This is a genomic window from Gemmatimonadaceae bacterium, from assembly GCA_020846935.1.
In the GTDB taxonomy this organism is placed as follows: domain Bacteria; phylum Gemmatimonadota; class Gemmatimonadetes; order Gemmatimonadales; family Gemmatimonadaceae; genus RBC101.
The window spans coordinates 1-57,671 of sequence record JADLCY010000015.1; the positions used below are offsets into that span (position 1 = coordinate 1).

General features: G+C 66.9%; 51 protein-coding genes (1 of these 51 running past the window's edge). 8 read left to right on the top strand and 43 right to left on the bottom strand.

The features are described 5' to 3' along the window. Nucleotides 1-387: 387 nt before the first annotated feature. Both IT361_18120 and IT361_18125 read right to left on the bottom strand, forming a co-directional pair. Nucleotides 388-732 carry a hypothetical protein gene (locus IT361_18120; protein ID MCC6319591.1) on the bottom strand — a complete coding sequence of 115 codons (345 nt, stop codon included), beginning with the start codon at nucleotides 730-732 and terminating at the stop codon, nucleotides 388-390. A 47-nt stretch (nucleotides 733-779) separates the two neighbouring features. After that, on the bottom strand, nucleotides 780-1,109 hold the full coding sequence (locus tag IT361_18125) for a hypothetical protein (protein MCC6319592.1): 330 nt from the start codon (nucleotides 1,107-1,109) through the stop codon (nucleotides 780-782). A 384-nt stretch (nucleotides 1,110-1,493) separates the two neighbouring features. On the opposite strand from IT361_18125, the gene IT361_18130 reads away from it, so the two are divergent. Beyond that, nucleotides 1,494-2,351, top strand: a complete 858-nt coding sequence (locus IT361_18130; GenBank protein MCC6319593.1) for an alpha/beta hydrolase — start codon at nucleotides 1,494-1,496, stop codon at nucleotides 2,349-2,351. On the opposite strand, the gene IT361_18135 is transcribed toward IT361_18130, so the two are convergent. Then, complete coding sequence (locus IT361_18135) at nucleotides 2,352-3,530, bottom strand: MFS transporter (protein MCC6319594.1); 1,179 nt, start codon at nucleotides 3,528-3,530, stop codon at nucleotides 2,352-2,354. It abuts the gene before it with no gap. On the opposite strand from IT361_18135, the gene IT361_18140 reads away from it, so the two are divergent. Continuing rightward, entirely contained in the window at nucleotides 3,529-4,776 is a 1,248-nt protein-coding gene (locus tag IT361_18140) for a M20/M25/M40 family metallo-hydrolase (GenBank protein ID MCC6319595.1), read from the top strand. The genes IT361_18135 and IT361_18140 overlap by 2 nt on opposite strands. Here IT361_18140 and IT361_18145 read toward each other — a convergent pair. Beyond that, nucleotides 4,773-5,891 (bottom strand): NAD(P)/FAD-dependent oxidoreductase, encoded by a 1,119-nt coding sequence (locus IT361_18145; GenBank protein MCC6319596.1) that lies wholly within the window; start codon nucleotides 5,889-5,891, stop codon nucleotides 4,773-4,775. The two genes, IT361_18140 and IT361_18145, sit on opposite strands and share 4 nt — an antisense overlap. A 140-nt stretch (nucleotides 5,892-6,031) precedes the next feature. On the opposite strand from IT361_18145, the gene IT361_18150 reads away from it, so the two are divergent. Then, nucleotides 6,032-6,481 carry a hypothetical protein gene (locus IT361_18150; GenBank protein ID MCC6319597.1) on the top strand — a complete coding sequence of 150 codons (450 nt, stop codon included), beginning with the start codon at nucleotides 6,032-6,034 and terminating at the stop codon, nucleotides 6,479-6,481. A gap of 62 nt (nucleotides 6,482-6,543) precedes the next feature. Here IT361_18150 and IT361_18155 read toward each other — a convergent pair whose 3' ends face one another. From IT361_18155 to IT361_18190, 8 genes are all read right to left on the bottom strand, one after another. Further along, complete coding sequence (locus tag IT361_18155; protein ID MCC6319598.1) at nucleotides 6,544-7,527, bottom strand: NTP transferase domain-containing protein; 984 nt, start codon at nucleotides 7,525-7,527, stop codon at nucleotides 6,544-6,546. Continuing rightward, a complete protein-coding gene (locus tag IT361_18160; protein ID MCC6319599.1) occupies nucleotides 7,524-7,901 on the bottom strand; it encodes a cupin domain-containing protein in 378 nt (125 codons plus the stop codon). Before IT361_18160 ends, IT361_18155 begins: the two co-directional genes overlap by 4 nt. Before the next feature lie 10 nt (nucleotides 7,902-7,911). After that, a complete protein-coding gene (locus IT361_18165; GenBank protein ID MCC6319600.1) occupies nucleotides 7,912-8,454 on the bottom strand; it encodes a F0F1 ATP synthase subunit delta in 543 nt (180 codons plus the stop codon). Further along, nucleotides 8,455-9,015, bottom strand: coding sequence for a F0F1 ATP synthase subunit B (gene atpF / locus IT361_18170; protein ID MCC6319601.1), 561 nt, complete (start codon nucleotides 9,013-9,015; stop codon nucleotides 8,455-8,457). Nucleotides 9,016-9,136: 121 nt separating this feature from the next. Further along, on the bottom strand, nucleotides 9,137-9,412 hold the full coding sequence (atpE, locus tag IT361_18175; protein MCC6319602.1) for an ATP synthase F0 subunit C: 276 nt from the start codon (nucleotides 9,410-9,412) through the stop codon (nucleotides 9,137-9,139). Between the two features lie 193 nt (nucleotides 9,413-9,605). Next, a complete protein-coding gene (gene atpB, locus IT361_18180; protein MCC6319603.1) occupies nucleotides 9,606-10,577 on the bottom strand; it encodes a F0F1 ATP synthase subunit A in 972 nt (323 codons plus the stop codon). Continuing rightward, a complete protein-coding gene (locus IT361_18185; GenBank protein ID MCC6319604.1) occupies nucleotides 10,574-10,921 on the bottom strand; it encodes a hypothetical protein in 348 nt (115 codons plus the stop codon). The genes atpB and IT361_18185 overlap by 4 nt, the downstream gene beginning before the upstream one ends. Then, nucleotides 10,918-11,196 carry an AtpZ/AtpI family protein gene (locus IT361_18190; GenBank protein MCC6319605.1) on the bottom strand — a complete coding sequence of 93 codons (279 nt, stop codon included), beginning with the start codon at nucleotides 11,194-11,196 and terminating at the stop codon, nucleotides 10,918-10,920. Before IT361_18190 ends, IT361_18185 begins: the two co-directional genes overlap by 4 nt. Nucleotides 11,197-11,405: 209 nt before the next feature. On the opposite strand from IT361_18190, the gene IT361_18195 reads away from it, so the two are divergent. The 4 genes from IT361_18195 to IT361_18210 all read left to right on the top strand — a co-directional run bounded on the left by IT361_18195 (nucleotide 11,406) and on the right by IT361_18210 (nucleotide 20,068). Next, complete coding sequence (locus tag IT361_18195) at nucleotides 11,406-11,855, top strand: hypothetical protein (GenBank protein MCC6319606.1); 450 nt, start codon at nucleotides 11,406-11,408, stop codon at nucleotides 11,853-11,855. A gap of 254 nt (nucleotides 11,856-12,109) precedes the next feature. Further along, on the top strand, nucleotides 12,110-13,048 hold the full coding sequence (locus IT361_18200; protein MCC6319607.1) for a MoxR family ATPase: 939 nt from the start codon (nucleotides 12,110-12,112) through the stop codon (nucleotides 13,046-13,048). Nucleotides 13,049-13,242: 194 nt separating this feature from the next. Then, complete coding sequence (locus tag IT361_18205) at nucleotides 13,243-16,701, top strand: hypothetical protein (protein MCC6319608.1); 3,459 nt, start codon at nucleotides 13,243-13,245, stop codon at nucleotides 16,699-16,701. 220 nt (nucleotides 16,702-16,921) lie between these two features. After that, on the top strand, nucleotides 16,922-20,068 hold the full coding sequence (locus IT361_18210) for an AAA family ATPase (protein ID MCC6319609.1): 3,147 nt from the start codon (nucleotides 16,922-16,924) through the stop codon (nucleotides 20,066-20,068). On the opposite strand, the gene IT361_18215 is transcribed toward IT361_18210, so the two are convergent. From IT361_18215 to IT361_18365, 31 genes are all read right to left on the bottom strand, one after another. Next, on the bottom strand, nucleotides 20,035-21,351 hold the full coding sequence (locus tag IT361_18215; GenBank protein MCC6319610.1) for an HD-GYP domain-containing protein: 1,317 nt from the start codon (nucleotides 21,349-21,351) through the stop codon (nucleotides 20,035-20,037). The genes IT361_18210 and IT361_18215 overlap by 34 nt on opposite strands. Before the next feature lie 445 nt (nucleotides 21,352-21,796). After that, nucleotides 21,797-22,600, bottom strand: coding sequence for a hypothetical protein (locus IT361_18220; protein MCC6319611.1), 804 nt, complete (start codon nucleotides 22,598-22,600; stop codon nucleotides 21,797-21,799). Nucleotides 22,601-22,774: 174 nt separating this feature from the next. Then, nucleotides 22,775-24,376 carry a sigma-54-dependent Fis family transcriptional regulator gene (locus IT361_18225; GenBank protein MCC6319612.1) on the bottom strand — a complete coding sequence of 534 codons (1,602 nt, stop codon included), beginning with the start codon at nucleotides 24,374-24,376 and terminating at the stop codon, nucleotides 22,775-22,777. Further along, complete coding sequence (locus IT361_18230; protein MCC6319613.1) at nucleotides 24,373-24,867, bottom strand: MogA/MoaB family molybdenum cofactor biosynthesis protein; 495 nt, start codon at nucleotides 24,865-24,867, stop codon at nucleotides 24,373-24,375. The genes IT361_18225 and IT361_18230 overlap by 4 nt, the downstream gene beginning before the upstream one ends. A gap of 4 nt (nucleotides 24,868-24,871) precedes the next feature. Next, a complete protein-coding gene (gcvT, locus tag IT361_18235; GenBank protein ID MCC6319614.1) occupies nucleotides 24,872-25,984 on the bottom strand; it encodes a glycine cleavage system aminomethyltransferase GcvT in 1,113 nt (370 codons plus the stop codon). 194 nt (nucleotides 25,985-26,178) lie between these two features. Beyond that, entirely contained in the window at nucleotides 26,179-26,616 is a 438-nt protein-coding gene (gene bcp, locus IT361_18240) for a thioredoxin-dependent thiol peroxidase (protein MCC6319615.1), read from the bottom strand. Between the two features lie 17 nt (nucleotides 26,617-26,633). Beyond that, complete coding sequence (argF, locus tag IT361_18245) at nucleotides 26,634-27,545, bottom strand: ornithine carbamoyltransferase (protein MCC6319616.1); 912 nt, start codon at nucleotides 27,543-27,545, stop codon at nucleotides 26,634-26,636. 63 nt (nucleotides 27,546-27,608) lie between these two features. Beyond that, on the bottom strand, nucleotides 27,609-29,063 hold the full coding sequence (gene hslU, locus IT361_18250; protein MCC6319617.1) for an ATP-dependent protease ATPase subunit HslU: 1,455 nt from the start codon (nucleotides 29,061-29,063) through the stop codon (nucleotides 27,609-27,611). Next, nucleotides 29,063-29,602: an ATP-dependent protease subunit HslV gene (gene hslV, locus IT361_18255; protein ID MCC6319618.1), complete on the bottom strand. Its 540-nt coding sequence runs from the start codon at nucleotides 29,600-29,602 to the stop codon at nucleotides 29,063-29,065. Before hslV ends, hslU begins: the two co-directional genes overlap by 1 nt. Before the next feature lie 112 nt (nucleotides 29,603-29,714). Continuing rightward, nucleotides 29,715-30,680, bottom strand: coding sequence for a tyrosine recombinase XerC (locus tag IT361_18260; protein ID MCC6319619.1), 966 nt, complete (start codon nucleotides 30,678-30,680; stop codon nucleotides 29,715-29,717). Nucleotides 30,681-30,682: 2 nt separating this feature from the next. Further along, nucleotides 30,683-32,026: a methylenetetrahydrofolate--tRNA-(uracil(54)-C(5))-methyltransferase (FADH(2)-oxidizing) TrmFO gene (gene trmFO / locus IT361_18265; protein MCC6319620.1), complete on the bottom strand. Its 1,344-nt coding sequence runs from the start codon at nucleotides 32,024-32,026 to the stop codon at nucleotides 30,683-30,685. A gap of 88 nt (nucleotides 32,027-32,114) precedes the next feature. Beyond that, nucleotides 32,115-34,661: a type I DNA topoisomerase gene (gene topA / locus IT361_18270; GenBank protein MCC6319621.1), complete on the bottom strand. Its 2,547-nt coding sequence runs from the start codon at nucleotides 34,659-34,661 to the stop codon at nucleotides 32,115-32,117. Nucleotides 34,662-34,669: 8 nt separating this feature from the next. After that, nucleotides 34,670-35,092 (bottom strand): DUF494 family protein, encoded by a 423-nt coding sequence (locus tag IT361_18275; GenBank protein ID MCC6319622.1) that lies wholly within the window; start codon nucleotides 35,090-35,092, stop codon nucleotides 34,670-34,672. 3 nt (nucleotides 35,093-35,095) lie between these two features. Further along, entirely contained in the window at nucleotides 35,096-35,620 is a 525-nt protein-coding gene (locus IT361_18280; GenBank protein MCC6319623.1) for a shikimate kinase, read from the bottom strand. 1 nt (nucleotide 35,621) lies between these two features. After that, complete coding sequence (gene aroC, locus IT361_18285; protein MCC6319624.1) at nucleotides 35,622-36,827, bottom strand: chorismate synthase; 1,206 nt, start codon at nucleotides 36,825-36,827, stop codon at nucleotides 35,622-35,624. A gap of 540 nt (nucleotides 36,828-37,367) precedes the next feature. Beyond that, a complete protein-coding gene (locus tag IT361_18290; protein MCC6319625.1) occupies nucleotides 37,368-39,836 on the bottom strand; it encodes a hypothetical protein in 2,469 nt (822 codons plus the stop codon). A gap of 19 nt (nucleotides 39,837-39,855) precedes the next feature. Beyond that, nucleotides 39,856-41,832: an AMIN domain-containing protein gene (locus tag IT361_18295; GenBank protein MCC6319626.1), complete on the bottom strand. Its 1,977-nt coding sequence runs from the start codon at nucleotides 41,830-41,832 to the stop codon at nucleotides 39,856-39,858. After that, nucleotides 41,829-42,413, bottom strand: a complete 585-nt coding sequence (locus IT361_18300; protein ID MCC6319627.1) for a hypothetical protein — start codon at nucleotides 42,411-42,413, stop codon at nucleotides 41,829-41,831. The genes IT361_18295 and IT361_18300 overlap by 4 nt, the downstream gene beginning before the upstream one ends. After that, on the bottom strand, nucleotides 42,413-43,027 hold the full coding sequence (gene pilO, locus IT361_18305; GenBank protein ID MCC6319628.1) for a type 4a pilus biogenesis protein PilO: 615 nt from the start codon (nucleotides 43,025-43,027) through the stop codon (nucleotides 42,413-42,415). Before pilO ends, IT361_18300 begins: the two co-directional genes overlap by 1 nt. 3 nt (nucleotides 43,028-43,030) lie before the next feature. Next, nucleotides 43,031-43,768 (bottom strand): PilN domain-containing protein, encoded by a 738-nt coding sequence (locus tag IT361_18310; protein ID MCC6319629.1) that lies wholly within the window; start codon nucleotides 43,766-43,768, stop codon nucleotides 43,031-43,033. 21 nt (nucleotides 43,769-43,789) lie between these two features. After that, nucleotides 43,790-44,833: a type IV pilus assembly protein PilM gene (pilM, locus tag IT361_18315; protein ID MCC6319630.1), complete on the bottom strand. Its 1,044-nt coding sequence runs from the start codon at nucleotides 44,831-44,833 to the stop codon at nucleotides 43,790-43,792. A gap of 202 nt (nucleotides 44,834-45,035) precedes the next feature. Further along, nucleotides 45,036-46,166, bottom strand: a complete 1,131-nt coding sequence (locus tag IT361_18320) for a hypothetical protein (protein MCC6319631.1) — start codon at nucleotides 46,164-46,166, stop codon at nucleotides 45,036-45,038. Continuing rightward, nucleotides 46,163-47,095, bottom strand: coding sequence for a type II secretion system protein (locus IT361_18325; GenBank protein ID MCC6319632.1), 933 nt, complete (start codon nucleotides 47,093-47,095; stop codon nucleotides 46,163-46,165). The genes IT361_18320 and IT361_18325 overlap by 4 nt, the downstream gene beginning before the upstream one ends. After that, nucleotides 47,092-47,442 (bottom strand): hypothetical protein, encoded by a 351-nt coding sequence (locus IT361_18330; GenBank protein ID MCC6319633.1) that lies wholly within the window; start codon nucleotides 47,440-47,442, stop codon nucleotides 47,092-47,094. The genes IT361_18325 and IT361_18330 overlap by 4 nt, the downstream gene beginning before the upstream one ends. A gap of 359 nt (nucleotides 47,443-47,801) precedes the next feature. After that, on the bottom strand, nucleotides 47,802-48,212 hold the full coding sequence (locus IT361_18335) for a prepilin-type N-terminal cleavage/methylation domain-containing protein (GenBank protein ID MCC6319634.1): 411 nt from the start codon (nucleotides 48,210-48,212) through the stop codon (nucleotides 47,802-47,804). A gap of 508 nt (nucleotides 48,213-48,720) precedes the next feature. Next, complete coding sequence (locus IT361_18340; protein ID MCC6319635.1) at nucleotides 48,721-49,446, bottom strand: glycosyltransferase family 2 protein; 726 nt, start codon at nucleotides 49,444-49,446, stop codon at nucleotides 48,721-48,723. Between the two features lie 50 nt (nucleotides 49,447-49,496). Next, nucleotides 49,497-51,113 carry a glycosyltransferase family 39 protein gene (locus IT361_18345; protein ID MCC6319636.1) on the bottom strand — a complete coding sequence of 539 codons (1,617 nt, stop codon included), beginning with the start codon at nucleotides 51,111-51,113 and terminating at the stop codon, nucleotides 49,497-49,499. After that, complete coding sequence (locus IT361_18350; GenBank protein MCC6319637.1) at nucleotides 51,110-52,552, bottom strand: hypothetical protein; 1,443 nt, start codon at nucleotides 52,550-52,552, stop codon at nucleotides 51,110-51,112. The genes IT361_18345 and IT361_18350 overlap by 4 nt, the downstream gene beginning before the upstream one ends. Beyond that, nucleotides 52,549-54,096 (bottom strand): glycosyltransferase family 39 protein, encoded by a 1,548-nt coding sequence (locus tag IT361_18355; GenBank protein MCC6319638.1) that lies wholly within the window; start codon nucleotides 54,094-54,096, stop codon nucleotides 52,549-52,551. The genes IT361_18350 and IT361_18355 overlap by 4 nt, the downstream gene beginning before the upstream one ends. A 29-nt stretch (nucleotides 54,097-54,125) precedes the next feature. Beyond that, complete coding sequence (locus IT361_18360) at nucleotides 54,126-55,505, bottom strand: sigma-54-dependent Fis family transcriptional regulator (protein ID MCC6319639.1); 1,380 nt, start codon at nucleotides 55,503-55,505, stop codon at nucleotides 54,126-54,128. Then, nucleotides 55,502-57,178 (bottom strand): PAS domain-containing protein, encoded by a 1,677-nt coding sequence (locus IT361_18365; GenBank protein MCC6319640.1) that lies wholly within the window; start codon nucleotides 57,176-57,178, stop codon nucleotides 55,502-55,504. Before IT361_18365 ends, IT361_18360 begins: the two co-directional genes overlap by 4 nt. A gap of 200 nt (nucleotides 57,179-57,378) precedes the next feature. Here IT361_18365 and arfB point away from each other — a divergent pair, with 200 nt between their 5' ends. Next, on the top strand, nucleotides 57,379-57,671 hold the 5' portion of the coding sequence (arfB, locus tag IT361_18370; protein ID MCC6319641.1) for an aminoacyl-tRNA hydrolase. 151 nt of this gene lie beyond the right edge of the window; the window shows 293 of its 444 coding nt (coding positions 1-293); the start codon lies at nucleotides 57,379-57,381; its stop codon lies beyond the right edge, outside the window.

Here is a 57,671-nt window from a genome sequence, read left to right on the forward strand (position 1 = left end):
CGCGCGCAACATGGCGGTCAGCGTCCGCCGCTCGTCGGGCGACAAGGAGAGGGACATGAGAGAGCGAAACATGCCTTCCCCTTCTGCAAGATCAATGCTCCCACTACTTGGTTAACAGTCCACTAGGAGCGGTGTGCCTGGTGGTTGCGAGGACATGTGGACGACAAACGAACCGGCAGCGCGGCACGCCTGATGACTCCAGGCCGGCCGGTCAAACCGGAGTGTTTACGATGTGTTGCCGGGGAAGCTCGGGTTCCTGATGTTGGCTGGCGTGGCTCGCCCAGCGAGGGACACGTCACGCATCGTGGTGCGGACCCGCGCCGCACGCGGCAGCACGGTGTCTGCCCTTCCTCGCTGAGCGGACGCATGTCGGGGCCACGCCAGGCGTCAGCTGGCGTCACGAATGGAGGCCCACAGCGCGTAGACGATACCCGCCACGTAGATCCCGCCGAAGATCTGCTTGTTGTAGCGGGCGAGCCAGAGCGGCAGGTAGATATCGAAGTTGTCCCGACGCTCGAGGGTGTAACGCTCCGCCACATCGGTGAGCGGACACTTCATGCGGTTCGCCAGGAGCACGGCCACCTCGAGGAACACGAATCCGATCAACCCCCACGCACCTGTCGCCCTGCCGCGTGACACGTACACGGGAATGGCGAGAATGGAAGCAGCGAACACGGCCCACACGATCGTGTGAATCGTCTTGATGGCGCGCAACTTCGCGTCTTGACTCACTGGCGCCCTCGGTCGCCATCAAACCCGTCCTGGCCGGAACCGCCCGGCTATTTCTGCCATACGCCGAATCCCTTCTTGCGGAGCCGGCGCGCCAGCTCAGACTCCATCTTGACGGCATCGTCGAAGGGCATGGGGTTGAATCGCGCGTAGAAACGCGGCCGCAACCGCACCCCATACACCCGCACGATGCGCGATGCCTGGATCCCGGCTTTGTGTCGGCGGAAGCGCTCCTCCGGGGACAATCCCGTGAGACCAACATAGAGGCAAGGTTTGTCCGAGCGTGCGGCCGGATTGGCTTCGGCAAAGCGGGCCAAACTCCACACCGCACGATCAAGCTCGACGACGTACACGTTGTGGGTCACGGGCTGTCCGGCCAGGTGGAAGTCGTCCTGGATGACGTTCTTGCTGCAACGGCGCCGCTCTCGATGATCGGGCGCGATGAACCGGCACCGTTGCGCATTCTAACGGGAACCTGATGTCGTCCGTTCGCGGTCACCGGCCAGACGCGGTGTCCCACGAATCGGCCCTGCTCGCACACGCGCCGGAAACCTGGATCCGGCAACAGGGAGTGGAGCAGCGCTCGGCCGCCCAGCATCGCAGAAGCGAACCAATCCACCTTGGTGGGCAATCCAAACGGCCCAGCCCGGCGTAGCAGCTCGTCCTCCGCCCGCTTGCCCACTCCGCCCGGCTCGGTGCAGCGTGTTGCGGTACCCGCCGTGGCACTCGGCGCCTGCTGGCCCGCCGGGCCCCTCACAAACGTCATGCGCCTCGCCCTCGCCACCCTGTCCATTCTCGTCCTCCTCGGCTACGGCGGCGCCTCGGCGTACCTGGTGCTCAACGAGCGGGAACTCGTATTCCATCCCGCCGAACGGGCTGTTCACGCACCGCCGGCGGAGTTCGCGCTGCGCGAACGTCGCGTCAGCTACCCCTCGGTCGACGGCACTCGGCTCCAGGCCTGGGTCATGCCTGGCGCGCTCCCGGACTCGGTTGGCTACTGGCTCCTCATCTGCCACGGCAACTACGGCAATATCGGCTATGGTGATCGCCCGGCCTTCTATGCCGGGGCCCGCGATCTCGGGCTCAACCTGCTCGCCTTCGACTATCGCGGGTTTGGCGAAAGTGAAGGCTCACCCGAGGAGCAGGGCCTCTACGCCGACGCCGAGGCTTCGTATCGATACCTCACCGACTCCCTGCGCGTGCCCCCGGATCGCATCGTCATTTTCGGGCATTCGCTCGGCAGCGGCGTTGCCATCGAACTGGCCACGCGCGTGCCGTCCGCGGCGCTCGTGGTGGAAGGAGCCTACACGTCGGTGGTCGACCGCGGCCAGGAGCTGTACCCATGGCTCCCGGTGCGCTACATCGCGAGCCAGCGCTTCGCCTCGATCGACAAGATCGGGAAGGTGAGCGCCCCCAAGCTCTTCCTGCACTCCCCGACCGACGACGTGATCCCCATCGACCACGGACGTCGACTCTTCGAGGCCGCGCGTGAGCCCCGCAAGTTCGTTCCGGTGATCGGGGGTCACATGGAAGCGTTCAAGCAGGACCGCGGCACCTACTACGGCGCGATCCGCGCCCTCGTCGACTCGCTCGCCTCGACGTCATACGCTGCAAAGAGTTAGTCACCCACGACCCCGTGGCGGAGCGACCCCGCGAGGCACCAGCGCCAGGAGCACAGCGGCCCCACCCGCACACGCCGCCCCCGCCGAGAAGGCCGTCGCCGACCCCCAGGTCTCCCACATCCAGCCAAACACCAGCGACGCCGGGAGCGCAGCGATACCGATCGCGAGGTGGAACCAGCCGAACGCGATGCCCCGCACTTCCGGAGCCACGAGGTCGGCCACGAGCGCCTTCTCCACGCCCTCGGTGAGCCCGTAGTACACCCCGTACGCGGCCATCAGCAACCACACCTGCGTCACCGACGTCGCGCGCGCAAACCCGAGGTAGACCAGCGCGTAGACTGCCCACCCGCCGACGATCAGCGGCCCCCGCCCGATCCGATCCGAAAGCGCGCCGCCCGGTGTGGACGTGAGGCTCTTCACGACGTGCAGGAATGCCCAGAGGAGCGGCAAGTGCTGCGGCGCCACGCCGCCCTCCTGCGCCCTCAACAGGAGGAACGCATCCGTCGAGTTGCCCATGGTGAAGAGCGCGAGCACGACCAGGTACGCGCGAAACCGCCCCGACATTGGCGCCGCCATCGGAGGGCGCGCAGCGACGAGGGGGCGCCCTGTCTCGCGAACACCCACCATGATCACGAGCACCGCCAGCGCCGCCGGAATCGCCGAGAGCAGGAAGACCTGCCGGATGGTGAGCGAGAACCCCTGCAGCAGGACGAACGCAATTAGCGGCCCGATCACGGCGCCCGCGTGGTCCGCTGCCCGGTGAAACCCGAAGGCACGGCCCCGCATCGCCGGCTCCACCGAGTCGGCGATGAGCGCGTCGCGCGGCGACGACCGGATCCCCTTCCCCACCCGGTCGCCCACCCGGATGGCCAGCACCTGCGCCGCACTCTGTGCCACGCCGGTCAACGGGCGGAGCACGGACGCCAGCGCGTACCCGGCCAGCACCATCGGCCGCCGCGAGGTCAGGCGATCCGACCAGCGTCCACTTGCCACGTTGAGCAACGCGGCCGTCATCTGTGCGCACCCCTCGATCACCCCGATGCTGATCGCGCCCGCCCCGATCACCGTGGCGAGGAACGTGGGCAACAGCGGATAGATCATCTCGCTCGACGCGTCCGTCAGGAGCGAGACCAGCGAGAGCGCGAGTACGTTGCGGCCGAGGCCACGGGTCCACGTCATGCCCACAAACGTAGGGTGGCTCTCCATTGCCGCCACACGGCGGGCGACCCCATACTGCATGATGCTCGACCTGACCGGCGTGGTGGACGGACTCATCGCTCGATTCCGCGCGGCGGTCGAGCACGAAGATCCGCGCACCATGGCCAATCAGGTGCAGCTGGCGGAGATTCCCGCGCCCACCGCGGCCGAGCAGCGGCGCGCCACCTGGGTCGCCGCAGCGCTCGCTCGGCTCGGCTACCTCACGCGCCGCGACGATGTGGGCAACGTGCTGGCCTCGGATCCGCTGGCCACTGACGCTCCTCCCGTCGTGGTGTGCGCGCATCTGGACACGGTCTTCAGCGACGACGTCCCCCATCGCATCGAGACCCACAGCGGGCGATGGATCGGCCCCGGCATCGGCGACAACGCCCGCGGACTCGCCGCCATGCTCACCATCGCGCGCGTGCTGCGAGCACACCACGTGCAGACGCGCCACCCGATCCTGTTTGCCGCAACGGTCGGCGAGGAGGGCGAAGGAGACCTCCGCGGTGCGCGACACCTCTTTTCGCACGACGCGGCCCACGCGCACGCCGCCTTTGCGATCGACGGGGCGGGCGACGATCGCATCGTGACGCACGCGATCGGCACGCGACGGTTCCGCATCACGATCAGCGGGCCGGGTGGCCACAGCTGGGCCGCGAGCCAGTCGCCCAACCCGCTGCACGCCGCCGCAGACATCACCACCTGCCTGTCGCGCCTCCAGCTTCGGAATGCGGCGCGTACGACGATTGCCGTCACGCGCTTGCACGGTGGTGAGGCGGTCAACGCGATTCCAGGAAGCGCGACGCTCGACGTGGAGATGCGTGCCCCGCAGGCAGCGATCCTCGACGCCGCCGAACGCGAACTCTCTCGGCTGATTTCGGCAGCCCTCGAGCGCGAGGCCCCACCTGCCAGTGCGTTGCACGGCACCCTCTCGGCGGTCACCGCGATCATCAGCAATCGACCCACAGGCGCCGTCGCCGAAGACGCGACCCCCGTGCGCGCCTCGGTCGCCGCCACGCGCGCCATCGATCGGTTCCCCGAGTTCGGCATCGCCTCCACCGACGCCAACATCCCGCTCAGTCTCGGCATTCCCGCCGTCGCACTCGGCGCAGGCGGTATCGGTGGCGACACGCACACCACCGCCGAGTGGTTCGAGAACCGGTCCGGAGCGCTTGGGGTGACCCGCGCCCTCGCCGCAATCGTGACGACCGCGGGGCTCGCCTAACGACTGGCGGCGGCGATCGCCGCGGCCACCAGCGGTGCATCGCGCCGGATGTTCGTGATGCCGCCCGTGTGGTCGTAGTTGTGGCCCACGAACCAGAGACCGGCCTGGTCGGCGCTCGTCACCCGATCCGTCCTCGCCGCAAAACCCCGGGCATCGCGCTGCACGAGCGTACCCAGGCTGTCGATCGCCGGGGAATAACCCGTCGCGAACAGCACGACGTCGAAATCCTGCGTCACCCCGTCGTCGAACCGGACGCCGGTGGCCGTGTAGGCGGCGGGCGCCCCGTGATGCAACTGAATGCGCCCCTCGCGGATCGCATCCACGAGTCCAAAACCAATGAGCGGAATCGCATCGAGCGCAGACACGCTGGCCCGCGGCAGCGGCGACTCCCCGTAGCGCCTGATCAGCCGACGTTGCACCAGGCCGAGCACCTTGATCTGCATCGAACGCGGCAGGTTCCCCAGCAGGTAACGAACGTACTGCGTGGGGAACGGCCCGATCTGCCGCGGTACCACGTTCGCCCCCGAACGCACCGCAACCGTGACATTCGCGCCAGCGCGCGCCAGCTCGCTCCCGATCTCACCGCCGGAGTTTCCCACGCCCACCACCAGAACCCGCTTTCCCACGTACGGCGTCGGGCGCAGGTAGCTGACCGAATGCAGCACCTCGCCGCCGAAGTCGGAGCGCCCGGGAAGCTCCGGCATTCGGGGCTTGGCCACGATGCCGGTCGCCATCACCACCGCGCGTGCGTCCACGACGTCCCCATCGTTCGTGTGCGCGCGCCAGCCCGCGTCGCTACGTTCGAGCCTCAGCACCTCACGCTGCAGCTCGGCGGTGATCCCTTTCGCTGTCACGTATCGCCGGAGGTACGCGATGAATTCGGCACGCGTGGGGAAGAGCGACGTTCCGGCCGGATAGCGCAGCCCGGGGAGGGTGGACATGTGCCGACCCGTGTGGAGCGTCAGTGAGTCGTAGAGCGACTCCCACGTGTGGGCGATGGTGTGCCCCCGTTCGAGCAATCGATACGGTTGGCCGCGTCGGGCGAGTTCGGCGGCGGTGGCGAGTCCCGCCGGTCCGGCACCGACAATGAGGGTAGGTGAGGCGCCTCCAGGCATGAGGCGGAACCTCTCGCGCCCGCGCGGCCAACGCAACACAGCGACGCGCCCCGGCAGCGGTCCCCTGGTGCAGGCCTCCATCTTGCCCGCGCACCCCGCAAGCGGTAGCGTGGACGCCTCTCAAGCACCGGAGGTACCACGTGCGTCGCGCCGTCGTTGTCCTCGTGCCCATTGCCCTCGCCCTCGCGTGCGCGAAGGCCGAGACCCCCGCCACCGATTCGTCCGCAACGGCGATGGCGCCCGCTGGCCTGACCGAGGCCCAGGTGGCCGGAACATGGACCGGCACGGCGAAGGCCGAGTCGGGAGACACCACCACGATCCACTGGACGCAGGTCTGCGGAGGCGGCACGTGCCGTGGCACGCTGCAGGAGATGCCGGGCGACACGATCGTGTCCACCTACAGCATCGAAGCAGACAGCTCTGTTGGTGTTTCGACGCCGTACGTCGACAAGATGTCGGGCAACGTGCGCGTCGTGGACCACTGGGTCGCACGCGTCAGCGGCAGTGCGATCAGCGGTCGCGGCTGGGCCACGCTCGCCGACAAGCCAGACTCCGTCGTCAGCCGCTACACGTTTACCGGCGGCAAGTAGCCCTTCAGCGCGCGCCGGGGCCGGCTCGTTTCCGAGCGGGCCCCGCGTTCGCCCTGACGGCGTCAGGCGTCGGCTCTGATCTCCGAGTGATCGCCAACCGTGACTTCGCCCTTCACACCGGCGAGCACGACCTCGTTGCCGACCATGGAGTTGGAGATCTCGCAGCGCGCCAGGCGCGACTTGGTGCCGATCACCGTGTCGCTGATGTGCGACCGCTCGATGATCGAGCCCGCGCCGATCGACACGTTGGGCCCCACCGTCGAATCGCTGATCGTCACGCCGTCCTCGATGTAGACCGGTTCGATGATCGTCCCGCCAATCCCCGCCGGTCGACGCGCCCGACCGCGCTCCAGCATCACGCGGTTTGTCTCCAGCAGCGTGTCGATCTTCCCCGCGTCGTACCACCCGGCGACGTCGACCACCCTGATCTTCGCCCCCTTGTCGATCATGTACTGGAAGGCGTCCGTCAGGTAGTACTCGCCCTTGTTTTTCGGCTGCGTGAGGACGTGCGCGATCCCCTCGTACAGCAGCTGCCAGTTGCGGATGTAGTACAGCCCGATGTTGGCGCGCTTCGAGATCGGCTCCTTCGGCTTCTCGACGATCTTCGTCATGTGGCCGTCGGCATCGGTCACCACGACGCCGAACCGCTGGTAGTCCTCGACTTCCTTCGTCCAGATGATACCGTCGGCCTCGGTCGTCTTGATGATCGACAGGTCGGCGTCGAAGATCGTGTCGACAAAGATGATCAGCACCGGCGCGTCGACGAACGGCCGGGCCAGCGCCACGGCGCCGGCGGTCCCGTCCTGCACCTGCTGCTCGATGAACACCCCGGGGATCGCGTATTTCGTGCGGACGTGCTCCTCGACGCGCTCCTTGAGATGTCCCGTGATGTAGACCACCTGGTCGACGTTGCCAAGCTTCTGCACGTCGTCCATCACGTAGTCCATCACCGGCTTCCCCGCCACGCGCAGCATCGGCTTGGGCGTGAGGTGCGTATGCGGGCGAAGTCGCGTACCCTTCCCGGCCAGGGGGATGATGACCTTCATGGTGCGCTCGTTCCCTCGCGTCCGTAGCGGTCCTTGATGCGAACGACGTCGTCAAGCTCCGGCGTCGACGCCTCGAGCACGTCGCAGTCGGTGACGGCTTCCATCCAGTGGATGGTGCCGGGCGTTATGCGGAACGCATCGCCCGCCACGAGATGCTGATCCCTGGGCTCATCGGTGCCCGGCAGCTGCACCCAGTAGCGCATTTCACCCGTGAGGAGGTAGACGGTCTCGTCCTTCACGTTGTGGTACTGCACCGAAAGCGCCTGGCCTGCCGTGATATGCAGGATCTTACCGACGTAGCGGTCGGTGTGCGCCCAGATGAGCTCATGGCCCCAGGGCTTGATGACGCGCCGGGGAGCGAACGGTCCGCTCATGTCCGCAGAGTCACCGCGCCGCGGACAGCCTGCCGCGCAGCGTGGCGAGGCGCCTGCGGACCGAGCCGTCCATCACCGTGTCGCCCACCTTCACGATCACGCCGCCGAGGATCTGCGGGTTCACCGTGACGTGCGGCACGACGGTCTTCCCGAGCCGCGCCGAGAGCTGGGCGGCGATCGCAGCCCGCTCGGCATCACCCGTCGCGCGTGCGACGGTGACGCGGGCGTGCACGCGACCTTCCTGCTCGTCGACGAGGTTCGCATACTCGGTGGCGACGTCGGCCAGCAGCAGCTGGCGCCGGTTGTCGATCAGCTTCTGCACGAAGCGCACGAGCGGACGCGGCAAGCGCGCGCTGAACGCCTGCTCGATCACGCGCTTCTTATCCGCGCTGCTCACCGACGGTGACGCCAGAAAGTTCTGGAGGCGCTGATCCCCCGCCACGGCGTCGGCGAGTCCGCCGATCGCAGCGCCATACGCGTCGAGTGCATTCGCCTTGCGCGCGAGGGCGATGAGCGCCTCGGCGTAGTTCCTCGCGATGGTCGTGTCGCGCATCTATCGCTTGGGAATGGAGGCGAGGAAGTCTTCGATCAGCTTCCGGTTGGATGCGTCGTCCAGGTTGCGCTCGATCACCTTGCCGGCGCCGGCCAGCGCGAGATCGATCGCCTCGCGTCGCAGCTCCGCGATGGCGCGGGTCTTCTCGTTCTCCAGCTCACGACGCGCGCGCTCGAGCATCGCCTGCTGCTGCGCCTTGGTCTCCTCGAGCATCGACGCCTTGAGCTTTTCGGCGGTTGCCCGACCGTCGGCAACAAAACGCTGTGCGTCCGCACGAGCTGCGTCGAGCAGCGCCTGTTGCTCGGCGAGGAGCTTCTGGGCCGACTCCCGGTCCGCCGTCGCCTTGCGAATGGCCTCATCGAGCGCCGCCTCCCGCGCCTCGACCGCCGCGAGCAGCGGTTTGAAGGCGAACTTCGAGAGGACGAACATGAGGACGAGGAAGATCGCCAGCGTCCAGAACATCAGCCCGCCGTTGGGCGACAGGAGGCTCGGCTTTCCACCCTCCTGCGCGGCGATCGCGAGGTTCGGGAGGAAGACAGTCAACGCAAGGGCGACGCGCATATGAAGTCTGATGATCGAGGTGTCAGGTGGTGCTGGCTGCCTGCGGCGTGGCGCCCGCCATCGGCGCCCGGACGGACGGATGAACGGACCGGTCGTCCGTCCATCCGTCCCGTGTTCCCGTTTAGAACTTGCCCTGAATCTGGAACGCGATGACGACGCCGAAGAGCGCCGCGCCTTCGATGAGCGCCGCAAGGATCAGCGCGGCCGTCTGGATGCGACCGGCAGCTTCCGGCTGGCGCGCCATGCCTTCGACCGCCTGGCCACCGATGCGGCCGATGCCCAGGCCGGCGCCGATGACGGAGAGACCTGCACCGAGGCTGGCGCCGATGAGCGCAAGACCGGTGTTGTTGTTGGCAGCCGTCTCGGCGGCAGCCTGCAGCGACGGGAAGAACGTCATGTCTGCTTACTCCAGTTGGTATTGTCCCTGGAACCACCGCTCTGCGGCCAGGACACCGCGCGTCCGCTCCCGGGACTCACGCCCCAGCGAACTTCGCTGATCGCTCGATCAGCTACGAACGGAAGCAGCGAGCCCTGCCCCCGAGGTCCATCCAGCTGCGTGCCACCCGAACGTCCACCCGCCACCCATCCGTCTAGTGATGTGCCTCCCGGATCTGCCCGATGAACACCGCGCTCAGGAGGGTGAAGATGAACGCCTGCAGGAAGGCGACGAACAGTTCGAGCATCGAGATCGCCACAGCCATCAGGAAGGGCGCCCCCGAGACGATCGACTTGAACGTGAAGATCAGGCTGATGAACGCGAGGAGCACGATGTGGCCCGCGGTCATGTTTGCGAAGAGACGGATGGCGAGTGCGAACGGCTTGGTGAACTTCCCGATCAGTTCCACCGGACTCATGATGATGAACATCAGCACGCGGATCGGCAGCGCGAGATCCTTGTTCCAGTAGAAGATCGTGCTGAGGTAGTGCGAACCCAGCGCGCGCATGCCGGCGATCTCCACGACCACGAAGGTCATGAGCGCGAGCGTGGCCGTGACGGAGATGTTGCCGGTGGCCGTGGACCCGTAAGGGATCAGGCCGAGCAGGTTCGCCGTAAGGATGAAGAAGAACGCGGTGAGGAGGAATGGCACGTATCCGTTGCCGTGGTGACCGACGTTCGGGATGATGACCTCATTCCTGATGTAGAGCACCATCGCCTCGATCCCGGCGGCGAATCCCTGCGGTCGCCCGATCACGTGGGTGTGTCGTGCGTGTGCGCGCGCCGTGAGGATCAGCGTGAGCGACACCAGCGTCGCCCCGAGCAGCAGGAAAACGACGTGTTTGGTCGGCGAGAAGTTGAGCGTGAGCGGTCCGACCCGGACGTCATCCCACAGCGGCGCGCACTCGTGTTCGCTGATGTGCCGGCCGATGCACGCCTCGATGGCGAACGGCGGCTTCCAGTACGGAATCTCGAGGTGGTAGCCGTCGGTGATGTGCGGCGTGATGATGTCGACGTTCTCGCCGGCCGGGGCGTCGTGCTCGCCGGCGGGAGCCGCGTGTTCCTGGGCGTACGCCGGCGCGGCAGCGAGCAGCGCGGCAAGGGCAAACGAGCGGAGGGCGCTCATGACTTCAGGAAGAGTGGTTCGACCAGCGTCGTGACGAACAGAAACAGCGCCAAACTGATTGTTGCGGGCGCCGAGGGCAACGAGAACCGCTGGACGATCACCAGCGCGAACACCACCAGCACCGCGAACCGGAGCAGCGCTCCGACCCCCCACCCGGCGATCACGTTCCGACGGCCCATCCCCCGCACCACCGCGTAGGCCGCACCCTGCACCAGCAGCGCGAGGACCGCCGCCACCAGAACCCCGCGCCGCGCCTCGGGCCCGCCATACAGCAGCAGCATCACCGACGCCGCGAGTCCGATCAGCACTACGCTCACGAGCGCAAACGTCAGGGCCTGCTTCATCGTCGCTTCGCGGCTTCGTCCCGCTCCAGGTCGGCCATCAGCCGGCGATACATGCTGTAGAATGCCGCCCCGGCCCCCGTGAACACCCCCACGATCAACCCCCAGGGCTCCGTTCCCAATCGACCGTCCACCCACTGGCCGATGTACAGGAACACCAGAATCGAAACCGCAAACTGGAGCCCCACACCGGCATACCGCCCGAGCTTTCTGGCCTCGCGCCGGTCCTCGGACTCCGATCCGGAACCCGGAAAATGAGGTCCTCGATCCCCGGTCATCCGCGCGGGAATCTAGGACTTTGTGAAATTTTTCGCAAGCAAAGCACCGAGCCCTGGAACGCTCCAGAGTCCACATGAGATCGCGCGGTGAAACCCACCGATTTGCCTGCATTTACGTGTGAATTGGTTATTGACGAAGCGTTAGGTTGTTGATAAGTTGGCGCCGCATCGAGTCCGTGACCTTCTCTCCACGTCGTCGTCTGCGGCACGTGACCCCACGACTGGCCCTCCTCGCGTCAATAGTTGTCACCACCGCCTGCGGCCCCAGACCGCCGGCCCAGGAGGCGCACACCCGAAAGCCCGGCAATACCGCCCGGTCGACGACGGTCGAAGGCCAACTCCGCGTTGCCGTAGGCCAGCAAGTGCACCTGGCTCTCCAGGTTGCCAACGGAACGGCCAAGGCCGTCGAGCTGAGCTTCCCGAGCGGCCACACGCATGACTTCGTGGTTACCGATACGACCGGACGCGAGGTCTGGTCCTGGGCCGAGGGCCGCCTCTTCACCCAGGCCATGCAGAACCGGGTGCTCGGACGCGACGAGTCAGCCACCTGGCAGGCCGACTGGGACCCCGGTCAGCACCGCGGCGCCTTCATCGCCGTCGTATCGCTGCGCAGTGACAGCCACCCCATCGAGCAGCGCGTTCGCTTCGACATCCCCTGATCGCGCTTCACGCGGCGTCATCACGTCCCGAAGGGGCGGGCCAACGACAAGCCCGCCCTTTGCGTTTCGTTCAGCCACGTCACACCAGCGGAACTCGCGCGACGAGTGGCCGTCAGGCCTGACCCTGTTCCTGCACGTCCGTTACCTTCCGCCGACCTCCAACCCAGCACTGTCTCGTGGGGACTCCCGCCGAACGCCTGACTGATGCACGCGACCTCGAGCTGCTCCAGAAGCTCCAGGTCGGTCGAAAGCGTATGCTCGACCAGATCGGTCGACGCATCATTGGCCAGGTCGACGTCGTCGAGAACCTGGTCTGCGCCATTCTCGCCGGGGGCCACGTCATCATCGTCGGCGTCCCGGGGCTCGCCAAGACGCTCCTGATCCAGACCGTCTCGGAAGCGATGGACCTCGCGTTTTCGCGCGTGCAGTTCACGCCTGACCTCATGCCCGGCGACATCACGGGCACCGAACTGCTCGAAGAAGACCACGCCACCGGGCGCCGCGTCTTCAAGTTCGTGAAGGGGCCCGTGTTCGCGAACGTCGTTCTCGCGGACGAAATCAACCGCGCCCCGCCAAAGACGCAGTCGGCCCTGCTCCAGGCCATGCAGGAGCGGACCGTCACCGTCGCCGGCCAGACGCATCGCCTCCCGCAGCCCTTCTTCGTGCTCGCCACCCAGAACCCGATCGAGCAGGAAGCGACGTACCCGCTTCCAGAGGCGCAGCTCGACCGCTTCATGTTCGAACTCCGGGTGGGCTATCCGTCGTTCGAGGAGGAGGAGCGCATCGTCACGTCGACGACCAGCTCCTACGAAGCGCGTATCGAACCGGTCCTCACGGGGGCCGAGGTGCTCGAACTCCAGCAGCTCGTCCGCCGAATGCCCGCCCCGCCAACCATCGTGAACTACTGCGTGCGGCTCGCCCGGTCCACGCGGCCCACCGAGCCCGACGCGCTGCCCGACGTCCGCAAGTACATCAACTACGGCACCGGGCCTCGTGCCTCGCAGTACCTCGTACTCGGCGCCAAGGCCCGTGCCGCGATGGACGGCCGCGCAGTGCCCGATATCGACGACGTCCGCTCCATCGCGATGTCGGTGCTCCGGCACCGGATGGTGATGAACTTCCAGGCCGAAGCCGAAGGGTTCGCGGCCGACAAGGTCGTACTGGAAGTGCTGGACAAGCACAAGTCGGCCTAGCAGCCCGCGGCGGACGCCAGCGGCAGAAGGCGCGCGGGAGGAGCAGCAGAACGGACGAGCGGTGCCATGCGAATGGCACCGCTTTGTCGTTGTGGCGGGTCGACGTTCAGGATCCGGTCACCATTGCGAGGCGTGGGGACAGCGTTATCGTCTCCGCCGCCGTAGTCGAGCCAACTCGATTCCCCACCCGTCCGATGACGAGACCCGTTCTCCTCCCAGTCACCCGTGCGCTCCTGCTGACCGCGGCCTTCTCTGCGAGAGGCGCAGCCCAGACGCCGGCCACGCCGGGGGCCACGGAGTTCGACAAGCTGCACTTCCGATCGATCGGTCCGGCGACGATGTCGGGTCGCGTCGCCGACGTCGCGGTGTACGAGCAGAATCCCGCGATCTACTACGTGGGGACCGCCCATGGTGGCGTGTGGAAGACGACGAGCAATGGCGCGACGTTCACGGCGCTCTTTCAGGATCAGGGGCTGATCGCGATCGGCGATGTGGCGATCTCGCAGGCGAATCCCGATCTGCTGTGGGTCGGCACCGGCGAGTCCAACAACCGGCAGAGCACCTCATGGGGGAGTGGACTCTACAAGTCCACAGATGGAGGAAAGACCTTCTCGTTCGTGGGGCTCCCGAACTCGAAGCACATCAACCGTATCGCCATCCACCCGGCAAACAACGACGTCGTGCTGGTGGCAGCGACCGGACCGCTCTACGGCCCAGGTGGCGATCGCGGCCTGTACAAGACCACCGATGGTGGCCGCACGTGGAAGGTGGTCCTCGCCGTCGACGCCGAGACCGGAGCGAATGACGTCGTGATCTCGGCGAGCGATCCGAACGTGATGTTCGCCTCCACGTATCAGCGGCGTCGGACGACGTGCTGCTTCAACGGTGGCGGCGCGGGCAGCGGCCTCTGGAAGTCGACCAACGGCGGTGACACCTGGACCAGGTTGGCAGGAAACGGCTTTCCTGCCGGTGACCTCGGTCGCATCGCCGTGGATGTGTTCCGTCAGAACGGCCAGGTGGTGTACGCGTCCATCGAGGGCCCCGGTGGATTCGGCGGTGGTCCGGGTGGCGGCGGCGCGCCGCCGGCCGCCGCAGGCGCGGCGGGAGCGGCAGGCGCCGCCCAGGGTCAGGCGGCCACGATCACCGGGCTCTACCGATCCGATGACGGTGGAGGTTCCTGGCGCAAGGTGAGCTCGGTGAATCCACGTCCCATGTACTTCAGCCAGGTGGTGATCGACCCGACCAACCCGGAGCGCGTGTACATGGGCGGCGTGGGCATGCAGATGACGGAGACTGGCGGTCGGACCTTCGAGACCGACGCCGCGCTGGTGACGCACGACGACGTGCATGCCATCTGGGTGAACCCCCGCAACACCGACCACGTGCTCATCGGCAACGATGGTGGGCTGGCCGTGTCGTACGACCGCAGTCGCACGTGGACCTTCATTCCCAATCTGCCCGTCGGGCTGTTCTACCACGTCAGTTATGACATGGAGCAGCCGTACAACGTCTGCGGCGGCATGCAGGACAACTACAACTGGTGCGGGCCGAGCACGTCGCGGTTCAATCGCGGGATTCTGAACCACGACTGGTTCCAGATCCTGGGTGGCGACGGCTTTGTTGCCATCCCCGATCCCAGGGACTCCCGCATCGTGTACACCGAGTCGCAGGATGGGAACATCATTCGGCGCAACACGGTCACGGGTGAGTCGCGTACGATTCGGCCGACGGCACAGAACGTGGTGAACGCCACGCGCGGTGAAGCGTATCGGTTTCACTGGGACACGCCGCTCTTCGTATCGCCTAACGATCCTGGCGTCCTGCTGGCGGCGGCCAATCGCGTATTCCGCTCGACGGACAAGGGTGATTCCTGGGAGGCGATCTCCCCTGACCTGACGAAGGGCGCAAACCGGGACACCATCACGACGATGGGCGTCATCGGTCGCGATATCCGCATGTCGCGGAACGACGGCATCTCGCAATGGCCCGCCATCGTCGCCTTTGCCGAATCACCGCGTCAGGCCGGCGTGTACTACACGGGAACGGATGACGGCACGGTGAGTGTTTCGCGCGACGGTGGGAAGTCGTGGCAGAACGTGACGAAGAACATCCCCGGTTTCCCGGCCGGCTATGTGTTCGTGAGCGAAGTGGTGCCTTCGCGATTCGACGGCGGCACGGTGTATGTGACCGTCGAGAACCATCGGGAGAATGACTATGCCCCGTACATCTGGGTGAGTCGCGACTATGGGGCCACGTTCACGTCGCTCGTCGGCAACCTCAAGGGCGAGGTGGTGCGTACGCTTACCGAGGACACCAGGAACGCGAACGTGCTCTACATCGGCACGGAGACCGGGATCTTTGTGTCGCTCGATCGTGGCGAGTCGTGGCGCCGGCTTCAGGGGAACAACTTCCCGACCGTGCGCGTCGACGAGCTGACGATCCACCCCCGTGACAACGCGCTGCTCGTCGCCACGCACGGTCGCGCGCTCTGGATCCTCGACAATCTTGCGCCCATCCAGGAATACTCGGCGGCTCGAGACGTGGCCGCGAGGCTCTTTACCCCCGCGCCGACGCTGCAGTGGAAGTCCAAGGACGACCGCAACGACGAGTTCTGGGGGCATCAGTTCTTCACCGGGGAGAACGCGCCCACCGAGGCGGTGATCCACGTGGGCCTGACGAAGCCTGCGACTAACCCGCGACTGCGCATCAGTGACGATCGCGGAGCGGTGGTGCGCGAGATCCCCTTCCCTGCCAACCGCAACCAGGCCGGTATTCAGGCGATTTGCTGGGACCAGCGCGTTGAGCCGATCCGCGCACTGCAGGCTGGCGGTGGCGCTGGTGGACCTGGAGGTGGCGGTGGTGGCGCCGGCGCGCCAGGTGGCGGTGGCGGCCAGGCCGTGGGAGCCGCGCGACCGATTCCCGGCGTTCCAATGCCGCTGCCCCCGGTTGGTCACGAGGCAGAGAACCCCTGTGCGCCGCCTGCGGGCGCCGGCGGTCCCGGTGGCGGTGGAGGCGGCGGCTTTGGCGGGTTTGGTGGTGGTGGCAATCAGGGGCCCATGGTGGCTCCGGGGCGCTACACCGTCGCGCTGGTGGTTGAGGACAAGGTCGTGGACACCAAGCCGTTGACTCTGGTGATGGATCCTGCCGTGCGCATGGACGTGGCGGCGCGGTCGCGGTACAACGCCGTCCTGGTGGATCTCCACGAGGCCCAGAAGCGCGGCACCGATGCCGCGCGGCCGTTGCAGGCGCTGTTCGCGGAGGTTCAGCGAGCCGCGGCCAAGGTCGATTCGAGCGCTGCGCCTGCCGACGTGAAGGCGGCGTGGTCGGATTTCCGAAAGCAGTTCGATTCCGTGCGGGTGAAGTTTGGTGTTGGGGCGCCCCAGGCGGGTGGGTTTGGGGGAGGCGGTGGCGGTGGCGGCGCGGCCGCACAGGCAGCGGCAGCAGCGAATGCCCTTGGTCGCGTGTCGGCCGTGAAGGGGGCGATCATGGGGATCTGGGAGACACCGAGTGCCGCGAGCCTTCGACAGGCGAACGAGGCTAAGGCGGCGCTGACTGCCGCGATCGGGGAGGCCAACGCGTTCATGCCCAAGGCGCGCGCGATGAGCCAGAGGCTGGCCCAGTTCAACGTCGCCTTTCCGGTTGGCGGCAGCTGAGCCGGTGGGGTGGTGATGAGTCCGAGGGGCGGCGCAAGCCGCCCCTCGTTGCGTTTTCGGCCGCTGTTCGAGGTCGCGGAGGCGCTGGAATTGCGTTTCTGGGTGACGGGGGGCGGACTTTTTGACGCGAATCGAGGGACGTGACGGTGACGTGATGCGGTGGTGGAGTTTGGCGGGAACCAGCAACGGGAGCCTCGGCGGGCCGGGCTCCGGGGGCGCCATGCGAGGGACAACGTTTGGAGCGGCGGTCTTCGAGACCGAGGTAACGCGGATCGAGCCGTCTTCGGAGCTGCATTTTGCGGTAGTGCTGTACGCGGCCGTGTGCGACCCAGACATCGGGGTGGCACGGGACGAGCTCGCGTCGTTGATCTGGCCCGAAGCGTCGATCGAGTCGTCTCGGCACAACCTGCGACAGACGCTGTATCGTCTGCGGCAGCTCGGGGTGCCGGTCAATATGAAGGGAGGGCGGGTGGTGCTGACGGAGCTGGACGTCGAGGTGGACGTTCGGGAGCTCATTCATGGGGCCGTATCGCGCGAAGGCCTCTTGCGGCTCGCAACTCGAGGATTCCTTCCCGGATATGCTCCACGGTTCGGGACGAAGTTCATGAGTTGGCTTCAGGATCTTCGTGATCGCATTGATCGAGTACGGAGGCACGCGCTGGTTGATGCTCTCCAGGCGGCGCGGTCTCATGCGACCTTTCGCGAAGTGCAGGGGTTCGCTCGTGCCCTCCTAGCGCTCGATCCACTCAACGAGACGGCGACTCTGCTTCTCGCTGAGGCGCTGGTCATGGAGGGAAGCAAGGTAGAGGCTGTCCGCCTGCTGGAGGTATACGAGCAAGAGGTCGGCAGTGTATCCGAGGCGATGCAGGTACCAGCTCGGAAGCTGCGCCAGCGAGTCTCTGAGCGCCTGGATGAGGCGCTCCTTCCTCGACGATCCGAGGTGCCGTTCGTTGGTCGCTCGCAGGAGTTCCAGCAGTTGCGGGAGGGGCTTGCCCGGTGCCGAGGTGGAGTCGGACAGTACTTCGCGGTTACGGGCGAGGCCGGCATTGGCAAGACGCGCATTGCTAAGGAGCTTCTTCGCTTCGCGGTGCTCGACGGCGCCCTGCATGTCACGTACGCCTGCACGTCCGGCGACGCGCTGTCCCCGCTGTCGAGCCTCCTCGCGCTGTCAGCATCGATGCTGGCTCTCCCTGGCGCGTTGGGATGCGCGACGGAGCACCTGCAGCATCTTCGTCGCTTGCAATTGCCTGAAACTGATGCAGCCGAGCTCCAGCGCACAAGCGCGGATATAGCCTATGCCCAATTGGTGTTGTCTCTCGGAGAGTTGACGTCTGCCGTAACCGACGAAGCACCCTTAGTCCTTTTTGTTGACGACGCGCATCGCCTTCACCAGACATCTTGGCGCATACTCAGCGACGTCGTGGACAGATGTGCGGGCAAGCGCCTGCTGCTCATCCTGGCAGCGCGCAGACTCCCAGACTGGTACGCGCAGCTGGGGATTGATGGTTCCAGTGGCCGAAATCACCACATGATCCTGAAGCCCCTCTCCGTCGAAGACTCTCGGTTGTTCGTCACGGCGTGGAGAGCTAAGGATTCGCCGATGCCGACAGAGGTCGACTATGAGCGTCTTGTGCAGACCGCCCATGGCAACCCCTTCTACTTGGCCGAACTCCTAGCGCAGGGTGTCACTGACGGTGCTCACGCCGCGCCTCCCGCAGGCATCAGTGCGCTCATCCAGATGCAGCACCTTTCGCTTACTAAAGGCGCTCAGCGCGCGCTCGCGGCTGCAGCGTTGCTGGAGCGCCACGCGACAATAGGTCGCGTGGAAGCGGTCCTTGGCTTCTCGTCAGCCGACTTCGTGGGCTTCCTTGACGAACTGGAGACCTCAGGTCTCGTGTCGATCCAGCAGGGCCACCTCACAGTGAGGCACGCGCTGATTGGTGAGTTCGCGATCTCGCACACCCCCACCTCGGTCGTCTGCTACCTGCGCAATCGCGCGGCGACCTGCCTCGAGAGAGAAGGCCTCAGCAGCCAAGGCCATGAGCTTCTGAGCGATGCGCTGTCGCACTGGGAGCGTGCCGGCGCTGGCGATCGCGCTGCTGAGACAGCAGTACGTCTAGGGAAGTGCTTGTCTGACCGCCGCATGTCCACCGAAGCGGCTGCATCCTACCTCAGAGCTCTGAACTTGACCGCCGCTGCGGGAGTGCGTTCGCGCGCGCTGCTGGGCGCTGCCCAGTCATTGGCGGAGGCCTACGAGTGGCACTCCATTACCGCATTGCGGCCAGAGCTCACGCCGGAGATCATGAGCTATCTGCAGCCCCCCCAGCGAGCAACCCTTGCAGTCGTGACTGAGCAGGCGACGATGTGGACCTCGCTTGGAGAGCCGGACTACGAAACGCTCGAGGAGATTATCGAAGCCGTGGACCTGCACCCCCGGATACGCCTTGAGGCAGCTCAGCTTGCGGTAATCGCGGCCGACAATGCTATGCGAGGGCACGAGTATTGTGCGCCTCGACAGGCAACCCTTGAGGCCCTGTGCGCGAACGCGCCGAGTGCAATCGAGCGCGCTACCTTCGGAATGATCTGCGCTCTGGCGTTGAACCAAATCCCCCAGGCACGCAGGACCGCGCTCTCGCTTAGGTCCAGCGCGTGTGAACGGCCGCCTTCAGAACGAGTCCGCCTCAGTCGGCTCGCTGGTCACTGTCTCCTTCGACTCGGCTACACCCACGAAGCGCTTGAGGACTTTCAGAGGTCCCTCTCGGACGCAAGGTATCTCCGTCTGCGGACACACCTCGTGAACTCGTTGGAGATGCTCGTGCGCTGCCACCTTCAGCTGGGGGACTTTGAGGCGGCGAGCGAGGCTCTCGCCGAGATCAGGAGTAACATTCCAGGTGATGCCAAGAGTCCAAGGTATGCACGTGCAACTTTTCACTTCGAAGCGATGCTCGCAATGGCGTCACAAGACGGGGAAAGAGCTTCTGTGTCGCGAGCGCTATTGGAGCGCTTGGACGATGGGCCTCTCTTCGCGCTCGAGCGGCACAGTGAGCTTTTCGCGCGCGCCGCTCTCTCGTTCGCATTTCCGGAGCTAGTCACCATCGATTCGGAAAGCTGGCTCCGTACCCTCGACAAGCGCGTACTGACGCGAGGAGCTGTCGACTACTCGGTGGTTGCCCTAACAAGGGCGCTCAAGCTGGTGGGACGAACCCACGACGCAGTAGAGACTGTTAGAGAGTACTTCTCTGAGCTGCGCGCCGAGCGTACACCGCCCTCCGAGCGGCTCTGGTCACTTGCCCCCGCTGAAGTGCAGTCGGCCTGCCCCCATGTCCTTCGCGGCTATGCGACCACGGTTGCGCGATCTGAGCTGTGAGACTTGAGCCGCTCGTGCTTAGCGGCCGCATAGAGCTGTGGCCACACATCTGACGAAACGACCAGATCGCAGATAGTTGGGTCGAACTGCTTTCCGCGGAACTTTATGAACTCTCGACGCGCCTCATCGGGGTCCAAGGCCTTTCTATATGGCCGGTCGGTTGTGATCGCGTCCAGAGTGTCAGCAAACATGATAATCCTCGATGCCAACGGGATGGCATCGCCTCGAACACCATCAGGGTAACCAGTTCCATCCCAGTTCTCATGGTGATGGCGAACCGCCGGTACCACATCCTTAAGTGTTCTGACGAGCCCAACCAGCTCGCTGCTGCGAACAGGGTGCCGCTTCATCACCTCCCACTCGTCTGGCGTCAGGCGACCCTCCTTGGAAAGAACCTTGGCGAACTCTTCATAGATCTTCCCAACATCATGAAGCAATGCGGCCACCTGCACGCGCTCGACAGCCGCCTCGCTTAGGCCAAGGGCCCTGGCTATCGTGACCGCGGTAGCCGAGACGCGCTTCGAGTGTCCTGACGTGTACGGATCGCGCGCTTCAATCGCAGCTACCATAAGATCCAGAAGCTCTTCGGTTACGTTGGTAAGGTCTGCGGCTGTCTTCATGAGCTGACGCAGCGCAAGGATCGGCAGGGCCATTCCCAATGCGCCAATCCACCCGAGGTTGGCCGCCAGCCACGCCAAGTACACGACAAACACGATCTGCAGGGCGGTGGTGCGCACTGATTTCGCCATCGCCTCGGTGAGGAGGCGCATGAACTTCGCATCGGTCACCGACGCCATGATGGCCGAGATGCAGATGTGATTCACCACCATCTGCGCGACAACATATCCAGCGGCAGGCAGCAGGAGTGCACCCAGCGCGTCCCCGAATCCACTTCCTCTGATGATGAAGTCGCCGTCCGTGAGCGACAGTTGAACGAGCAGCGCGACTCCCATCTGAAGCACGAGCTGCGCGATGTTAAACGTCGCCTTCACAAGGGCGCGACGGTGCCATACCTGCACCGCGACTTGCCCAATCGCAACACCGGCGAGTAGTCGCCAGTCCGGCGCACAAAGGAGCCCCGCCGCATACGGCACGACGCTCGCGGCAGAGACGGTACTCTTGCCCTTGTCGTAGTGTGCGAGTACCTCGGCAAGGAGCCCGAGCGCCACCAACACCGCGCCAACGACGAAGTGCGGGCCCTTAGGAGGTGTTGTCCCCGAAACGAACCAAAGGGTGACGACTGCCAGCAACCCGACGGCAACTACAACCGGCAGCGCGCGCATGGCGTCGCTCGGTCGAAGTCGACTCTGCTCGATGTGCTCGCGCACTCGACTCCAAGGTCGAGCCTTGAGCCGCTGTGTGGGCTGGGCGTGAGAACCTTCGATCACGGCGTGGTTTGCTGTGCAGCCGCAGCCGCTTCGACAGGAAGGGCCCCCGAACCCTCTAGTGCCACTGAATCACGCCACTTGCGAGCGCCAGCAGCCACTGAATGATGTCCATCTGCGTAACCTCCCTTCGAGTAGCGCAGACTGCGATGTGCAGCTGCGTCTTTCCGGTCGGCTCCGCTCACTTGCATTGTGTTCCCGCTCGACGTTCGCTCACGTACTCGGTCCTGCTCGTCCTGCAAACCTGCTCGGTGGGAACGGGGGCCCTTCAGTTGTCTCGACTGGTCTGCTGTGCGTTCGCCTCGAAAAGGTCGAGTTCCAGTTTCGTCAGGTCGTACGTGCGCTACCGACGGCTCAGCCAACGATTGGTTGCATCCAGGACCGCCAACACGCTGGCCGTCTCCGGACTGTCCTTCAACTCGCAACTCCCCGTCAACAACACGCTCGCGCGTGCATGCTGCACCGTCACCCCGACAAAGACGAACTCACGGTCGAACGCCTCGAACACCCGTGCTCCTTCCAGGTCCAGCGGCCTGAGGGAAACATCCCCAACCGCCAGCGCCCGCATCGCCGCCCGCGCCGCCAACTCGACTCGCGACCGCTCGTTCTCCGTGCCTTCGGCTTCTCCTGTGAAGGACTTGCCGCCTTTGGCAAGGGTAACGCGGCACGTCAGCCCCTTGGCCCGCGACCGACTCACCTCGACATCCTCAAAATAGAACAACCGCCGCCCACCGGCGTCCGCCAAGGGCACCACCGGCGCCGGGAGAGACTCCACCACCGGCGCCGGCCCGACCGCCCCCGGCACGCTGGGCACCGCCTGGGGACCCTTCGGCACCTCCGCAGGCGCCGTCGCCACAGGAACCGCCTCCTCCTTCACCCGGCGCGGCTCCATGCTCGTCGCCACCGAAATCTTGCGGTGATCCACCCGCATCCCCAAGTGCGCGATTAGAGCACTCTCAATATTCCGGACGGTCTGCTTGGGCGTGAGGTCCGCACTCGTCAGCACATGGATCTCGTCCACCGCCCCGCTATCGCCCGCGATGATCCGCGCCGCGATGACTCCAGGCAGCGTCGCCAACAGCTCCTCCGCACGCTTGATCGGGAGGACGCTACCAGCAATGAGGGCTGAGGGCTGCGGCTGCGCCATGCGGATCCACCAACCGAAAAGGGGAGGTTCGTCTCCTGCGCGCCGAGTCGACGTCCCCGAGACCCTCTCCTCAGATCCCCGCGTCGTCCGGGCGCGAGATAATGCGTCACACGTCGAGGATTTTCAAGCGACAGGTTCTGCCGCGCAGTTCCAAGTCACTGTCTCGTTCCTGCCTCACGAGTCCGCATCCTGCCCCTCCCCCTCCTCACCGACACCTTCGGAACCGACGAGCTCGTATTCGCGAATCTTCCGGTACAGCGTGCGCTCACCGATCTCGAGCAGCTCCGCCGCCCGACGGCGATTACCCCGCGTCTCCCGCAGCGCGTTCTCGATCGCCGCGCGCTCGATCTGCGCCATCGTCATGCCCGGCCGAATGGTCACCGCATTCTCGATCACCTGGTCCCGCGGCTCGATGCCCGCAGCACTCGCACCGCCCGAGAGCCGATATGCTGAGTCTGCCGCGGGAGCATCTCCGATCCATTGGCCTGCTCCAATGCGATCGACATTGTGACCTGGATCATCAATCCGTCGGCGAAGCTCCTCCACCTGAAGCTTGAGCTCCACCAGGCTCCGCAGGATGAACTCCAGCTCCCGACCATCTGACCCCGACTGCCCGCGGACGAGCGGACCGATGTGCACCGGCAACAGCCGCGACCCACCCTCGCGGATCTGCGAGGGAATATCCGACGCCCCCACCTCGCGACCATGGGCCAGCACCACCATGCTCTCGATGAGGTTACGCAGCTCGCGCACGTTTCCCGGCCACGCGTAGTCGGTCAGCACCTGCATCGCTTCGGCCGAAATTCCGCGGAACGGTCGGTCATGTTGACGCGAAAGCTCGCTCACGAACTGCCTGACGAGGACCGGAATGTCGTCCTTCCGGTCGCGAAGCGGCGGCAGGTAGATCCGCAGCACGTTGAGTCGATAGAACAGGTCCGCGCGAAAGCTCCCGTGCTCGACGGCCTCGCGCAGAGGGGCATTGGTCGCGGCAACGACGCGGACGTCCACGGGAATCGTGCTGGTCCCGCCCACGCGTGTGAGCTCTCGCTGCTCCAGCACCCTCAGCAGCTTGACCTGGGTCGAGTGCGGCACGTCGCCGATCTCGTCCAGGAAGATCGTCCCGCCGTGCGCCAGTTCGAATCGGCCAAGCCGCCGCTCGGCGGCACCGGTGAACGCACCCTTCTCGTGGCCGAACAGTTCGCTCTCGAGCAGCGAGTCCGGCAGGGCGCCGACGTTGACCGCGATGAACGGCTTGTTGCGCCGCGGGCTGAGCTGATGGATCGCGCGCGCTACCAGTTCCTTGCCGGTGCCGCTCTCCCCTTCGATGAGCACGGTGCTGGTCACCGGGGCGATCTGCTCGACCTGCACGAGCACTTCGCGAATCGCTTCGGAGTCCCCGATGAGGCCGGTCGCACGGGAGAGACGCCGTCGATCGAGCAGGCGCCTGACACTCCGCACCGCGTCATCGAGGGCGATGGGCTTGGAGAGGACGTCGCTGTAGCCCATGGCGCGCAGACGCGCCTCGATGCCAGGGTCGGACACGTCCATGAACCCGACCGCGGTGAGGCCGTCCCACAGGAGTTCGCGAACGAGAGCGACGTTATGCGGATCGAGGAGGCCGCCCGAGAGCACCAGGAGATCGGGCCGCTCGCGACGAATCGCCGATCGTATGTCGTCAAGCGGAGAGACGACCGCGGTCTCCACTCCGGACTGTTCGAGCGCTGCGTTCAGCCGTACGGCGGGTTCGACGTCGTTGAGGGTGATGAGCACCTTCACGCGAAGGACCCCGAGTGGTCGGTCGGATCACCACGGACGATGTCGACGGCGTGACGGATGACGGGCGCCAGGGCGTCCAGCGCGTCCGCCACACCACTCGGCGAGCCCGGGAGATTCACGATGAGCGTCCGCGCGCGCGTCCCCGCGGTCGCGCGCGACAGGGCGGCCCGTGGGAATCGTTGCAGTTCCAGGGCACGCATGCGCTCGACGAGACCGGGGGCCTCACGTTCGAGCACCGCTCGCGTGGCCTCGGGCGTGTGATCGCGCGGCGAGAGGCCGGTGCCGCCGGTAGTGAACACCACGTCGGCAGAGCCGGTGTCGGACCAGTCGAGGAGCCGACGCACGATCGCAACGGTGTCGTCGGGCACGACGGCGCGCGAGACCACGTGCGCGCCGGAACGGCCGGCCCAGGCGACGATCACCTCGCCCGACGCGTCGGAGCGCGTGCCGGCGGCACAGGCGTCGGACACGGTGAGAACCGCGACGCGCATGACCCTAGAGGTGCGATCCCTTCGTATAGAACGGCGTCTTGACGACGGTCGCCCCCACGCGCTTCCCCCGGATCTCCACCTCGAAGGTGTTGCCCGCGGCCGCACGGGCCGCAGGGACGTAGCAGGTGCCGATCGCGATGCCTAACGAAGGGCTCATCGTGCCGCTGCACACCTGTCCGCTGGGCACGCCATCGACAAATACGGGATAGCCGTGCCGCGGAATGGCACGCTCGGCGAAGGTGAAGCCGACCAGCTTGCGCGGAACGCCGGCTTCCTTCTGCCTGACGAGCGCATCGCGGCCGACAAAGTCGCCCTTGGCCAGCTTCACGATCCAGCCCAGCCCGGCCTCGAGCGGCGTCACCGAGTCGTCGATGTCGTTGCCGTAGAGCGCCATGCCCATCTCGAGACGCAGGGAGTCGCGACACCCCAGGCCCGTGGGCACGACCTGTCCGGTGGCGATGAGCGCCTTCCACACGGTGGCCGCGTGGGCGTTGTCGAAGTACAGCTCGAAGCCGTCTTCCCCGGTGTAGCCGGTGCGCGAGATGTACACGCGCGGCGCGCCGGCCACGGTGCCCTGCGTGAAGTGGTAGTAGCCGATCGCGCTCAGATCGACGTCGGTGAGGGGTTGCAGGATCGACACGGCCATGGGCCCCTGCAGTGCCAGCAGCGCCACGTCGTCGCTGATGTCCTCGAGCGTGCAGTCAAACCCCGTCAGGTGCCGCGAGATGTGGGCGAAGTCCTTGTCCTTGTTGCTGGCGTTCACGACCATCAGGATACGATCAGCCTCGCGATACACCAGGCAATCGTCCTCGAAGGTGCCTCGATCGTTCAGAATGCCCGAGTACTGCACCTGACCGACGGCCAGCGATGCCACGTTGTTCGTGGTCACGCGGTTGACGAAGTCCACCGCACCGGGCCCTCGCACCAGGAACTCACCCATGTGCGAGACGTCAAACAGGCCACAACCCTCCCGCACCGCCTTGTGCTCAGCGGAAATCCCGGACGGGTACTGCACGGGCATTTCGTAGCCGGCAAACGGCACGATCTTGGCGCCGGCGGCCACGTGGAAGTCGAAGAACGGCGTGCGCTTGAGAGCGCCGGACTGAGCGTCGGACACGAATGGCCTCTATGGTGGGGGCAGCTTTGGGAATCTGCCACGGTGGCAGGGCGCGCGAAAGCGCCCGCGCGAGACTGAGGCTCCGACGGCAGCGGGCCGACAGCCCTCAGTCCTGCGATTCAGCCATCGGCCTCTCGCCAAGGCCGCGAGCGCCAGCTGCGTGCGACGCCAGGACAGCGAGCACCAGCTCCGCGCTACGCCAGGGCCGAGAGCACCTGCTCGGCGTGGCCGGCCGGCTTGACCTTCGCGAACACATGGGTGACTCGGCCGTCCGGCCCGATCACGAACGTCGTACGCTCCACGCCCATGTACCTGCGTCCATACATCGACTTCTCCTTCCACACCCCATACTGCTCGGCCAGCGCGTGATCCGCGTCGGCGAGCAACCGGAACGGGAAGTCGTACTTCTTTCGGAACTTCGCCTGCGCGACCACCGTGTCAGGGCTGGCGCCGAGTACAACGGCATCGACGCCGTCGAAGCGAGGGAAGGCGTCGCGGAACTCACACGACTCGGTGGTGCATCCCGGCGTGTCGGCCCTGGGGTAGAAGTAGAGCACCACGCGCTTTCCCTTGAAGTCCTCCAACGACACGGTCGCACCCGTGTCGTCGGGCAGGGAGAACCCGGGAGCCATGTCTCCGACATTCACGCTCACAGCGATTCACCTCCGATCAGCACGGCCATGATGGCCTTCTGGATGTGGAGCCGATTCTCGGCTTCGTCCCACACGCGGCTCTGTGGTCCATCGATCACGTCGGCCGTCACTTCCTCGTCACGGTGCGCCGGCAGGCAGTGCAGAAAAATCGCCGACGCGTCAGCGCGCGCCATGAGGTTGGCATCGACGGTGTAGCGTGCAAAGGCCCTCTGCCGCACCGCCTGCTCTTCCTCCTGCCCCATCGACGCCCAGACGTCCGTATTCACGACGTGCGCACCCTCGACGGCCTCCCGCGGATCGCGCACCAGGGTCACGCGCGCTCCGGCGCGTGCGCGCGCCAGCAGTTCAGCGTCTGGCTCGTAGCCTTCCGGGCAGGCCAGGCGCAGCTCGAAGCCAAGTCGCCACGCCGCGTTGAGCCATGAGTTGGCCATGTTGTTGCCGTCACCGACCCACGCGATGACCTTGTCGTCGATCCCGCCGAGGTGCTGGCGCACCGTGAGCAGATCGGCGAGGATCTGGCATGGGTGCAGCAGATCGGTGAGGCCATTGATCACCGGCACCGTGGCGTGGTGGGCGAAGTCCTCGAGGTCCGCATGGCCGTACGTGCGGATCATGATCCCGTCCACGTAGCGCGAGAGTACGCGGGCCGTGTCAGCGATGGGCTCACCTCGCCCCAGCTGCACGTCGCGCTGCGAGAGGAAGAGCGCGTGACCTCCGAGCTGAGTCGCGCCCACCTCGAACGACACGCGCGTGCGCGTGGACGACTTCATGAAGATCATCGCCAGCGACTTGCCGGCGAGTGGCCGCGCGTCATACCGCCCCGCGCGCATGCGCTCGGCAAGCGCGAAGAGCGCGTTCAGCTCCGTGGTGGAGAAATCGGGGATGGCGAGGAAATCACGGTGGGCCATGGCAGTGGGGCCAGAGCGGAAGGGGCGAAAACCAGTCGACGGAGCCTGCGGGTAGCGGCGTCCCTACAGGATGTACTTGCGCAAGTCCTCGTCGTCGAGCACGGACTTGAGCCGCTCCCTCACCATGGCGGCATCGACGACGACGGCGCCCTTGCCGCGATCGGGGAGGCCAAAGAGCACCTCATCGAGGAGGGTCGTCATCACGGTGTGCAGGCGGCGCGCGCCGATGTTCTCCATGCGCACGTTCGCGAGCGACGCAATGTGGGCGATCTCCCGAATGCCGTCTTCGGTGAACGAGAGCTGAGCCCCATCGGCCTCCACCAGCGCCGCGTACTGTCGCGTGAGGGCGTTCTCGGGCTCGGTCATGATGCGCACGAAGTCGGCTTCCGTCAGCGCGGTGAGTTCGACGCGGATCGGGAAACGCCCCTGAAGCTCCGGAATCAGGTCGCTCGGCTTCGCCACGTGAAACGCACCGGCGGCGACGAAGAGGACGTGGTCGGTCTTCACCATGCCGTGCTTGGTCTGCACGTTGGAGCCTTCGACGATCGGCAGCAGGTCACGCTGCACGCCCTGGCGCGAGACGTCCGGCCCCGATGTTTCGCCCTTGCCGGAGGCGATCTTGTCGATTTCATCGAGGAAGACGATGCCCATCTTCTCGACACGGGCGATGGCATCGGTCACGAGGTCGTCGGTGTCGATGAGCTTCTCCAGTTCCTGCTCGAGCAGGATGCGGCGCGCCTCGCTCACCTTCAGCTGCCGCCGCTTCGTACGCTTTGGAAGCATGTCCTTCAGCATGTCGCCGATGGACTCCATCCCTTCGGGCGGGCCACCGGGAGTCATCACGCCAAAGGCAGGCGTCGTGGCCTGCTGCACCTCGACCTCGACTTCCCGCTCTTCGAGCTGACCGTCCCTGAGCAGCTGCTTGAGCTTCTCGCGCGTCCGCTGGTAGCGCTCGCGCGCGGCGGAGTCGTCGCGCTCCTGCTGCACGGCGCCGGTTGGGGAGACGACAAAGACATTGGCATCGGCGCCGGCCGCGGCGTCCCTGGACGAGGCCTTCGCATCGGCAGGCACCGGCAGCAGCAGGTCGAGCAGTCGCTCGTCGACCTTCTCATACGCGAGGTCTTCCACGTCGCTCTCGCGTTCGGTGCGCACCATGTCGATCGCGCTCTCGACGAGATCGCGGATCATGCCCTCGACGTCGCGGCCGACGTAGCCGACCTCGGTGAACTTCGAGGCTTCGACCTTGATGAATGGCGCACCGGCCAGGCGCGCGAGGCGGCGGGCGATCTCGGTCTTCCCGACCCCCGTGGGGCCGATGAGGATGATGTTGTTGGGCGAGATCTCGTCGCGGATCGACTCGGGGGCGCGCTGGCGGCGCCAGCGATTGCGGAGCGCGATGGCGACGGCGCGTTTGGCGGCATGCTGGCCCACGATGTAGCGATCCAGCTCTCCCACGATCTGCGTGGGGGTGAGGTCGGCAAGTCGCGCGAGGGCGGCTTCGGTGCGGCGGGACGCCATCAGGCGGCAGGCTCCACCACGGTGATGTGGCGGTTGGTGTAGATGCAGATGTCGGCGGCGATCTCGAGGCTCTTGCGCACGATCTCGGTCGGCGCGAGGTCGGTGTGCGCCACGAGCGCGCGGGCGGCACTCAGTGCGTAGGCGCCGCCGGACCCGATGGCGAGCACCCCGTCATCGGGCTCGATGATGTCGCCGTTGCCGGAGACCAGGAAGCTGTTGTTGCGATCGGCCACGGCGAGCAGCGCCTCGAGGCGTCGCAACACGCGGTCGCTTCGCCACTCCTTGGCAAGTTCGACGACAGCCTTGGGCAGGTTGCCGGGATAGCGCTCGAGCTTTTCCTCGAACTTCTCGAAGAGCGTGAACGCATCCGCGGCCGCACCGGCGAACCCGGCAACGACGCGGCCACCGGCGAGCGTGCGCACCTTCTGCGCGTTGGCCTTGGTGACGGTGTCACCCATGGTGACCTGGCCGTCACCGCCTAACGCGATGCGGGCGTCACGGCGGACACAGAGAATGGTGGTGGCGTGAAATACTGGCATTGGGGACGTGGTCGGACGGACGATCACGGCACGGCTCCTCCCGATGCCGCCCGGGAACACGGTCCCGGGAGCGCGGGGCATTGCCGGCCGTCAGTTCAGGTGGGACGCCGGCTCATGCGCGTGGATGCGCCTTGCGATACGCCGCCTTGAGGCGCTCGACGCTGGTGTGGGTGTAGATCTGTGTGGTGGACACCGATGCGTGGCCAAGAAGTTCCTGCACGCTCCGGAGGTCGGCCCCGGCGTCGAGCAGGTGCGTGGCGAACGTGTGTCGCAGGGAGTGGGTGCTGAGCCCGGCGTCCTCGTCCACCTTCCCGAGGAACCTGCTCACGACCTGCTGGATGCCGCGGGTACTGATGCGTTTGCCGGTACGCCCGAGGAAATATGCCGCCCGGTCGGCGCCATGGCCAAGTTGCCGCGTCAGGATATCGCGCCGGGCTTCGTAGTTGCGCAGCGCGAGCACGGCGTGTGATCCGACCGGAACGATGCGCTCCTTGCGACCCTTGCCGCGGACCTTGAGCTGCTGCGATACGAGATCGAGGTCGCGCCGGTTGATGCCCTGCAATTCGGACAGCCGGATGCCTGACGAGTAGAACAGTTCGAGCATGGCGAGGTTGCGCACGTCGGCGAACGTACCGTCCATTGCCCGCGCGGCCGCGACGTCGAAGAGCCGCTCCACCTGGGCCGAATCGAGCCAGGCGGGCAGGTACTTCTCGAACTTCGGCGCCGCGACCGCGCGTGCCGGATTGGCGTCGACGAGATCTTCGCGCTGAAGGAACCGATAGAACGTGCGCAGCGCGGACACCGTGCGACCGATCGATCGCCGCGACAGCCCCCGCCGCGTGAGCCATCCGAGAAAGCCGCGCATCAGCAGCCGATCGACCGCCAGCAGGTCGGGTGACGCTTCCGCGCCCTGCCCCGCGAGGTACTCGAGGAAGAGGTCGATGTCGCGCGCGTAGGCAACCCGTGTGTTGGGTGAAAGGTCGCGCTCCTTGTCGAGGTGCGTCAGGAACGTCGTGACCACCTCCGGGCGCACGCGTTCGGCGACCGGTACGCTCTCGTCGAACTCGCGACGGGTCATGGTCAGGCCGCGCCGGCGGGAAGCAACGCGAACTCGTCCACCCACCCGCGCATCGCGGCCAACGAGCGTTCGGCAAACCGCTCGCGCTTCACACGCTTGTCGCGCACCTCGGTCGCGAGGGGCGGCAGGAGGCCGAAGTTGGCGTTCATAGGCTGAAAGTATCGCGGATCGGCCTCACGCAGGTAGCGATAGAGCGCGCCGAGCATCGTTACGGGCGGCGGCAGGACCGGCGGGAGCCCGCGCAGCTGGCGGGCGAGGTTGATACCGGCGATGAGCCCCGTGGCCGTGCTCTCGGTGTACCCTTCGACCCCCGTGAGCTGCCCCGCAAACATCACCATCGGGTCGTCGCGCAGCGAGAGGTGGGCCGACAGCGCACCGGGCGTGTTGAGGTACGAATTGCGGTGGATCGAGCCGTAACGGAGAAACTCCGCGTTCTCCAGTCCGGGGATCATGCGCAGCACCCGCTGCTGCTCCGGGATGCGAAGGCGCGTCTGGAAGCCGACCAGGTTCCACATCTGGCCCGCGGCATCTTCGCGACGCAGCTGCGTGACCGCCCACGGCCGGCGGCCGGTCGCGGGATCGGTGAGTCCAACAGGCTTCATGGGACCAAACCGCAGCGTGTCACGCCCGCGCTTCACCATCTCCTCGACCGGCATGCAGCCCTCGAAGTACGGGACTTCGTCGAACTCGTGGCCGTGATACTGGTCGGCGCTCGACAACGCGTCGATGAAGGCCTCGTACTGCTCGCGGCTGAACGGGCAGTTGAGGTACGCGCCCTCCTCGCCGGCATCCGCCATCGTCTCCTTGTCGTACCGAGCGGCACGGAACGCGATGGACTCGTCGATGCTTTCGACGGCAACGATGGGGGCGATGGCATCGTAGAACGCGAGCCCGTCTGCGCCGAGTCGCGCGCGGATGGACTCGGCGAGGGTGGGCGAGGTGAGCGGGCCCGTGGCGACGATGCCGCGGTCGGGGAGCCCGTTGACCTCGCCCCTGACGACCTGGACGTTCGGATGAGCCAGCACGGCATCATGCACACCCTGCGAGAACACGTCGCGATCGACGGCAAGGGCGCTGCCAGCCGGCACGCGCGCGGCGTCCGCCGAGCGAAGCACCAGGCTGCAGAGGAGCCGCATTTCCTCCTTGAGCAGCCCGTGTGCGTTGGTGATCTCGGTGCTCTTGAACGTGTTGGAGCAGACGAGTTCGGCGAGCCGATCGGTCTTGTGGGCTTCGGTCCCGCGCACCGGCCGCATCTCGTGCAACCGGACGCCGACCCCGCGCTCGGCAAGCTGCCATGCCGCTTCGCTGCCGGCCAGGCCGCCGCCGATGACGGAGACCGGACGCACGTCGCGCGGGGTGCTCACGAGGCTGATGGTCGCGGCACTGCTGGCGCCGTCGAGAAGGGGAAGGTTGCCACGGCTCTTGCCACGCCGGTCAGACGGCGACCGCTTCTTCCTCGCTCTTCACCACGTCCCATTCGTTCTCGCACTTGAGGCAGCGACGGAACTCGCCGCGCGTCTTGTTCGATTTCGCCTCTGCACCAACGAATCCGCACTCGGGGCACGTCTCCTTCACGGGCTTGTCCCAGCAGATGAACTCACAGGTGGGGTAGTTCTCACAGCCAAAGAACACCTTGCCGCGCGCCTTGGAGCGACGCTGCGCCAGCTCGCCGCCGTCCCGGGGGCAATGCACGCCGGTGGGCAGGCTGCGCGTCCCGCGGCACTTGGGGAACCTGGAGCACCCGAGGAAGTCGCCCGAGCGTCCGTGGCGAATGACCATCTGCGCGCCGCACACCTGGCACAGGTGCTCGGTGAGTTGGGCGGGCTTGCGTTCGCCGGAGATGGGCCGAGTGTAGTCGCAGTTCCTGGGGTGGTTCTCGCAGGCGACAAACGGTCCGAAGAAGCCGCCCTTGGGCACGAGCTTGCCTCCGCACTTCGGGCACTTCTCCTTTGCCAGCGCCGACACATCGTGCGCCTCGGCGATCAGGCCTTCGACGTCGACGTCGTCCAGCGACTTGCCGAACGGCCCATAGAAGTCCTTGAGCACGCGGCGCCACGGCAGTTCGCCCTCCTCGATCTTGTCGAGTTCTCCCTCCATCTCGGAGGTGAAGCCGACGTTGAAGATGTCGGGGAACTGCTTGACCATCACGCGCTCGACGCTTTCGCCAAGCGGCGTCGGCGTAAAGCGGCGCTGCTCGAGAAGGGTGTAGCGACGGTCGACGAGCGTGGAGATGATGGACGCGTAGGTCGACGGGCGGCCGATGCCGAGCCGCTCCAGTTCCTTCACCAGACTCGCCTCGGAAAACCGCGGGGGTGGCTCGGTGAAGTGCTGGTTGGGCGTGATCGTGTGCAGCGGCACCTGGTCACCTACGACCGCGATCGGCAGCGCCTGCTCGTCTTCGAGCGCCTTCCCGTCACCTTCCTCGCGCGACTCGCGATACAGGGCGAGGAACCCGGGGAACTTCACGATGCTGCCGGTGGCACGGAACAGGTAGCGCCCCTGCTGGCCATCGAAGGTGAAGTCAAGCGTCGTCGTGTCGAAGACGGCCGGGGCCATCTGCGAGGCCATGAAGCGCTGCCAGATGAGCTGGTAGAGCTTGAACTGGTCGTCCTTGAGGAAGCGCCGCACCTGGTCGGGGTGACGCGCCGGGTCGGTTGGGCGAACGGCTTCGTGCGCATCCTGCGTGTTGGCGCCCTGCTTCCTGTCCGATCCGTAGACCTGGGGACCGGCGGCGAGATACTCGGCACCGTAGAGCTGGCGCACGACGTCGCGCGCCTGGAGCGCCGACGCCTCCGACACGCGCGTGCTGTCCGTGCGCATGTACGTGATGAGGCCAACCGCGCCCTCATCCTTGCCAAGTTCGATGCCTTCGTAGAGGTCCTGCGCGAGGCGCATCGTGCGCTTGGAGCCAAAGCCCAGCTTCTTTGCGGCCTCCTGCTGCAGCGTGGACGTGGTGAACGGCGCCGCGGGGTTCTTGCGGCGCTCGCGTCGCTTGACCTCCGTGAGCGGGAAGACGCCTAACGGACCGCGGGCGTTCCGGCCCAGCGCCGCGGCGAGCCGAGCCGCCGTAGCGGTCACGTCGTCGACGATGCCCGTGGCCGTGGCGCCGTCATGGATCTCGACCTTTTTCTCGTTCACCGAATGGAGGCGCGCGGCGAACTTCTGCCCACCCTTCTCCAGCTCCGCGGCGATGCTCCAGTACTCCTGTGGCCTGAAGGCGCGAATCTCCCGCTCGCGCTCCACGATGAGCCGCAACGCGACCGTCTGCACGCGTCCCGCAGACAGGCCCTTCTTCACAACCTTCCACAGAATGGGTGAGGCCTTGTATCCGACAAGGCGATCGAGGATGCGCCGGGCCTGCTGCGCCTCGAACAGCCTGGTGTCGATGCGCCGCGGTTTCTCCATCGCCGCCTTCACACTGTCCTTCGTGATTTCGTGAAAGAGGACGCGATGGATCGGCGCGGTGACCTTGTGCGCCCGGCTCGCGGTCAGGTGCTCGGCCACGTGCCATCCGATCGCCTCACCCTCGCGATCAGGGTCGGTGGCGATGTAGACGGCACTGGCGTCCTTCGCCGCTTCCTTGAGCTCGGCGAGCGTCTTCTCCTTGCCCTCGATCGTGACATAGCTGGGCTCGAAGCCCTTGTCGACGTCGATACCGAGCTTCTTGGCCGGCAGGTCGCGCACGTGCCCGACCGTCGCTTTCACGCGATAGCCGCGACCCAGGTACTTGCCGATGTTTTTCGCCTTGGTGGGCGACTCAACGATGACGAGCGCCGCGCCAGCAGCCGGCGCCTCGTCGGCCGTGACCTCGACCGGCGTCCGGCGCGCGCGTGCCTTCGTCGACGCCGACGCGGCGGCGGTTGTCTTTGCTGCAGAGCGTTTGGTGGTCTTTTTTGCCGCGGCGCGCGAAGCGCCCCGGCCGACCACCCGGCGGACGCCTAACGCTTCCTTCGAGCTGCTGCTTCGCTTCTTCGCTGCCATGTCGTTCCCTAGTGCATGATCGTCGGCTCGCCAAACGGCCCGAAACCCTCCGAGCCCCCGGCCTCCACCACCGATCGCGCGTCGTCCAGGCTGACCCGACCGTCAACCTGCATCATGAGTCGTTCAATGACCTGCTCCAGCGCCTCCGCCCCGAGCACCCCACCGGCCCTGAGCCCCAGCAAATACCCCCACGCCTCGGGCGTGAATCGGCTCCGCTCGTGTGGCCCCTGTATCCGGACCGGGCCCTGTGACGTGACCGGAACCCCCTGTCCCGGACGACCAATATCAGCGAGCCATGCCGACACAATGGTACCGATCTGTCCCCGGTCGAACCCCTTCGACGTCAGGTACTCCTCGACCTCGGCGATATGTTCGGCGGTATCGAACCGCCGGCGCAACTGCGCGAGAAGATGGGTTATTCGTGGCTCCATGGCCTAACCTATTCCCGCGGTCCAGAATGAGGCAAGCCGGGCGATTTGGCGCACAACCTCTTGATGTGTAAGGACTTCCGTGTCAATCGCTGCGGCAGATCTTGCGTAATACTCCTCTCGTTCGGCCCCAAGACGGGTCAAAATGGCCTCGGGATCCCCCTTCATTAATAGCGGGCGCGCGTCACGGTTCCCCTCCATCCGACGAACGGCGGTGGCCGGAGAAACCCGCAACCAGACGAGCCGAATCCCTGGCCGGAGCAGATCAACGGTCTCCGATCGGGTAACCCAACCGCCACCGGGCGACAGTATGGCGGGGGGAGCTCCGACGAGCGCCGCCGTTACCTCGCACTCGCGCTCCCTGAAGTAGTCCTCACCGCTCTCCTCAAAGATCCGAGCGATCGAGCGTCCTTCCTGACGTTCGATGACGGCGTCGAAGTCGATCACGTCGCGCGCGAGCAGCTCGCCGAGCGCACGCGCGATGGTCGTCTTTCCCGCTCCAGGCAGTCCCACCAGCGCCAGGTGCCGCACCTCAATCTCCCGTGGCCTGACCGATCCTTGCGGCGATGTGCGCCACGTACGCCGCATGATTCCGCCGAATCTCCTCGACCGAGTCGCCGCCGAACTTCTCCAGCCAGGCGTCGGCCAGGACGATTGCGGTCATTGCTTCGGCGATGACTCCCATCGCGGGTACGGCGGTCACGTCGGACCGTTCGGCCACCGCGGCTGCCGCTGCTCCGGTGGTCACGTCGACCGTACTCAGCGGTCGCATCAGCGTGGCAATCGGCTTCATGGCCACGCGGAGCACGAGCGATTCGCCCGTGGTCATGCCTCCTTCCAGGCCACCCGCCCGGTTGGTGGCGCGCCGAACGCCGCCCGTCGCTGCACTCGACGCATCACGATTGATCTCGTCATGTACCTCGGATCCCGGTCGGCGCGCCGCCTCGAAGCCGAGTCCCACTTCGACGCCCTTGACTGCCGGGATGGACATGATTGCCGCGGCGAGACGCCCATCGAGCTTTCGGTCCCATGAGACGTGCGAGCCGAGTCCGGCGGGAAGTCCGGTGACGACAACCTCACAGATGCCGCCAAGCGTGTTGCCGGCCCGCTTTGCCTCGTCGACGAGTGCGATCATGCGTGACTCCGCATCGCGGTCGAGCGTGCGGAGCGGTGAGGGGTCGGCCGCCGCATTGAGGTCGGCGGGGAGGGTGGCGGGCGGCGCAGCGTCAATGCCGCCGAGGTGGACGAGATGGCTGCCAATCTTCACTCCAAATGCATCAAGCAGGTGACGACACACGGCGCCTACGGCGACGCGCGCGGTCGTCTCTCGCGCGGAGGCGCGTTCCAGAATGTCGCGGGCGTCGTCGCGATCGTACTTGAGCATGCCTGTGAGGTCGGCATGTCCGGGGCGGGGTCTGGTTACGGCTCGGCGACGCAGCACAGGGTCGCCCTCCTGCGGCGCCGGGTCCATGATCTCCTGCCAGTTCTTCCAGTCGCGGTTGCGGATGAGCATCGCGATCGGAGAGCCCAGGGTCTGCCCCGCACGCACGCCGGAGAGGAACTCGACCTCGTCCTTCTCGATCTGCATGCGTCGCCCGCGTCCATAGCCCTGCTGTCGACGCGCGAGTTCGCTATTGACGTCGTCGGCGAGGAGAGCGAGCCCTGCGGGCATGCCCTCCAGTGTGGCGACGAGCGCGGGGCCGTGGGATTCGCCGGCGGTGGAGAATCGAAGGAACATCAGTCTGGCTGTTGACAATCTGTTGGTCGTTTGGTGCTGCTCTCGGCGCGTCCCGCGCCCTGCCTGCGGGCTGGATTCGAGCCGCAGGCTTTCCAGGGGTGACAGGTAGGTTCGAACCCTCGGGAGCGCCTGCAACGGGGGAATGTCTTCCGCCGGCCCGCGAAGGGAAACGTGTTACGGCAGGGGGAGCAAGGCCTTCCCGGGGGCATCTCGCCTACGGTGGCGCGGGGCCGTGGCCCAGCGGCTTCATTTCCGACGTCGATTGATCGGTGGCGACCTGGCGAAGGACGGACGAGCGTCTTGTTTGAGCCTCGTAGCGTCTGGTTGCGCCTCGGGCCGTCTTGTGAGCCTCGTTGAGCCCGTAGCGCCTCGTTGAGGCTCCGTAGCGCCATGTTGGTGCCTCGTAGCGCCACGTTGAGCCTCGTAGCGCCACGTCGGGCCTCGTAGCGCCTCTTGGCGCCCTCGTCGCGCCGACGCACAAACGACGCGAGCCCCGCCGAGGATCGACGGGGCTCGCGAGGCCGATTCAGGCTTCGGCGATCAGGGCTGCCTGATCCTTGCCTGTGAGATCGCGTTGTTGATATCGGCGCGACGCACATCGATCACGACCAGGCCTTCGGGCGTGAGGCCGAACAGCTTCACCACCAGGTTCGGATCCTGCGCAGCTTCGGCCGGCGAAGGCACCGCGGCGCGAAGCGGGCCGTACAGGTTGGTGCGGATCGGAATGCGTCCGCGCAGCCGGTACGTGTAGGAGTCGACGATCTGGATCGAGAAGTCACCCGAGGCCACGAACGCAACGCGCGCGAGCGAGTCGACGGTGTTCTCGTCCTTGTTGTTCGGGTGGAAGACGATTCCGGCGCCCGTGTTGAAGGTGGCGTATTTGCCCTGCAGCCGGAGCGACGAGTCCGCAAAGAACGTCTCGACGCCATGCACGCCGATGTTCGACGAATTCTGGTTGATGTCGAGACCGTAGACCTTGTCTGATGCGTTGTTCGTCAGGTCGGCCACTTCCATCGGCGCCGAATATTGCGCGCCGTCGGCCGTGGTGCCTGTGGGATCGAACACCAGGAGCACGCGACCGGCGCGGCGCGGCGTGTTGCCTTCGCCAAAGGCGACGCGGCGACGGTCACCGCCAACCGCCACGAAGTTCGTGTCGGGCAGGGCGAGTGACGCGACGTCGAGATCCTTGACGGCCACCACGTTGCCGGAGACCGGCGCCTGGCGGAGGGTGGCAATCGCACCCTCGACGGTGAGGGAGTTGACGCACACCGCGGTGTTGGGGTTGTTGCCGGGTGTGTGTTCGCAGATGATGATGCGATCGGGAACGCCATCTTCGCCCTCGATCACGTCCACGTGGTCGGCGTTGATGATGACGTAGTGGCCCTTGAGGAACGCGCCGTACTGCCAGATCTGGCGCGGCTCGGCGCGCGCATCGAGGAAGTTGTCGATGCGCCGCAGGGTGCCCGGGATCGCGGAACTGGTGGGACGCGTCGAGTAGTAGAGCGCGCCGCTCGCCGCCTGAGCGATGTACTGCGGGCGGTCGGAGTAGTCGATCGGCGGGGCGACGGTGAACTTGAAGCCGCCCGAGCTCTCGTCCTTGTTGTACGACACGTCGAACACGTACTCGTTCGCCGTCTTCACCCGCCCCGTTTCGAGGCGCGTGTCGAGGGCGACCTTGGAGACGTTGGTACCGCCCGAGTTGGCGACCAGCAACAGCGAGTTGGAATTGTCGATCGCCATACCCCACGGTTGGGCGCCTACGGCGACCGACGCGAGGCGCTGCAGGGTGGTGGAGTAGTTCCAGGCCTCGAGGGAGTTCCGATTGATGTTCGAGACGTAGACGGTGGCGCGTGCGGTGTCGATTGCAATGTCCGCCCCAAGGCTGCCGGCGGGCATGGCATAGGTGAGGCCGTAGGCATATGTGACCGCGTCGCGCTTGGCGAGCGAGTCCGCATTCACCGGCACGCTGGCGCCGGTCGGTACCGCGTAGCCCGTCTTGCCGGACACGTCGGTGGCGTACGCGGTGATGAACATCGCCTGTCCACGGAGCGCGATGGGGGCGTTGAACACCTTGCGACGCGTGACGTGCTGCGCCGGCGCGGTGAGCGTGTCGGCGGCGCGGTAGACGACAACGCCGGCGGAGTTCTTCGCGACGAACCCGATGATGCGCACGAGGCCATCGGTGTCACGCGCCTCCAGGTCGAGCGAATCCGGAGTCTCCAGGCGCGGGGCGACCGTCTGATAGACGATCGGCGCCAGGAGGTCGGGGCCGGCCGCGGCGACGCGGACCACGAACGGCTGGCCCTGACCACGGAGCCCGTCACGGTTCTCGGCGAACGGGGTGATCGTGATCATACTGCCGGCGCCGAGGGCCGCTGGCACCTGGAACTGGTACGTCACGGTGTCGCCCTTGGGGTACGGCACCGGGAAGAGCGTGGAATCCGCGCGACCAAAGCCCGTCGCACTGGCCTTGTAGCCGACCTTGGTCAGGCCGGTGGTGTCGATCACGCCGACGTTGAAGCTGTACGTGCCGGAGATGATGACGTTGGGCTGCGGTTGCACGAGCGCGATGCGAGGCACGTTTGGATCGAACGCGATCGCGCTCGCGGCGCTGGACGCGGTGTTCGAGGCGCCGTCGCTGACCGACGTGCGCACCGTGATCACCTGGCCCGGACGCACACCGGCGAGAGGGATGCTGATGGTCTTGGAGTACGTGCTGCTCGCGGCCACAAAGCTGGCCGAGTCGCGGCCGACCACCAGGGAGTCCGCGAAGACGCGGGTCACGACCGTGGTGAGGGCAGCGTTGTCCTTTGCGTTGACGAGGACCTGCAGGGGGACGCGCACGCTGACGGAATCGACCCCGTCACTGCCGACCTTCCCCTCGATCGAGACGGCGACCTCGGGCACGATCCGATCGGACGTGGTCGAGGCGATCTCGGTCGACGCGCAGCCTGCGGCCGCAAGGGCCGCGAGGAGCCCCGGGGCAACGCGACGAATGGAATGCTTCATCGGTAAGCTCCAGGTAGGGTTACTTGCTGCCGCTCGGCGGCCGCACCGGGTCACCATCGTTGATGATCGTCGGTGTGATCATGATCAGCAGGTCCTTCTTTTCCTCGCGCGAGTCGGACTGCGAGAAGAAGCGCCCGATGAGGGGCAGGTCGGACAGGAAGGGGATGCCGGCGCGGTTCTTCACGACCTGAGTCTGGACCAGGCCGGCGATCACCGCGGTCTCGCCGTCGTTCACGAGCAGCTGCGTCTGGGCGTTGCGCTTGTCAATGATGAAGCCGAGGTCGCCGCCAACGATGCGCAGTTCCGACTGCTCCGCTTCCATCTTCATGCGGATCTGGCGGTTGCTCGTGATGTGCGGCGTGACCTTGAGGATGATGCCCGTTTCGCGGAACTGGACGTTGGCACGGGCGGGCGTACCGATCTGACCCAGGGAGCCGGCGTCGATTACGCGGACCGGGGTTTCCTGGCCGACCGTGAGGCGCGCTTCGCGGTTGTCGAGCGTCACGACACTCGGCTCGGCCTGGACGTCGGAGAGCTGCGACTCGCGGAGTGCGTCGAGGAACGACGTGAGCGAGTACTTCCCGAGTGCGGTGGAGAAGATGAGGTTGAGCGCGCTCCCGGACTTGTACTTTCTCGTCGCGTTGGCGACGCCGGCGATCGCGTCGCCGCCGAGTTCCACCCGCGATTCGAACTGACCGGGCGTTGTGGCGCCTTCGGGGATGCGCGGGAGCAGCGTATTGAGGAACGTGTTCGCCGAGCCGATGTCATAGCTCAGGCCGAGCTGTTCGATCGAGGTGCGCTGGACCGAGATGATCTTGGCCTTGAGGGCCACCTGCGGCGTGCGCACGTCGAGCCCGCGGACGTACGAGAGCAGGTTCGGCAGCCGCGAAGCGACTTCGGTGATGATCAGCGAGTTGGTGGCGCTGTCTGCCGCGACGGTTCCGCGGACGATGCAACCGGCCGGTACGCCGCCGACACCACCGCCACCCTGCGCGCCACCGGTGCCCTGACTCGTGCCAGGCGCACAGTCCTTGTAGAGAAGCCCCTGCACCGTGGGCTGCAGCGACGTGGCCGACACGTAGTTGATGTTCACCATCTGCGTGGCGACCGGCTCACTGGCCTGCTTCTCGAGGATGTTCTTGTAGCTGTCGACCGTGATGATGCCTGACGCTTCTTCGATGGCGGCAAGGCCCTGTGCCTCGAGGAGTGCCTTGAGGGCGACGTCCCAGGGCTGGTCCTTGATCTCGGCGGTGATGGTGCCCGAGACGTCCTTGCCGACGACGATGGTGCGCTGTGAGAAGGTGGCGAACGCCGCGAGCACGTCGCGGATGTCAGCACCGGCGTAGGTTACCGTGATGCGCGGCTGCTGTGCCTGCGGCGCCGCAGCGTCGATCCGGGGCTCGGGGCGCACGTTCTGCGTCGCGGCCTCCTCGATGTCGCGGGCCGGCGGCGAGGTCACGACCTCACCGGCCTTCTCGACGACCGTGGTGTCTGACTTCGGGGTCGCCGCGGGACGTTCGGCCGCAACTTCGGCGACCGCCTCGGCGAGCATCTGGCCGGAGGAGTGCCAAGCGGCGAACCGCTCTTCTGCGGTGAGCGAGATGCGGACCGTGTTGCCTTCGCGGGTCACCGCGTAGTCGCGCTCGCGGTCCAGGTCGAGGACGATGCGCACGACGTCGCTGCGGTACTGGGCGAGCCGGACGTTGCTGATCCCGGCGCGGGCGATGCGATCGTACGCGCGGGCAAACGGCGCGAGCCGAGCGCCGCTGATGTCGAGCACGATGCGGTGCGGCGACGGGACGGTGAAGTCCTGCACCTCGACCGGACCGGACACCGAGACGATCACGTCGGCGCGTCCGGTACCCGGGACGATCGAGAGCGCGGTAATGGAGCTGGCGGCCTCGATCGCGACCGCCGGACGGCCGGCATGCGCCTCACGAGAGCTGCCGAACAGCGCGACGGTCGTGATGGCGACCAGCGAACAGACTCGCCTCATTGCTTCCTCTCTTTGTTGGAATCACCCAGCGCCAGCGTTTCCTGGCGGCTGTACCCGAACTCTTCAATCGTGAACACCACCGACCGCGGCGAGATGGCGGAGACCCGCATGCGACCGAGCGACTGCCCGACGCGGATGCGGTACTGCTCCTTCTCCTTGGTCGAGACGTCGTGGAGGACCGCGACGGAGTTGCGACCGCCCGCGTCGTACGCCACGGCGACGAGCCGCAGGTCCGAGATGAGGGGTCGGAGCTCGCTCGTGCTCATGAGCGAGACGAACGGATCGCGGCGTCCGCCGCGATCGTACAGGAACGTTTCGCGTTCGAAGCTGCTGCCAGCGGAGACCACCGAGGCGGTGCCGGCTGCGGAATCGGTGGCGACGCGACGTGCCGCGGCGGGCGTGGCGGCCGGCGCGGCGACCGCGGAGTCAGTCGGCAGCGTCGAGTTTGCGCGTGTCTGCGCGTTTGACGCGGCGACGGCGTTGGTGGCCGCCGCCTTGGTCCGCGAGATGGACGGGATCGACTGCGCCTGTACCGCGTTCGCGGCAAAGACGACGGCCCCGAGGAGCACCGGGATACGCATCAGGACTTCCCTCCACGCGTCACTGTCGCCGTCCTGGCGACATAGGTCTGGATCTCGAACTTCGTGTCGAGGGCCGAGGAGCCGACGGGGCGCCGGGCGACCGCATCGAGGTTGGTGTTACCGGCCACCGCGAGCGACACGTTCACCGGCGCCATGATGCGCGTCAGCGAGCCGACGTTCGCGAGGAACTCGGCGACGGCGTGGTAGCCGCCGGTGACGGCGATCTGGTAGCGGTAGGTGTCGAACTGCTCGCCCTCGACCACGGGGGCCGGGGTGACGGCAGAGATGTCCAGGCCCGCACGACGCGCGGCGGTCGACACCTGCTCGAGGAGCGCGGGCACCTCGTTGCCGGTGGGCACGAGCTGCCGCATGACTTCCAGGTCGCGGCCGAACTGATCGGCCTCGGCGCGGAGCTGCTCGCCCTTGCCTTCGGCGGCCTCGGAGCGTGCGACGTTGTTGCGCTTTTCGAGCGTATCCACACGCGAGCGCAGTTCGGTCAGTTCCTCGGACTTGGGCTTGTAGACGAAGTTCCAGTACGAGGAGGCGAGCATCGCGGCGACGACGCAGACCAGGACCATCGCCTGTTCACGCTGTGTCTTTGGCGGGAAAGCCATGGGTTACCTCACCGAGAGCGAAACGGGGGCGGTGGTGATGACGGACTTGTCGGGGCGTTCGAACTCGGCGTCGAGCTGGAACTCCGTGACTTCCTTGCCATCGAGAATGACGAGCTCGGACTTCGCGAGCTGGACGTTCTGCAGGAACGGCGACGTTTCGAGGAGCTTCATGAAGCGAGTGAGCGCCTGGATGTCGACGGTGTTGCCGATGAGCCGGAAGCGGAGCGGGCCGACCGGCGCCTCGTCCTTCTTGCCAGGCCTGGCGGTGGTGTCGGCCTTCTCCTTCTTCTTCTGGTCTTCGAGCAGGGCTGCCGGCACGGCGACCGCGGAGGTCTGCTGGATGGACTTGAGCCACGTGTAGGGCGGCAGCGAGCGTGACACCTCGTCGAGGATGTGCGGCCACACGTAGCGATCGTTGTCGATCGAGCGGATGATGGTCAGCTGCTTCATGACCGAGTCGCGCTTGGCTTCGGCGCGGCGGCGTTCCTTGAGCACCATCGCGTATCGCGTGGAGTCCCGGAGTGCCGCGGTCTCGCGAAGGCCGAGGTCCATGGCGTTGGACGACTGCGAGAGGTGCATGGTGCCGACGCCGCCGACCGCGAGCAGCACGGCGACGATGGCGGAGAGCAGGTACGGATCCCGGGTGCGCGAGGCGGCACCGGTGGCGAAGCCCTTGAGCGAGAAGCCGCCGTGGGACTTGCTCTTCCTGGCGGCGCCTGGCAGGAGGTTGATCTGGATCATCGGAATGATTCGCTCGTGGGGTTACGCCGCCTTGCGCAGGGCGAGGCCAATGGGAAGCATGAGGAGCGGCGCGACTTCGTCGGTGACGAGGTTGTCGAGGGCGCCTTCGCGAATGCGGAGGTTGGCGAGCGGGTTCGCGAGTTCGACCGGGAGTCGCAGCCGCTGGCTGAGCGCCTGCGTGAGACCGGGGACGCGGGCGCCGCCGCCGCACAGGTACACGGCGCGCATCTGCGAGGCGTTGCGCGACGACGAGGCGAGGAACGCGGCGGCGCGCTCGACACCAACAGCGATCTCCTCGCCGCGATTCTCGATGACTGCGTCGAGGTGCGGCGAGCGATCGTAGCCCTGGAGGAGGCCATCGGCCTCGTCGGGACTCAGGCCGCGCTCGCGCTGCAGATCTTCGCGGAAGCGGCGCGTCCCCACCGTGAGGTCACGGGTGAGGATCGGCACGCCGTCATCCATGATGTTGATGTTGGTGACTTCGTGCCCGATGTTGATCAGCCCGACGACGCCGTTCATGGCATCGGGGTGATTGACCTCGAAGGCGTTATGCAGGGCGAAGGCGTCGACGTCGACGACGGCGGGCGTGAGGCCGGCGTCGGTGAGGAGGCGCATCTTGTTCTCGATCAGGTCGCGCTTGGCGGCAACGAGCAGCACGCTCATCTCCATGCCGTCGGCTTCGGGATCGAGGATCTGGAAGTCGAGCTCCACCGACTCCATGTCGAACGGCACGTGCTGTTCGGCTTCCCAGCGCATCAGTTCGCGCGCCTGCTGTTCCTTCACGCGCTCGATCTGGATCTTCTTGATGATGACGTCGCGGCCACCGACCGCGGTGACAACATCGCGCGCCTTGAGACCTGCCTGTTCCATGGCGCTGCGGATCGCATCGGTGACGATGCCGGGGTCCATGACTTCGCCCTCGACGATCGCATCGGCGAGCAGCGGCGCGATGACGACCTTCGCGAGTTCCGGTTCACCTCGACCGTGGTCGATCACGGCGATCTTGATGAGGCCCGAGCCGATGTCGAGCCCGATCGTGGACTTCTTGCGACCGAAGAGCGCCATAACGTTGTGGGGTGAACGGAAGCTGTGCGTGCGATGGAGTCGAGCCGGACGTGCTGCGCGCGCGTGGGGCCTATCCGCCCGGCTGCGCTGCCATTCACACGACCGCCCCACCGTCGGCGTAACAGCAGATTGCGGCTGGCGTTGCGAAATCCCGGAGGCGTGCGTCAAATCACCAGTTGAGGGTGACTCGCCGCGGGCGGGGCTAGTGGAGCGGCGCCCAGGCGCGCCGTCGCACCGGAACCAGGGGCGCCCAGCGTCTCAGCGCGCCTAGAGCCGCGCAGCGCGACCAGCGCAGCGTGACGCCATCGAGGATCTCCGTGCCATCGCCCGCACCCGGGCGTGCGTCGCCGGCCAGCACGGCGCCATACACCCTGCCTCCCCCCCGCCCGCTCCTCAGGTCGTCCCGGGTCACGATCACGCCGTGGAACTCGGCGCCGCCCGAGATCGTGAGATCGCCCTCCACGAGCAGCACGCCCTGCCCTCGGCCTCCGCGCAGTTCGAGGTCGCCCGTGGCATGCACCACCGGGGCGTGCCGCGCACAGGCCCCGGCGCCACGCGGCTCTCCCCAGTTTGTGGAGTCACTCGTATCGCATACGCCGACGCGCAGGGTGGGCGCGGGGGCCACGACAGCGCCCGGCGCGAGCGTCACGGTCGCGCGCGCCAGGAGCGATGCCCACGCGTTCCCGGTGTAGGTGCCAGCGAGGCCGGCCCGGGGATCGGGGTCGAGGGGTGGGATGCCGACCACGGTCCCGGCGCGTACGGTGCTGGTGTCAGGGACGGCGATACCCGCGACCGTGCCTGTGTCTGCACACCCGACACTCCAGGAGCCTGTGAGCGTATCGGTGCCGATCACGCGTCCGGTACCGGCCACGGTGACGGACTCGCGCGCCGAGAGCGCGGCAGCGCGATCGACCCAGTCCACGAGCTGTTGCCGGTACACGAGGCTAACCCGGCGTTGGGCATGGCCGGGGCTCGACGAGTCGGGGACGACACCCAGGGCGGTGATCCACCAGGCGATCGGCGAGATGCGCCGGCCGCGGACGATGGCCCATCCATCGCCGGCCGCGAGCTGTCTCGTGGGGATGGTGTCTCCCACGGCCATACTGTCGAAGTCGAAGCCGGCCCAGTCTCTCAGGATCGACCATGCCCCGGCGTCTGCCGCGGCCCCGGCGATGGTGATGCCGCGGTTCTCAACGCCTCGGCGCGCGTCGCCAAGGGCGATATGCACAGCTCCGGTGCTGAGCACGAGAAGCAGGAGGAGGACGCCAAGTACAGTGATGAGGGCCACGCCGCGTTTCGTGCTCGGGCGGCGGGCACGCGATGCGGTGGTCATGGGCGATTGCGCAGCGCGAGGATGACACTCAGGGATTCGGTGACCGACGGCCGGCCTCCCGGGAGTGGTCGCAGGTTGCGGCGAGTTGGTGCCTGGATGTCGATGCCGATGGCGGCCACGCGGGTGGAGTCAGCGCGGAAGAGCGAGTCGAGCCAGCGCAACTTGAGTCCTGCGGCGCGCGGTGGAGCGAGCGGACCGGCGGCGGGTTGGACGGTGGCCCACCCTGCCGGGGCGTTGAACTCGGTGACGCCGAGCATCCAGTCAGGAGTGGAGAGGTAGAGGAGGAACCGGCGCGGGCGCAGGATGCGTACAGGCGCCCCAATGGCGGCGGCGGTTGCGGGCGGCACGAGATCGAGTCTCCAGGCGGGCGTGGCCGCATCGCGCACGGCGTCGGCGAGTTGCCCTCCGACGCAGCCGCCGGAGCTGGTGCCGACACCAACGATGGCGTGCCGGTTCCAGCGATCGTCCGCTGAGGTGCGGCTGGCAGCGTCATCGAGCAGGACGAGGACGTCGCCGACCTGTGGGGCGCTGGTGTAGCCAGCGAGGTCGACCCCGCTGATGAGGGGAGCGCGGGGGAGCATGAGGGCGCCGGACGTTTCGCGGCAGGCGACGGCTGCTGCGACGGTGGCGGACCATGTGAGCGCGGAATCGCCGAGCGTGAGGAGATCGCCGTCTGCGGGGGAGGCCGCCGAGGGTAGCGCGGTGAGGATGCGTAGCGCGGCGTCGACCTGGGCGTGCTGTTCGGCCACGAGGGTGGTGCGCTCATACCAGCGCGTGCTGGACGCGAGTGCGCGGAGGCACGCGGTGGCGACCGCACCGAAGACCGAGAGCGCGACGAGCAGTTCTGCGAGGGAGGTGCCGCGGCGCGCGCGGTGACGGTGGCGCGGGCTGCGCGGGACGGCGCGAAGGAGCGATCCGGGCCTGGTCATGGGCATGGCCGGACGGACTCGATGCGCCACGGGATGCCGCCGGTGGGGACGGCGCTGAGCGTGATGGTGGCGACGGTGGTTGTTGGGGCAACGCGCCAGGCGAGGGTACCGGACGGGGTGACCGCGCTACCGGACGCAAGGGTCGCGCACGGAACGGTGCGGAGCGAGTCGAGTGTGGAGGTAGCGGCGATGGCGAGGAGGCGGCGCCATTGGACGCGGGAGGCGAGCGCGGTGGCTTTGGCCTGGACCGCGAGCGTGGCGGAGATCGCGGAGACGAGGAGGGTGACCGCGACGAGGACTTCGATGGTGGTGAGGCCGGCGTGGCGCGGGCGGGTTGCGGGTCGCATGGGGCAACGTTAGGCATGGCGCCCGCTGCGCGCGTCATCATCCTGTCCCGACCTGAACCGATTCGTCGCCGTGGGCGTCAGCCCGCTCGGGGAGCCGGCATCTTCACGGGCAAAGCTGACGAAAGGCCGCGCCACCTCCCGCCCAATCACGCAACTGGGTGAGTTTGGTATGACGCCACGCTGCGGACGCGCGGCGCTGATGCTTGCTCGCGCTCTGTCGATGCAAGCCCGGAAGTCCCCTTCAAGTGGACGGTGCGGTCCATGGTGTCGCCAAACGCCAAAGGGCGGCGATCCGTCCGGATCACCGCCCTCTGGGCACCGCTGGAGATCACCCCAGCGTTACATCACGTGCGCCGTTGTTACGGCGTGCACTTGGGCTCGGCTTCCACGGTCGCCGGCGCAAGCACCGTCGGGCCGACGAAGATCGCGCAAGTCTTGGTGGTGGCCGTGTGCGTCGTGCTGGCCGTCCAGCCCGTGCCGCCCGTGGCGCTTGCGGCCACCGTCACGCCAGCCGACGGAACGAAGCCGTTGAGCGAAGCGGTACCGCCCGAGGTGTTGCTCGCCGTTCCGCTGGTGTAGACCTGGTTGTCGGCGAAGTACGACTCCTGCGTGGTCGCCATGTTGCGAAGGTCCGACTTCATCGAGGCGAGGTAGGCCTTCTCCTTGGTGTTCGCGAACTTCGGGATCGCGATCGCGGCCAGGATGCCGATGATGACGACGACGATGAGGAGTTCGATCAGGGTGAAGCCCTTCCGAGTCGTGTTGCGCATGGTGTCTCCGGGTGCCGGTTGAGTTGGTGAGTGGTGCGCCTTGCAGGTGCCTTGCTCGATCGGGTAGTTAGGCAATCGGTGGACCAGAAGCCGTCTGACCTGTTGAACCGATTGTGCCGCAACAGCTTGGACGTTTCGTTGGACTGCCAGCAGACCGCGAGCGAGGTGCCGATTTGCGCGCTGTCTTGCAGTCTGCCACACGCCCAACCCCGTCGTGGCTCCCCTCACCACCCTCATGCCTCACGTGCCCGATCGAACCCGCCGACCTGTCTCAGGCACCCTCAGGACGCTCGGCGCGGAATCGAGGTAACTCGCTGTGCGGGCTGCTTTTCCGCTTTGTGATGCGGCGCACCGAGTCGCCGATCGCGACGAGCGATCGAAGGCACGCTCGACGAGGTGCCCAAAGGACACGTGGGCAGAAGACACCACGCGCATGGTGCGACTTCGAGCGAAATGACCGATCTCTGCGAGTGGCGCGACGTCCCGCCGACGCACTCGCTCTCGCGCCCTACCTGGGCGGGAACAGGTTGAAGCGCACGATGTGCCAGAAGGCGGCCACGCCATCCTTCCAGTTGATCTTCTTGCCTTCGGCGTAAGTGCGTCCCGAATACGAGATCGGCACCTCATAGATGCGGACGCGCGCGGCCGACAAGCGCGCCGTGACCTCGGGTTCGAACCCGAAGCGATCCGACGTCAACGTCAGGGAGCGCGCCACCTCGCCGCGGATCGCCTTGTAGCAGGTCTCCATGTCGGTGAGGTTCAGGTTCGTGAACATGTTGCTCGTGAGCGTGAGCAGCATGTTGCCGACCGAATGCCAGTAGTACAGCACACGGTGCGGCCCGCTGAGGAAGCGCGAGCCGAAGACCGCGTCCGCCTTGCCATCGATGATCGGCTCGAGCAGTTGCGGCCAGTCTGCCGGGTCGTACTCGAGATCCGCGTCCTGGACGATGACCACGTTGCCCGTGCTTGCCTGCAGCGCCGTGCGGATGGCGAACCCCTTGCCGCGGTTGACGGGCTGGTGGATGAGGACGTCGATCAGGCCCTCGTCGCGCAGCTGGTCGAGGATCTGTGTGGTGCCATCGGTCGAGCAGTCGTTGACGCAGATGACCTGCTTGCGCACCGGCACCGCGTGCACCTGGTCAAGGATCAGCCGGATGGTGTTCTTCTCGTTGTAGACGGGAATGAGCACCGACAGCACGAGTTCATCGGCGGCAATCGGCGTGCGGCCGCGCATGCGCGGCGTGCTGCCTTCCGTGAAGCCCAGGGTGGGCGCAGGGGACATGGTCATGGTGTCGTGCGTTGGTAGATCAGGACGTCGGGGGTGCGACCGACGAAGGTGAGCATGGAATCCGGCCCCGAGGCGAGGGTCGACGCGGTTCGGACTCCTTGCTGTGATCCGACGATGAACCAGGCAGGACGGTACGCGGCGAAGATCTCCCGCGCCACCGTTGCATCTTGAGCGTCGGTGAGGGGCGCGAGCCGCTGAGCGGGCCGGAACGTGGATGTTGGAACGGCCTTTCGGTGGGCGTACAGGTAGACGATGAGGTCGTCTTCGGTGGAGAGGACGTCGGTGGAGTCTGTATACCGAGCCGCCCACTCGACGATGGGCCGAGCGCGTTTGCCGGCATCCCGCTGGACAGAGACCCACCATTTTCGGGAGTAGCCCATCGCATTGTACCAGCCTGACCCGCCCACAAAGGCCGCCACGGCCAAGGCGAGTGCCACGATAGCACCTGTGGAAACGGGGCCTGCGGGTAACCTCGCCGCTGAGTGCCAGACGGCGAGCACGCCGCTGCCCACGAGGAGCGGCCAAAGTGGCCACACGGCAAGCACGAATCGGGCAGGTTCGAAGGGCCAGGCCATGATGACCAACGTATAGAAGACCAGAAACAGCAGGGATACCGGGGCAACGCGCAGGAATCGTTTCATTCCCAGGAGCGCGAACGACAGGACGATCGCCATGACCACCGCGCGCGGCCACCGCGCCACCACCGGGAGGAAGTAGTAGCTCAGCATGGCCTCGAGCTCGGTGGCGTTCCGGCGCAGGACAGCGAGCGCAAACTCCGCGCCGCCAAGGCGGTAGCCCTCGACAAGCCAGCCCCCGTACGACCCGAACTTGCCGACCAGGACGGGAGCGACCTCGTGCTGGTGCGCCCCGACCCAGAGCTGCCAGGGCGTCAGAACGGCAAGGGCCACGGCGCCCAGGGTCAGGGCGCCCGCCCAGCGTCGGCGCCACAGCATGACCAGCCCGGCGGCAGGGACCGCGAACACCCCGATGGTGCGAACGAGGGCGAGCGCGCCCAGCAGTGCGCCGGCGACCGCGGCGTCCCTCGCACGTCCGGTCTCTGCCGCGCGTTCAGCCCGGAGCAGCGTGGGGAACAGCAGAGCAAGGAACATGGGCTCCGACATCACGACGCCGGTGACGAGCAGGACCACGATGGAGAGCGTACCGATGATGGCGACGGCGGCGGCCACCGTGACCGGTGCCGCGAACCGTTGCCGCGCATACCGAAAGGCGCCGAGCGCCGCGGCCGCGAGCAGGCCCGCGTTGACAAACTTGAAGAGAACGATGTTGTCGGGGAACGATGGCCAGAGCTTCCAGAGACCGGCCAGGAGCAGCGGGTAGCCGGGCGGAAAGTGGGTTGCGTTAGGCTCTCCTGGCAGATTGAGGAAGCGGTAGCCCTTCCCCTCCGCAAGAGACTTGGCGAGTACGGTGTACATCGCATCGTCCTGGAACGCGCCGACTGGCCACGGAGTGACGGTGAGGATCGCGACGCCGAGTACCAGGACGGCGAGCAGCACCATCGTCAGTTTCTCTGATGGCAAAGGGACGCGCGCCAGGCGCGCGCTCCACATGCGGCGTGTTTCTGCTGCGGTCGACCCGACGTCAGACGGCGTCATCGCGACTTTCGCTCCTGCTCGATCGCGGTTGCCGACTCGATCAGGCGCTGACCCTCATCGTGTCGGCCGAGCTCGAGCGCCAGCGCACCCGCCTCGCGAAGCAGCGTGGCATCCCGGTCGTAGATCCGCCGGGCGATGGTGAACTCGCGGTCCGCGGCGCTGACGTCGTTCGCCGCGCGCATGGCGCGCGCCGCGACCCAGTGGCCGCGGTAGGACTCCGGGTGCTGGGTAACGAGCGCAATGGCGTGGGTGCGGGCATCGCGCCACGTCGGCGTGCGCTGCCATGTGATCGACGCCAATCCGATCAGGACAGCGCACAGCAGTGCGACCGTCGGGCGCTGTCGCGCCGGCGGCACCTTCTCCGCCATCACACCGACGACCAGCGCCAGTCCAACACTCGGCAAGTACAACGTTCGCTCGGCGAGCGCCACGCCGGTGGGGAACAGCACGTTGGACGCGGGTGCGAGCGCGACCACAATCCACGCGAGCCCCAGCGCGAGCGCGGGCCAGCGCCGCCATGTGAGTGCGAGACACACGAGGAACGCGACGACGACGCCTGCGCCCAGCAGCACGGCTGGCGTGATCGAAGACGCGGTCACGATCACGTCCGGCTCATAGTCCGAGGAAAGTCGGGTCGGCACGACCAGCAGGCGCACATAGTGCGGAACGATACTCAGTACGGTCAGGAGCCGCGTCGACGCATCGTGATCGAGGAAGACCGCGGACGTGACGTGCCATGGTGTGCCGGCGAGTGCGTAGCGCATGAGGAGCACCCAGGCCGCAGCAACGGCAGCGTACGCTCCGTACAGTCGAGCGCGTTCGCGAAGCGCGCGCCGCCAGTCCGGTGTTCCCAGCCGATCGACGAGCAGCGCGAGGAACGGGACCATGATCGCGCTCTCCTTGGAGGCGAGCGCCGCGGCGAACAGTGGAACCGCCGCAAGGGAAGCCCGGCGATGTGCAAGCACGGCGCCCACCCCGAATGCGGCAGCCATCAGCTCGAGCCGGCCAACGACGTTGGCCACAGCCTCCACGTGGACGGGATGCACGGCGAAGATCACCGCCGCGAGCACGGCGAATGCTGGCGCCATGCACGTCAGAGCCAGGCGGTGGACAAGCACGACCACGGCGGCGTGCCACGCAACGTTCACGACATGGAACCACGCCGCACGATTGCCCGCGATCGCATGGTCGAGCGCAAACGAGACGATGCCTAACGGGCGATACTGCCCTCCCCCCACGGCCGACGGCCAGTAGGGCTGGACGAACGCGCGCCACGCGGTCGCCGGATCCTGCACCAGCGGGTTGTGGAGGATGATGCCCGGATCATCGAGGACGAAGCCGTTGCGCCACGCGTTGGCGTAGGCCATCGTGGCCACGAGCGCGACGGCCAGCGACGCGGAACGGGCAGCGAAGGGACTGGCCGGGAGCGCGGCGCTCATCGCGCTGGCGCGGTGACATACACATCCCCGCCCTGCACCGCGGCCACCGCTACCAGCGCGGGCGCCGGAGCACTGGCGAGCGCCCGCGCGGCGGTCTTTCCGTACGCCGTCGTCGCGATGACGTGGTCGACCTTGTACGCGGCGAGGATCTCTCGCAGTCGCTGCGTGGCAACGGCGGCCGACTGTGGCGTGAGGTGCTCCTGCGCCGTGAACGCGCTGATCGGTACCGTGCGTCGCCCGGTGTAGAGGTACATGAGCGCGTCGTCGTCAGTCGCGAGCACGTCGCCGGGGCGCGTGTTCGCGCGCACCCACTCCGCGAGCGGCCTCGCGCGCTGCGCGACGTTTGCCTGTACCTGTGACCACCAGCCGGCCTGCAGCGCCTGCAGGTTGAATCGCGTGTATCCGACGACGAGCGCGACGACGAGGACGCTAGCCGGAACGCGGATGGATCTCGACGCCGCGCCGCCAATGGCATGCGCTCCCAGTCCGAGGAGCACGCCGATCACGGGCCAGATGCCCCAGAGGAAGCGCGCGGGCGCGAACGGCCACGCAAGCACCACCACGAGGTAGCCGAAGGTGAACACCGTCGTCACAGGCAGGCGACGCATCCCGATCCGCGCACCGGTAACCAGCAGGATGGCGACGCCCAGGGTAGCAGCGACGCGCGCAACGGGCGAAAGGAGCGCGGTGCTCGTGTGCGCCCACGTCTCGCTGACGAGCTGCCTGGCGTTGGCCAGCACGACCTCGATCATCCAGCTCGCGCCCTCCGCACGCGCAGCGTCGCCGAACCACGCGCCGTAGCTGCCGTACTTGCCGGCGAGGACGACGGGAACGCCGCCGGCGTGGGTTGCGGTCCAGATGTGCCAGGGCGCGAGCACCAGCGCGGCACCAACGAGTGCGCCCGCGGCCGCGGACCAGCGCCGCCTGACGAGCAGGACGAGCACGAGCCCCGGCACCAGACACGCGCCCAGCGTTCGAACGAGCCCGACCGCGCCAGCCATCGCGCCTGCAGCAAGGGCGTCGCGCCACGTTCCACGATCCACCACGCGCTCGGCGAGCAGCAGCGCCGGAAACAGCATCGCGAGGAACAGGGGCTCCGACAGGACCATCACGCCGAGCAGCACCAGCGGGGCGCAGGTGGTGAACAGCAGGGTGGTAAGGGCACGCGCCGCGGTACCGAGGCCGGCACGACCGGTGAGCACCCATGTCCCGACGGTGGCGATGCCGAGCAGGCCCGCGTTTGCGAGTTTGAAGACGACCACGCTCTCCGGGAACGGCGGCGCGATCCTCCACAGGATGGCGAGGAGCACCGGGTAGCCCGGTGGGTAGTGCGTGGCCCACGGCGCGCCCGGAAGGTTCAGGTATCGGTAGCCCTCGCCCTCGGCGAGGGAGCGGGCGAGGATGGCGTAGATCCCGTCGTCCTGGAACACGCCGACCGGCCACGGGCCGATGGAGAGTACGACACTGACCGCGGTCGCGAGGGCCAGCACGAGCGGGAGCGCGACGCGGACATCGACCCGCGCGCGCTCATCCGACGCTGCCATGTGATCCCCCAGCGCGGCCGCGCCAGCGTTCACGCCTCTCCCCCAAAGCGCTGCAGCTTGCGGTGGAGCGTCGACGGGTCGATGCCGAGTGTCTCGGCGGCGCGCGTCTTGTTGCCGCCCTCGGACTGCAGGACCCACATGATGTAGGCGCGCTCGATGGTGTCGAGCGTGGGGTTGGGCGTGGCGCGCTGCTCCACGACGCGTTCCGGCGTGTGCGAGACGATCTTCTCCGGGAGGCTCGCGACCTCGACGGTGTTGCCCGAGGTGAGGATGACGGCACGCTCCAGCGCGTTCTCCAGCTCACGCACGTTGCCCGGCCACGAGTACCTCATCAGCGCATCGAGCGCGTCCTCGGCGAGCGACTTGGGGTCCTGTCCGCGTACCTGCGCCTGACGCGCGAGGAAGGACTCGGCGAGCAGCGGGATATCGTCCTTGCGCTCACGGAGCGACGGGAGGTGGATCGCGATGACGTTGAGCCGATAGAACAGGTCCCGTCGAAAGCCGCCGCGGCGGATCTCGTCTTCGAGGTCGCGGTTGGTGGCGGCGATGAGGCGCGTGTCAATGGGCTGAGCATCGGTTGCGCCGACGGGAATGACCTCGCGGTGCTGAAGGACGCGCAGAAGCTTCACCTGCGTGGCCGGGGTCGTTTCACCGATCTCGTCGAGGAAGAACGTGCCCCTGGCCGCCGCGGAGAAGAGCCCGCTCTTGTCCTTGACGGCGCCGGTGAACGCGCCCTTCACGTGGCCGAACAGTTCGCTCTCGAGAAGGCTCTCGGGCAACGCGCCGCAGTTGATGGAGAGGAACGGTCCTTCGGTGCGCGCGGACAGGTCGTGGACGTAGCGGGCAATGACTTCCTTGCCCGAGCCCGACTCACCGGTGATGAGCACCGTCGACTCGGTGGGCGCAACGGTCTCGGCGAGGCGCAGGACGTCGGTCCACGGGCGGCTGCGTCCGACCGGACGTTGCGCTCCCGACTTCTCCCGGCGGCGCATCTCCTGCTTGAGCACCTTGTTCTCGGCGCGCAGATGCTTGTGTTCCGTTGCGCGACGCAGGATGGCCAGCAGCTCGTCGTTGCGGAACGGCTTCTGGATGTAGTAGTAGGCGCCGTCATTCACTGCCTGCATCGCCGACTGCAGCGTGGCCTGGGCGGTCATCAGGATAACGGGCGTATCGGGGTCCTTTTCGCGGGCCGCGCTCAGGATCTCGAGACCGCCCACGGCCGGCATGCGGATGTCGCTCAGCACGACATCGGGCGCGAGCGCCTCGATCTGCTCGAGTCCCTGCCGGCCGCCTAACGCGACGTGTGGCGTGAACCCTTCATTCTTGAGCAGGATGCGGAGGGAGTCGAGGATGCCGGCCTCGTCATCGACGACGAGGACGCTGGGTCCGCCTGGGGTGGAAACGCTCACAGGGAATCTCCCGGGTCAGCCTGGTAAGTGGGAAGCAGGACGGTCACGCGCGTGCCGCGCGGATCGGAATCGACGAAGACGAAGCCCTTGTGTGCCTCGATCGCGCGGTGCACGACCGACAGGCCGAGGCCCGACCCTCCGGGCTTCGTCGTGAAGAAGGGGTCGAAGAGCCGGTCACGGATTTCCTCGGGAATGCCCGGCCCTTCGTCGGAGACCCGCAGCGCCACGCCGCCGCTGTCGAACGACAGGCCGGCCGGCGCATCGCTGGACGTGAGGGGCGCGAGTTCCACCGAGACGCGACCCGTGCCCCGCGACGCCTGCACGGCGTTCAGCGCGAGGTTGAAGACCGCGCGGTGCAGCAGGTCTTCGTCGCCCTCGACGATCACCGGCGCGTCGGGAACGCTCGCGCCCACGGCGACGCCATCCGGACGATCCGGGTGCGCCGCGACCAGCCCCGTGGCGTCGCGGGCAACCGCGGTAAGATCGACGGGGCCAATGCGCGTTACGCGTACACGCGCGAAGTCGAGGAACTCGTTCAGCAGGCGCGACAGCCGGTCCGACTCCCTGACGATCAGGCCCGTGAGCGTCTGCTCGTCGAGCGTGGCCCGATGCGATCGCCCCAGCTGCTCCACCGCTGACCGCACCGCGGCCAGCGGGTTCTTGATCTCGTGTGCCAGGGACGCACTCAGTTCCGCGACCGCCTCGAGGCGCTCGGCGCGCATGTGCAACGAGTCGAGCCGCTTCTGGTCCGAGATGTCCTGAAAGATCGCCGTCGCCGTTTCCTCGGCGTCGGGCTCCGCGGTCATGCTCGCGGTGGTGGTGGTGTTGAGCCCGATGGGGAACGAGCGCACGGAGTTCGTCACCGTGCCCTCGGCGCGCGTGGCGCGCACCCGATCCACCGCAGCGCGCTCGAGCGAACGCGCAAGGACGGGCGAGACCCGTTCGATGGGCTCGATCACACGCGTGCCCAGCAGCGGGTCGAGGTCGAGACCGAGGAGCGATGACGCGGCCGGGTTGGCGTAGAGCAGGATCCCGCCCGCGTCGACGGTGACGATACCGCTGCGGATGTTCCGGAGGATGTCGCTGGCCTGCAGTCGTGCCTTGTTGAGCTGGGCGACCAGCTCTTCGGTCCCGGCGCGTGCTTCGCGGAGCCGCGCACCGATGTAGCCCGACGTCAGGGCCACCGCCGCGAAGATCGAAAGCTGCAGCCAGAGCCCGATGTTGTTCGTGATCGGGGACCACACCAGCACTTCGGTGAAGTAGAGTGCGCACCCCAACGCGGCGACGACCAGCGATCGCCCCGTCGAGAGCAGGAGCGATGCATACGCGATGACGAGGATGTAGAGCGCGGCAACCTGCGTCGCGCCTTCGCCGATCACGTGCACGATCGTCGTGACGGCCACGAGGTCGAACACCGCCTGGGCACCGAGGAACATCGCGGTGAGCGGGCGCCGATAGATCTCGGAGTACGTCGCGGAAATCACGGTGAAGGCGAGCGCACACGTCATCAGCAGCGACGTGATCAGCGTGTCGACCTTTTCCGCGTTCTGCCAGGCGAAGATGGCGGCGAGGTAGATGGCGCCGACCGACGCCAGCCGTCCGATGTAGACCCAGCGGACGACAGGCTGAGGCTCGACGAAGCCGAGCGAAGGGGCGTTGCGGTCGGGGAGCACGATTGGTCTGGAGCGCCTTGCACTTTGCCAGCCCGGCCGCGGAATGCGGTGGTGCAAAGTGCCACACTCTTTGACGACGGCGACGCCTCCGGGTAATCAACGCGTGCCGCTCGCGAGGACTCAGGCCGCGCCCACGCACAGGCGGGGGGCTGCCTCCAAGTCACGGCCTGGTGTAGGCTTAGCCGGTCCCCGCCTTCGGCATGCCTGACGACGCCGCTTCAGTACACCTCGCCATCGACGACACGCGGAGCATCCCCGGCGACGAGCTCGTGATTCGTGCTTCACGAGCGGGCGGCGCGGGTGGGCAGCACGTGAATACGTCGTCCACCAGGATCGAGGTTGCCTGGACTCCCGGCACCTCGCGCGTGCTCACCGGCGAGGAGCGCGCGCGGGTGGCCGTGAAGCTGGCGAGCCGCCTTGATGGCCAGGGGGTGCTCCGCGTGGTGGCCAGCGACACACGCAGCCAGCGGCAGAATCGCGAGCTCGCCGAGTC

Coding starts and splice junctions, on each gene's coding strand:
- IT361_18155 (MCC6319598.1), bottom strand. CDS start 7,527: ATGAAGGTCATCATCCCCCTGGCCGGGAAGGGTACGCGACTTCGCCCG.
- IT361_18325 (MCC6319632.1), bottom strand. CDS start 47,095: ATGACCAGGCCCGGATCGCTCCTTCGCGCCGTCCCGCGCAGCCCGCGC.
- IT361_18320 (MCC6319631.1), bottom strand. CDS start 46,166: ATGACCACCGCATCGCGTGCCCGCCGCCCGAGCACGAAACGCGGCGTG.
- IT361_18215 (MCC6319610.1), bottom strand. CDS start 21,351: ATGCGCGCGCTGCCGGTTGTAGTTGCCGTCGGGTTGCTGGCAGTCGTC.
- pilO (MCC6319628.1), bottom strand. CDS start 43,027: ATGGCTTTCCCGCCAAAGACACAGCGTGAACAGGCGATGGTCCTGGTC.
- hslV (MCC6319618.1), bottom strand. CDS start 29,602: ATGCCAGTATTTCACGCCACCACCATTCTCTGTGTCCGCCGTGACGCC.
- pilM (MCC6319630.1), bottom strand. CDS start 44,833: ATGGCGCTCTTCGGTCGCAAGAAGTCCACGATCGGGCTCGACATCGGC.
- IT361_18300 (MCC6319627.1), bottom strand. CDS start 42,413: ATGCGTATCCCGGTGCTCCTCGGGGCCGTCGTCTTTGCCGCGAACGCG.
- IT361_18165 (MCC6319600.1), bottom strand. CDS start 8,454: ATGCGCGACACGACCATCGCGAGGAACTACGCCGAGGCGCTCATCGCC.
- topA (MCC6319621.1), bottom strand. CDS start 34,661: ATGGCAGCGAAGAAGCGAAGCAGCAGCTCGAAGGAAGCGTTAGGCGTC.
- IT361_18185 (MCC6319604.1), bottom strand. CDS start 10,921: ATGAAGCAGGCCCTGACGTTTGCGCTCGTGAGCGTAGTGCTGATCGGA.
- argF (MCC6319616.1), bottom strand. CDS start 27,545: ATGGCCCACCGTGATTTCCTCGCCATCCCCGATTTCTCCACCACGGAG.
- IT361_18295 (MCC6319626.1), bottom strand. CDS start 41,832: ATGAGGCGAGTCTGTTCGCTGGTCGCCATCACGACCGTCGCGCTGTTC.
- IT361_18200 (MCC6319607.1), top strand. CDS start 12,110: ATGCTCGACCAGATCGGTCGACGCATCATTGGCCAGGTCGACGTCGTC.
- IT361_18205 (MCC6319608.1), top strand. CDS start 13,243: ATGACGAGACCCGTTCTCCTCCCAGTCACCCGTGCGCTCCTGCTGACC.
- atpB (MCC6319603.1), bottom strand. CDS start 10,577: ATGAGCGCCCTCCGCTCGTTTGCCCTTGCCGCGCTGCTCGCTGCCGCG.
- IT361_18350 (MCC6319637.1), bottom strand. CDS start 52,552: ATGAGCGCCGCGCTCCCGGCCAGTCCCTTCGCTGCCCGTTCCGCGTCG.
- IT361_18260 (MCC6319619.1), bottom strand. CDS start 30,680: ATGACCCGTCGCGAGTTCGACGAGAGCGTACCGGTCGCCGAACGCGTG.
- IT361_18210 (MCC6319609.1), top strand. CDS start 16,922: ATGCGAGGGACAACGTTTGGAGCGGCGGTCTTCGAGACCGAGGTAACG.
- IT361_18310 (MCC6319629.1), bottom strand. CDS start 43,768: ATGATCCAGATCAACCTCCTGCCAGGCGCCGCCAGGAAGAGCAAGTCC.
- atpE (MCC6319602.1), bottom strand. CDS start 9,412: ATGACGTTCTTCCCGTCGCTGCAGGCTGCCGCCGAGACGGCTGCCAAC.
- IT361_18340 (MCC6319635.1), bottom strand. CDS start 49,446: ATGCGCGGCCGCACGCCGATTGCCGCCGATGAACTCGTGCTGTCGGTG.
- IT361_18160 (MCC6319599.1), bottom strand. CDS start 7,901: ATGAGCGGACCGTTCGCTCCCCGGCGCGTCATCAAGCCCTGGGGCCAT.
- IT361_18145 (MCC6319596.1), bottom strand. CDS start 5,891: ATGCCTGGAGGCGCCTCACCTACCCTCATTGTCGGTGCCGGACCGGCG.
- bcp (MCC6319615.1), bottom strand. CDS start 26,616: ATGGCTCCCGGGTTCTCCCTGCCCGACGACACGGGTGCGACCGTGTCG.
- atpF (MCC6319601.1), bottom strand. CDS start 9,015: ATGCGCGTCGCCCTTGCGTTGACTGTCTTCCTCCCGAACCTCGCGATC.
- IT361_18190 (MCC6319605.1), bottom strand. CDS start 11,196: ATGACCGGGGATCGAGGACCTCATTTTCCGGGTTCCGGATCGGAGTCC.
- aroC (MCC6319624.1), bottom strand. CDS start 36,827: ATGTTCCTTCGATTCTCCACCGCCGGCGAATCCCACGGCCCCGCGCTC.
- IT361_18135 (MCC6319594.1), bottom strand. CDS start 3,530: ATGACGTGGACCCGTGGCCTCGGCCGCAACGTACTCGCGCTCTCGCTG.
- IT361_18290 (MCC6319625.1), bottom strand. CDS start 39,836: ATGAAGCATTCCATTCGTCGCGTTGCCCCGGGGCTCCTCGCGGCCCTT.
- IT361_18140 (MCC6319595.1), top strand. CDS start 3,529: ATGCCCACAAACGTAGGGTGGCTCTCCATTGCCGCCACACGGCGGGCG.
- IT361_18335 (MCC6319634.1), bottom strand. CDS start 48,212: ATGCGCAACACGACTCGGAAGGGCTTCACCCTGATCGAACTCCTCATC.
- hslU (MCC6319617.1), bottom strand. CDS start 29,063: ATGGCGTCCCGCCGCACCGAAGCCGCCCTCGCGCGACTTGCCGACCTC.
- IT361_18275 (MCC6319622.1), bottom strand. CDS start 35,092: ATGGAGCCACGAATAACCCATCTTCTCGCGCAGTTGCGCCGGCGGTTC.
- IT361_18330 (MCC6319633.1), bottom strand. CDS start 47,442: ATGCGACCCGCAACCCGCCCGCGCCACGCCGGCCTCACCACCATCGAA.
- IT361_18130 (MCC6319593.1), top strand. CDS start 1,494: ATGCGCCTCGCCCTCGCCACCCTGTCCATTCTCGTCCTCCTCGGCTAC.
- IT361_18355 (MCC6319638.1), bottom strand. CDS start 54,096: ATGGCAGCGTCGGATGAGCGCGCGCGGGTCGATGTCCGCGTCGCGCTC.
- IT361_18345 (MCC6319636.1), bottom strand. CDS start 51,113: ATGACGCCGTCTGACGTCGGGTCGACCGCAGCAGAAACACGCCGCATG.
- IT361_18220 (MCC6319611.1), bottom strand. CDS start 22,600: ATGGCGCAGCCGCAGCCCTCAGCCCTCATTGCTGGTAGCGTCCTCCCG.
- IT361_18230 (MCC6319613.1), bottom strand. CDS start 24,867: ATGCGCGTCGCGGTTCTCACCGTGTCCGACGCCTGTGCCGCCGGCACG.